This is a genomic window from Symbiobacterium terraclitae, from assembly GCF_017874315.1.
GTDB classification, from domain to species: domain Bacteria; phylum Bacillota; class Sulfobacillia; order Symbiobacteriales; family Symbiobacteriaceae; genus Symbiobacterium; species Symbiobacterium terraclitae.
Map to the genome: position 1 here is coordinate 111,367 of NZ_JAGGLG010000002.1, position 54,693 is coordinate 166,059.

The window sequence follows — 54,693 nt, forward strand, 5'->3', positions numbered from 1 at the left end:
ACGTCGCGCAGGTCCAACAGGCGGTCGACATCTGGGCGCTGAACAAGATCCTGGAGGTTGCCCGGAGCCAGGTGCAGCAGGTCGTGCGCGCTGCGCCAGCCCACCTGGAGCCCCACAAGGGCACGCGGATCGACGTGCGGGTGTAACATGGCGATCACCCTCATCACCGGCCCCGCCCGGTCCGGCAAGACGGCAGCCCTCCGTGACCGTTACCTCGCCTGGCTCCGGGAAGGCGTGCGCACCGATCAGATCCTGATCCTCACCCACGGGGCGGACCAGACCGCCCCGTGGCTCACCGGCCTCGATCTGCCGGCGACCGGCCCGATCGAGGCCTGCGATTTCTACGGCTTCATCCGCCAGGAGCTGGCACTCCACTGGCCCACGGTGCAGGCAAAGGCAGCGGTCGCCAGGCAGTGGCTGGCACCCGCCTTCCTGCCGCTCACAGTCGAGCGCCACCTGCTGCAGGCCCTGCTGGAGCCCCACCACGCCCTCTTCGGCGACGTGGTCAAGTCCCGGCCGGAAAGGCTGGCGCTGCAGGTGCTCACCCGCATCGACCGGGTCGCCGCGGGCGCCGGCCTCGGGCCCGGGCAGGCCGTGCTCCGCATGGCCGAAGCCGACCGGCCCGAGAAGCGCGTGCTCTACGGGCAGGTGGCCGCGCTGCTGGACGAGCACCGCAGCCGCTGCCTGCAGGCCGGGCTGCTGGACTACGGCCTGGCGCTCACGCTGTTCACCGACGGCCTCCTGCCCGAGCCCGACTACCGCCGCCACCTCCAGCACCGGTTCCGCCGGCTGCTGGTGGACGACCTGGACGAAGCGGTTCCCGTCGAGCTGGACTTCGTGGCCGCCCTGGCCGCGGCGGTGGAGGAGGCGGCCCTCGCCCTCGACCCCGAGGGGGGCCACGACCTGCTCCGGGGGGCAGACCCCGCCGGGGCCCTGGTGCGGTTCGCCGGAGCCGTCGCGGTCAGCCTGCCGGACCCCGCCCCGGACCTGCCGGCGCGATTGGCCGCCCTCGGGCTGGCCGAGGCAGCTGCCGCCCAACCTGATGGGATCCCCCGTCGCTCCGACCGGTTCGAGACGGCTGGCTGCAAGCCCGGCGCGCCTGACGCCGCGGTCCGCCATCCCGACGTGACCGTGGAGTTCTGGGGTGACATGGTTGCCCAGGTGGCCGGTTCGGTGGCGGACCTGGTGGCCTCAGGCATGACCCCTGGTGACACCGCCGTGATCGCACCCCGGGTGGACAACCTCCTGGCCACCGCCCTGGGGCGGGCGCTGGCAGAGCGCGGCGTGCCGCTCCAGTGCCCGGTCCCGACCCGCCGGCTGCTGGACGAGCCCGCCGTGCGGGCCGTCGTCGCCCTGGCCGGGCTGGCGGTGCCGGCGTGGCGGGCCCCGTGGCCGTCTGCGGCTGCCGTTGCCGACGCCGCCCGGCTGCTGCTCCGGTTGGATCCGGAGGCTGCGGCCCGGCTGGGCGAGGCGCTCTGGCAGGCCGGGGACGGCCTGCCAGACCCCGCAGGCCATCCCGCGCCCTACCGCCGCCTGTACGCATGGCTGAAGGCGGCCAGGCACCGGCGGTGGCAGACCGATACCTTCGTCCGGGCCGCGCTCCTGGAGCTGCTCATGCCCCTCCGGCCCGACCTGCCGCCCGAGGCGTTGGACGCCTGCCGGCAGCTGCTCCGTGCCGCGGCCGACTTCCGCCTGGCCGCCGAGCGCCTCGGCGAAGCCGCGCTGGGCCCCGCCTACCGGCCGCTGCTCACCGAGGCCACGGCCCCGCTGCTGCCGCCAAAGCAGCTTCCCGACGGATCCGCCGTCCTCCTGACCACACCCCGGGACTTCCTCGCCCGCCGGCTCACCGCGGCGGTGCAGGTCTGGCTGGACGTCACCTCCCCCGGCTGGCTGCCCAGCGGCGTCTCCGAGCTGGCCAACCCTCACCTGCTGGCACCCGGATGGCCCGAAGGCGCGGCGTGGATCGACGCGGAGACCGCAGCAGTGCGGGAGCGGGCCCGCACCCGCACGGCGCGGGCGCTGCTGCGCCGCTGCACCGGCCGCGTGATCACCGCAGCGGCGGCGCTGAGCCCGTGGGTCCAGGAGCAGGAAGGGGGGCTGTGGGCATGAGCCTCACCCTGCGCCCCGACCAGGCCCGGGTGGCCGAGTACCGGGGCGGCTATATGGCCGTCCCCGCGGTGCCCGGCGCCGGCAAGACCACCGTGCTGGCCTACCTGGCGGCCGACCTCATCGCCGCCGGCCTGCCCGCCCCGGGCCGCGTCCTCGTCGTCACCTACACCAATTCCGCCGTGGGCAACTTCAAGAGTCGCATCGGCGGCTTCCTGGAGGCGCGGGGGCTCCCCCGCACCGGGTACGAGGTGCGGACCATCCACTCGCTGGCGGTGCAGATCGTCCGGCAGCGGCCGGAGGCCATCGGCTGGCCCGACACCTTCGCAGTGGTGGACGAGGTCCGCCGCGGCGCGATCCTCAGCGCGCTCACGCGCCGCTGGATCGCCGGGAACCGGGAGGCATGGGAGGCGCTGGTCAGGGCCGGCGAGGAGCGGCGTCAGGACGCGCTGGGCCAGTGGGACGAGCGGACCCAGTCGCTGATGGGCAGGCTGATCCAGTCGTTCAAGGCCCGGCGGCTCTCGCCCGAGGACGCGCTGGCGCTCACCCGCGCACTACCGGAGCACCTGCCGCTGCGCTGGGCGGCGGAGGTCTACCAGGAGTACCAGCGCGCACTGGCCCGAGAGGGGCTGGCCGACTTCGACGACCTGATGCTGGGCGCCTACCGCCTGCTGAAGGGGGAGCCCGACCTGCTGGAGCGCATGCAGAGGCGCTGGACCTACATCTTCGAGGACGAGGCGCAGGACTCGTACCGGCTGCAGGAGCAGGTTCTCCGCCTCCTGGCGGGACCGTCGGGCAACCTCGTCCGGGTCGGCGACGCCAACCAGGCCATCATGGGCAGCTTCACCACCGCCGAACCGGATCTGTTCCGCCGCTTCGGGCGGGAGCCGGGGGTTGCGGTCCGCCCCCTCACCATGGCCGGGCGCTCCAGCCGCGAGATCATCGGCCTGGCCAACGAGCTGGTGCGCTGGACCCGGGAGGAGCACCCCGACCCGGGCTGCCGGGACGCCCTGGAGGCGCAGTGGATCGAGCCGGTGCCCCCCGGGGGCGGCCAGTCCAACCCGGAGCCCGGCGGCCGGCGGGTCCTCTTCCGGGCGTTCGACAGCTACCGGGGCGAGCTGGAGGGGCTTGCCCGCATGGCTGCCCGCTCGGTGCGGGAGTACCCGGACGCCACCGTGGGCGTGCTGCTGCCCACCAACGCCATGGTGGACGAACTGCTGGCCGAGCTGCGCGCGCTGGGCGCTCCCGCTGAGGCCGTGGGCCGCACCGCCCCCATGGAGCGGCTGCGCCTGGCGTCAGACCTCCTGGCCGCCCTGGCCTTCCTCGCCGCCCCGCACATGTCAGAACGCCGGGAGGCCGTACCGGGGTTCGAGCCGTACCTGGACGGCTGGCTCGAGGCGGCCTGCCTGCCGGCCGACGAGCTGCTGCTGCGCATGGCCTCGGACCTCCGCCTGACCGGAGCGGACCTCGCACTGGCGCAGTACCTGGCCCTCCGGGCTCGCCGGCTGCTGGAGGAGGAGCCGCTCTACGGCCTGGCCGACGTGGCCCGGGAGCTGGCGGAGGGCCTGAAGACGTCAGGCTGGCTGGCCGAGGCGCTCTACGACCGGCGGGGGTTCGAGCCGGTGCCCGGCGTGGTCTACGTGACCACCTGCCATTCTTCCAAGGGGCTGGAGTGGGACACCGTCTACGTCGGCGGCCTCACCCGCGCCCAGTTCCCCGGCGCCCTGACCGACTGGACCCCCGCGGAGCTCTGGTTCCTGCCCGAAGACCACGCGAACCCCGAAGCGGCGGCGGTGGCGCTCCTGGACCGCCTCGTCGCTGCTGCGACGGGGGGTGGCGCGCCGGAGAGATCCGTCGACTCCCCTGTCGACGGGCCTCACGACGACCCTGTGGCCCGTGCCAAGCGCGAACACATCGCCGAGAGGCTCAGGCTGCTCTACGTCGCGATCACCCGGGCCAGGTGCAACCTGCTGCTCTCCTTCCACCGGGAGAACCAGCGGGGACGGAAAGCCCTGCCCACCCCGGCGCTCGTGCACCTGAGCCAGTTTGCGGCGAAGGCGAGGTGACAGGCCCGTGTCGTTGACCCCGCACCAGAAGCTGGCCGAGCGGCACCTGAGCGCCCTGGCCCTGCGGCTCTTCACCGAGTGCCCCCTGCGTTTCAGGCGCCGGTACATCGACGGCCTCCAGCTCGCCGGCCTGCCCGACGACCCTGACGAGCAGCGCGCGCTGCGCCAGGGCGAGCGGTTCCACCTGATGGCCCGCCGCTACTACGCCGGCCTGCAGCCCGGCACGCTCGGCGACGCCGGCGAGCGGGCGGAGCTGGAGGGCTGGCTGGACCGGCTGCGGCGCTACCTGCCGCGGGACCCTGAGAAGGTCTACTACCCGGAGCTGGAGCTGCGCCTGAAAGAGCCCTTCGAGCAGCCTTCCGGACCCGATCAGCCTGCCCTGCGCCTCATGGCCAAGTTCGACCTGCTGACGGTGGAGTCCGACGGCACGGCGACCATCTACGACTGGAAGACGCTGCGGCGGATGCCCGCACACCAGCGGCTGGCGGAAGCGTTCCAGACGGTAGTCTACCGCTACGTGCTGTGCGCGGCCGGCGGGGCCTACGCCCCCGGGGGCAGGTTCGACCCCGGCCGGGTGACGATGGTCTACTGGAACCCGCTGCGGGGCGGCGTGGAGGAGCGGTTCCCCTACGGCGCCGAGCCGTTCGCCGCGGACGGCGAACGGCTGCGCCGGGTGGTGTCCGAGATCCTGTCCACACCGCCGGACGGCTTCCTCCCGACCGGCGACGAGCGCATCTGCGCCCGCTGCGAGTACCGGCCCCTCTGCCACGGCCAGGCGGCGCACTGGGCCGACGGCGAGGGAGCGGACGTGGACGTGCCCGTGGAGGAGGAGCTGTCAGAGGAGGTCGCGGGCGGCGGTGACGACCCGGCCGACCTGCCGCTGCCGTAAGAGCTGGCGCAGGATCGGAAGCAGTGTGGCACAGCTTCCGCGGCCGGCCTGGTGCGCTGCCTCGGGGCCCCAGCTGGTCTTCCCGGACGCGACAGTGGGCTGGACGCTGCGTCCAGCCCACTGCTCGCATCGCAACACCCGGTGCTCAGCGCTTCACGCGCGCTGCTCACACCCTGAAGTTCCCCACCTGCTCCTTCAGCCCGGTGGTGATCTGGTTCAGGCTTTCCGCATGGCTGGCCACGCCGTCGGCGACGGCGGCCAGCTCTTCGACCGAGGCGGAGACCTGCTCCGCCGCGGCGGCGTTCTGCTGCGCGGCGTCGACGATGGCCGAGACGGTGGAGAGCGCCTCGTTGGCGCTGTCGGCCATCTCCTCGGTGGCGGCCGTGTTCTCCGCCGTGACGGCGGCGAAGCCCTCGAAGGCCTTCATCGCCACGTCCACCTCCCGCTGGAGGTTGGCGGCGCCGACTGCCACTTTGCGCACGTCCTCGGCTGCGCGCCTCACCGTCTGCAGGATCTGCTCCAGCTGCTCACCGGCCCGGGACGCCAGCCGGCCGCCCTGCTCGACCTCGGTGGAGCCCTCCGCCATGGACTCGACCACCTGGGCCGTGCGCTCCTGGATCTGCGTGATGAGGGCGCTGATCTCCTGGGCGGAGGCAGCCGAACGCTCCGCGAGCCGCCGGACCTCCTCGGCCACGACGGCGAAGCCGCGCCCGTGCTCCCCGGCCCGGGCCGCCTCGATGGCGGCGTTCAGCGCCAGCAGGTTGGTCTGGTCCGCGATCTCCGAGATCACCGCCGTGATCTGGCCGATCTGTGCGGATGCCTCCTCCAGTTCGCCCATCCGGGCGGTGGACATGCCGACGACCTCCCGAATCCGGGCCATCGACTGCACCATCTCCTCCACCGCACCGGCGCCCTCGGAGGCGATGCGGGCCGCCTCCTCTGCGCTGCCCGCCACCTGGTCGGCCTGCGCGGTCATCTGCTCGATGGCCTTGGCCGCACGGTGCAACAGCGACGATGCCTCCTCCAGGTCGCCGGAGGAGCGGTTCGCCCCGGAGGCGATCTGCCGGATCGACTCACGCAGCTCCTGAATGACCGTGTCGATGTTCCGGGCTGCGGCGGCCTGCTGCGAGGTGCCCTCGGCCACCACGGTCACGGCCCTGGCGGCGTCCTGCGCAGCAGATGCGGCCTGGGCCGCCGCCGAAGACAGGTCGCCCGAGACCTGAAGGCCCGTCTGCACCGTGCCCTGCATCCGCACGACCAGGTCGCGCAGAAAGGCGACCATCTGGTTGAAGCTGCCGGCCATCTCCGCCAGCTCGTCCCGCCCCCTGACGTTCTCCAGAGCCCGGGTCACCTCGGGGGTGAGGTCCCCTGACGCCAGGCGCCGCGCCGCCTGCGCAAGCGCCTCCACAGGCCTCGTGATCTTCCGGGCGACCAGGAAGGAGATGGCGAGCCCGAGCAGCACCGCCAGCCCCGCCGCCCCCGCGGCGATGATCTGTGTCAGCTGGACTGCCTCAGCCGCCTCCCGTGAGGTCTGCTCCACCCGCGTCCGGTGGTGCTCCAGCAGGCTGGCCAGGGCCGCGCTGTTGTTGTTCCGGACCGTCTCGAGCGAACGGCTCATCCAGTTGATCTCGGCCTGCTCAAAGCGGTCCCGACTGAGGAGGCGCTCGGCGAAGGCCACGAACTCGGTGAAGCGGCGCTGCACGCCGTCGATCAGCGTGGCCATTTCCGCATCGCCGTCGGCCGCCTGGGCCAGACTATCGAGCATCGCACTCACCCGGTTCCGGGTCTCCATAAACGTCTGCTTCTGCGCCGGATCAACCGTGGCGGTGTAGGCGGAAGCTGCGTAGGCCAGTTCGATCAGGTCGCGCTCAAGCTGCTGCACCTCAACCATCCGCAGCAAAGCCTGCTCCTTCGCGGTGTTCGCCTGCTGCACCGTCTGCAGTCCCCAGTTGCCGACCCACGCGACGAGCGCCGTGAGCGCGATGAGCAGGATGGAGAGTCCGAACAGGCGTCGCTGGACCGTCCACTTCATCAACGAATACCCCTTTCACCCGACCCGACGTGATCCGGAGAAAGTAACTCGGTAACACAAGTATAGTGTCAATGGTTGACTGTTTCAAGTTTGCTACAACCTATCAGGCAAGATCCGGAGCCATAATCTGCCTGAGGCCGTCACGGGTAACGGGCACTCACCGTCTTAAACATGGCAGTTACAAAAATCCTGCTTTCGGAGGGAAACGCTGTGGAGCGTCCTGGAGCTTTTCAGTTGAAGGGTCCCGTGACCCTCGTCGGTCCCGAGCTTCGGGTGGGCGATGTGGCCCCCGCCTTCACCGCCGTGGCCAATGACCTCACCACGGTGGAGTCGTCCGCCTTCGCGGGCAAGGTGCGCATCATCTCCTCGGTGCCGTCGCTGGATACGGGCGTGTGCGACACCCAGACCCGCAAGTTCAACGAGGCGGCTTCCAGCCTCGGCGAGGGGGCCGTGGTGCTGACCATCTCCTGCGACCTGCCCTTCGCGCAGAAGCGCTGGTGCGGCAACGCCGGCGTCGACCGGGTGGTCACCCTGTCGGACTACCGGGATCACGCCTTCGGCAAGGCATACGGCACCTACATCAAGGAGCTGGCCCTGCTCTCCCGGGCTGTCTTCGTCGTGGACCGGAACGACCGCGTCGTCCACGTGGAGTACGTGCCTGTCGCCGGGCAGGAGCCCAACTACGACGCCGCTCTTGAGGCGGCCCGGGCTGCGCTGTAAGCGAGTCGTGCTTGGAGAACATCAGGGCCGACCCTTTGCAGGGTCGGCCCTGTCGACGATCAGCCCGTGCACGAATCCAGGTCCGGCTCCACGTGAACCTGCACCGCGCCCACGTCGGCCAGGCTCGTCAGGGCCTGCTCCACCCGGTCGGCCACGGCGTGCGCCTCTACGACGGTCAGGTGGCGGGGGACGAGGACGGTGACGTCTACGGCCACCGTGTTGCCCAGCGAGCGGGCCCGCAGGTCCTGCACGCCGGTGACCCCCTCGATGCCGGTGACGACGCCGTGCAGCGCCGCGATGCGCTCCCGGTCGGCGAACCCGTCCATCAGCATGTGTGCGGCGCCTGAGCCGATGGACCAGGCCGTGCGGGCGACGAGCACCGCCACCGCCAGGCCCGCCAGCGGGTCCGCCCAGGTCCAGCCCACGTTGCTGCCCACAATGCCCGCGGCCGCTCCGAGGCTGATCAGCGCATCGGAGAGGTGGTCGTACGCCGCCGACTCCAGGGCGCTGCTCCCGCACCGCCGCGCGAGCCGCAGGTTGTAGGCGTAGACGGCCAGCAGGAGCGCGGCGGAGCCCAGCGCCACCCAGAGGGACCAGCCCTGCGGCGCCTCGCGCCCGGGCGCCACCAGCGAGAGGACGGCGCTGCGGCCCACCTCGAGGCTGGCGATCCCCATGATCGTGGCCACGATCAGCGAGGCCACCCCTTCGGCCCGGGCGTGGCCGTACCGGTGTTCTTCATCGGCCGGCCGCTGGGCGACCATCAGCCCCAGCAGCACGGCAACCGAGCCCAGGACATCAGTGGCGTTGTTCACCCCGTCGGCCGTGATGGCCTGCGAGCCCGCAAGCCAGCCGACGGTCAGCTTCGCGGCGGTGAGAAGGCAGTACGTGGCGATGCTCAGCCAGGCACCCTTCTGACCTTGCGACTGCTGCGGGGCCGGATTCGTCTCTACCACCGCGCGTTCCCCCAGTCTGAACGTGGCCAGGGGTTTCCCTTCGGCCAAAAAGTTTCCGGCGGGAAAAACTCCATAGACGACGCAAGACCCGCACCGCTGGTCAAGCGGCACAGGTCTTTGTCATCCCATATGGAAATGGTAGCATGCGCACGGCGGTCCTGACAACCGAAGTGCCTGGAAATAGGGCGAAGAGACCAGGTCTATGGTGCCATGTGACTACGGCGCCGAGGGCCCCTCGCCGGACTGCGCTTCCTCGCAGTCGCACTCGCTGTCCAGCATGTGCTCCATCGCGCCGGTGGTGACGCAGAGGATGCGCGCAGGGGTGGTGCCGCAGTTCTCCACCCGGTGCGGGATGTACCCGTTCCAGTGGAGCGAGTCCCCCTCGCCGAGGATGAGTTCCTCGTCCCCCTGCCGGTAGCGCACCGAGCCCTGCAGGACCAGGTGGCACTCCTCGCCCTCGTGGGCGTGGTGGTCGCCGCCGGTGGCGGCGCCCGGCGCCAGCTCGATCAGCATCATCTTCAGGCTCCGGCCCGGGGCGGAGAGCAACTGCACGCTCAGCCCCTCGCTGCCCAGGGAGTACCCCTGCCGCTCGTTCGCCCGCACCACGTGGGCCCGCTCCTCCTGGGAGATGAGCAGCAGGGCGATGGGCACGCCGAGCCCGGCCGAGAGCCGGTCGAGGGCCTGGAGCGAGGGCGAGGCCTTATCGTTCTCCAGCTGGCAGATGAAGCCCTTCGACAGGCCGCTGCGCTCCGAGAGCTCCTGGAGGGTGATGCCCTTCTGCGTGCGCGTCTGTCGAATGCGATGGCCCAGGGACATGGCTTTACCTCCTCGGTAGGTCAGGCCAGGTCGGTGGCAGCCGCGGAGGTGTACCCTGGCACGTAGACGCCGGCGTCGAGCACCCGCTTCAGGGCCTGGCGGGCCCGGTGGAGGCGGGCCTTCAGCGCGCCGACCTCGATGCCCAGCATGTCGGCCACCTGGCTGTTGGAGAGGTCCTCCAGGTCCCGCAGCTCCAGGAGCCGCCGCTGGCTCTCGGGCAGCTTGTCGAGCGCGGCCCGCACCACGTTCTCACGGTACTGCTGCTCGAGGTAGACGTCGGGGTTGTCGGCGGGCTCGTCGTCCAGGATCGCCAGGGAGGTGGACGGCGAGAACTCCAGGGCCGCCTCCAGCGACTCCGCAGCCGTACGCCCGCGCTTGCGGCGGATGTCGAGGCAGGTGTTGGCCGCCAGCCGGTACACCCAGGTGCCGAAACGGGAACGACCCTGGAACTTGGGCAGCGCCGCCATCAGCTTTACCAGGATCTCCTGCACGGCGTCCAGGGCGTCGTGGTGGTTGCCCAGCATGCGGTACGAGAGGCGGTAGAGCCGGTCCTCGTACCGCCGGACGATCTCCTCAAAGGCCGCCTTGTTCCCCTTCAGATAGGCGGCCACCAACTCCTCGTCGGTCGGTACGGCCACCGGGTGAGGCCGCTGCTCGGGAATGTGGCTGACCGGTACCTCGGAGAGTGCTGCGCTCGTGCCTGCCATCTAGGAAGACCTCCCCTCAAGGCACTTCTATGTAATGGGGTAAACTTCGTTTGGTCTGATTAAACATTACCACGTGGGTTTGCCGGAAGTCAACGGGGTTTGCTAGAACAAAACCTGATTTTCTCAAGGCTGATGTATAATAAATGCGTATACCGTCTCCCGCATACCAAAATGGAACGCCCCGGCTGCGGGGCAGACTGAAATGCGGGAGGTGTTGCAGATGAGCGAGCAGCCCCAGGGCTGCACCGGCGAGCGGTGCAAGGTGCCGGGTATGTACAGCTGCACGTCCGGAGAGAAGCAGTACTACGGCGAGGGTGAGCCGTTCGGTCCCTGCCCGGCCACGGGCCGGGAGACCCGCTGGGTGCGGGTAACCTAGCGAGGTGCCCGGGGGAGACTAGGTGCGGGAGGTGATGGGCATGTACGCCGACCCGCGCGTGACGCCCACGGGCGACACTGCACCCGACAACCCGGCTCTGGGCCGGCTGACCGTCGAGCGGCTGGGGCTCGAGCTGGCCGCCGAGCTCGGCGTGGATCCCAGCGGCCTTACCCCGGCCGGGCTGAGCCACGAGGCCGTCCGCCGGTACGAGGCCGAGACCCACAGCCCGAACCAGCAGGGAAACGGCTGAGACGCGCGGGACTGCCCCCTTTCGGGGGCAGCGCCGCGTCAGAGGGTGAACGTTCCGCCCTCGGTCTCGATCAGTTGGAGGATCTGCTCCTCCGCGCCCGTCTCGGCGTTGATGTAGACCAGGAAGATGCCGTCGTCCATCCTCCCCTGGAACTCGTAGGCGAGCCGCTCGCCGGTACCCGCCGCGTCCGGGATGAGCGCCAGCTGCACCCGGGTGACCTGCAGGGCGGGGTTCAGCCTGGCCCTGGCCTCATCGGCCGAGATGCGCGGCGCGGGCAGCGTGCGCGGACGGTGGTGGGTCAGGTACTGCCGGGCGTCGAGCCCCAGCACCTCGCCGTTGTCCAGGGCCACTTTCACCTTGGCCTGGTCGGGGTAGACGATCACGTCCCCCTGCCGGTAGGCGTAGGCGACGAAGGCCGTGCCGTCCTGCACCTGGGCGAAGGTGGGCACCATATCGGGGTATCCGACCCGGGCCAGGTACTCCCGGCCGATGGCCCGGGCCCGCTCCAAGTCCAGCGTCGGGCTGCCCAGCACCCTGTCGTTCAGCAGCGTCAGCAGGCGGCCGCCCTGCAGGGTGATCTCGGCGGTGACGGTGTAGGTGCTGCCGCGGGATGCCGCCGGCGCCAGCCGGAAGGAGAAGGCCGGGAGGTTGCCGCCCGTCTCCGTCACGTCCACGGTGCGGTAGCTGTCGAAGTTGGGCAGCAGGGAGGCCAGACGCTGCCCGGCCTCCTCCCGGGAGACGGCGGGGCCGGAGAGCGCCGGCGGCGTCTGGTTCACGTGGTCGGAGAACGGGCCGTCGTAGATGAAGACGGGCATCTGCTCGAACTTGGTGGCCATCTGCGCCCAGCCGCCGTCCAGCAGCGCGGCCATGGCCGGGCTCTGGGCGCCGGCCGTCGCAACCGGCGGTTCGACGCGGCGGAACAGCGTGGACCAGCTCAGCCGGACCGGCCGGTGCCAGCGGAAGCCGCCCCGGTTATACTGGGTCAGCATCTCGTTCAGCTGCTGGCTCAGTGCGGCCGACTCCCGGCGCAGCCGCGCGAGTTCGGCACGTTCTGCCTCGGTCATGGGGCGGCCCGCGGCCTCGTCCCGCAGGAGAGAGAGGGAGAAATCGCCCACCTGCTGGAGGAACTTGCCCGTGGCGGTGGAGACCTCGGGCGGGAGGGGGAGGGACGCGAAGGCGGCGACGGCCGCGGCGGCGTGCCGGTTGACGTCGGCCATGTAACGCATGTTCTGCCGCTCGCTGCCCGTGGCGAGCCCCTTGCCCAGCATCGCCTGGATCTGCTCCACGTGATGGGCCATGTCGACGAAGTTGCGCTGCCGCTCCGCCTCCAGGGCGTTGGCCAGCAGCTGGTTGTGCTCGTTCAGCTGGAAGGTCCAGGCCGCCCATACCGCGATGGCGATGGCGCCCAGCAGGCTGACAGAAAGCCAGGTCAAGACGCGACGCATGGGCTCATCCTCCTACTTGGCGAAGACGTGGTTACCGATCCGCTTGATGATGGGCCGCGTCCATATCCAGCCGCTGCTCGCCTTTTGCGGGTTCCAGAAGAACAGGGCGCCGCCCGAGGGGTCCCAGCCGTTCAGCGCATCCTGGGCGGCGCGGATCGCGCTGGACGTGGCCGGTGCGTAGATCGTGCCGTTGGTGACCGACTCGAAGGCGTGGGCCTGGTAGACCACGCCGGCCAGGGTGTTGGGAAAGCGGGAGTCGCGCACCCGGTTCAGGATGACCGCGGCCACCGCGACCTGTCCCTCGTAGGGCTCGCCCCGGGCCTCGGCCGAGACCACCCGCGCGAGCAGGTCGCGCTCTCCCTCCCGGCTGCCCGCGGCTGCGGTCGTCTGCGCCGTGGCTGCCCCGCCGGGCGCGCCGCCCCAGTAGCCGAGCGCCGCCCAGGTTTCGGGCCCGACCACCCCGTCGACGGTGAGCCCGTTGCGCTTCTGGAAGAGTGTCACGGCGGCGTAGGTCTGGCGGCCGTAGATGCAGTCCACGGCGCCCGTGTAGTACCCCCACGCCTTGAGCCGGCGCTGGGCCACGCAGACATCGTTTCCACGGCTCCCCCAGCGCAGGGTGGCCCGTGCCTGGGCCTGCGCATTCCAGGGGAACGTGATGACCAGAAGCACGGCGACAATGGCCGCTGCCAGCGCACGCGTTGCCATCCTGTTACAGCCTCCCTGTGTCGCTCTTCCCTTCACCTCCCTAACGTGCCACGGCCCGGCCCGAAGTATGCCAGGGGGATTGCCCGGCCGGAACGCAAGGGGTATACTGAAGGCAGCATCATACTGGCAGAGAGCCGCTAGGGGAGCCGTGGAAACGGCTGAGAACCGGGGTGAACCCCGGGACCCTGTCACCTGATCCGGGTAATACCGGCGTAGGGAAGCGAGCCTCGCGGACCTCCGTTCCGCAGCTCGCTGGGCTGCGGTTTTTTCGTGCCACGAGAATGCGAGTATGCTTGGTCGCATGGAGGTGTCCGGATTGTCTGATGCCCGTCATCGTCTGCTCCGCCTGGTCGAAACCGCCGTCATGATCGGGGCGGCCGTCGCCCTGTCGTTCGTGAAGGTCTGGGAGATGCCACAGGGCGGTTCCATCACCCTCGGCTCCATGGTTCCGATCATCCTGATCGCGCTGCGCTACGGCGCAGGGTGGGGCGTCACCGCCGGGGCCGTTGCCGGTATCCTGCAGTTCATCATCAAGCCCGAGTTCTACCACCCCGTTCAGGTCCTGTTGGACTACCCCGTCGCCTTTGGCGCGCTGGGCCTCGCGGGCCTCGCCCGGGGAAGCGGCGTGCTCGCGCAGGCCTGGCTGGGCGCGCTGGCGATCGCCGGCCGGTTCGTGGCGCACCTCGTCTCCGGCGTGGTCTTCTTCGGCGAGTACGCGCCAGCCGGGCAGAGCCCCTGGATCTACTCGGCCATCTACAACGGTACCTACCTGCTGCCCGAGGCCGTGCTGAGCGGCGTGCTGCTGATGGCGCTGCTGCCCGCGCTGGAGCGGGCGCTGCCGACCCGGGCGCGCTCGGTACACTAGTTCGTCCCGTGCGCAACAGTGGAAACCGACCCGGCCGGGGCGCGTGGGTGCAGGCAGGCACCCCGCGTTCCCGGCCGGGTCGGAGCGCGCCTGCACCCGCTCCCGCGATCCGCACACCTTCGTCATAACGAAGAGGGGAGGTCGCACAGGATGCGGGCAAGGTTTAACCCGGCCCTGGTGGTGGCCGCGGCCATCGCCGCCGTCTGGGCCGGCGCGTGGCTGATCGGCTACCTGGCGGGCTACTCCGGCGAGCCGGAGACGTTCCTCAGGCCGTGAGGAAGACTAGTCCCATCCCGCGCCGAGCGCCCGGGCGGGCAGTGCCCCAAGGGGGCCGGAGCAGCGGAGATGGAGAGAAAGAAGGATGATCATTGGAACACCAGGAGCCAGTCGTCTACCTGCCCACCGAGGCGGGGACCGCCATCGGACCGGATGGGCGCAAGATGGTCTTCTTCAGGGTGCCCCCGCTGGAGCTGATGATCAAGCAGGTGCTGGCCTCGCAGCCAAAGGAGTACTCGTACCGGTGGGGTTACCATCCCGGTGAGCGTATGTACGTGCTGCTGTTCGGCTGGCCCAGCGGCCACGGCGCCGGGCTGGCGATCCCCGAGGGCCCGGGCGACGCCGTGCTGAACTTCATGCTGGGCACCAGCGACCTGTATATCACGGTCGAGCCGGTTGCGGAGCGCCTGTCCGGACAGGTGACCCCGGAGGTGATCGACCGGCTCCGCTACGGGCTGACCGTTCACCTGCCCGACGTGAAGTTCAAACCGGAGGACGGCGACTGAAATGGCTTCGTGGACGGAGACCGTGCTCTGCGAGAGCCTCGGCCTGCGGCCCGGCGAGCGGGTGCTAATCATGGCGGATGCCCCGCTGGCCGAGGCGGCCGAGGCTTTGGCCGCGGCCGCCGGGGAGGCGGGCGCGGGGCGCGTGGCACGGTTCGCCCTCCCGGAGCCGCGGGCCGGCCTCCAGCTGGTTCCCCGGGGCCTGGCCGCGGCGGCGGGCGGGGCGGACGTGCTGGTCTGCCTGCGGTCGGACCTCGACCTCGCCCGTGAGGACGCGCCGGTGCGGGCCGCCCGGGGCGCCCTCCGGCAGGCCGGGCGCGGCCGCCTGGCCGTGCTGGCCCAGGTCGACCTGGCCGTCCTGGAGGCGACCCTCGAGCACGGCCTGGCCGAGGTGGAGCGCCGGGCAGAGGAGCTGGCCGGACGGATGCGGGCGGCCGCGGGCGCTCACCTGACGGCCCCCGGCGGCACCGACCTGCGGCTCTCCTGGGCGGGACGGCCGGTCCTGGCGGAGACGGGCCGGCTCCAGGAGCCGGGGAGCGCCGGCAACCTGCCACCGGGAGAGGCCTACGTGGCGCCCCACGAGGCCCGGGCGGACGGGCGGCTGGTGGTGGACGTCGCCCTGGGAGACATCCCCCTGGACGGGCCGGTGGCGCTCACGTTCCGCCAGGGCAGGGTGGTGGAGGTGGCCGGCGGGAAGGCCGCGGCCGAGCTGCGGCGCCGGCTGGGCGACGACCCCTGGGCCTGGACCATCGGCGAGTTCGGCCTGGGCGCCAACCCGCATGTGGCGCCCTGCGACCGGGTGTCCCTGGCGGAGAAGGCGCTGGGCACGGCACACGTGGCCCTGGGCGGCAACCGGGCGTTCGGCGGCCGCAACCCCGCCCCCACCCACTACGACTGCGTGATCGCCGCACCCGCGGTGCGATACCTGGACGCGTAGAAGGGCCTGCCCCCTCGGGGACAGGCCCTTCCATGTCACGCCTCTGCGCGGTCCTCTCCGGTCTCCGGGTCGTCGGCCTCCGCCGCCCCGAACAGGCCCAGGTGGCCCAGGCCGGTGCCGGTGGCCGGCACGTCGAGGGCCGAGGGCAGGCTCTCGAGGATCCGGCCGGAGATCTCCAGCAGCCCCTGGATGGCGGGCCAGACGGCTTCCAGGGCAGGCTCCAGGATCGCGGTCCACTCCACCACCACGGGCTCCGGCGCGTAGCTCCAGCCGGTGGATGGGTACGTGTCGGCGGGCTTCTGTGCGCCCCAGCCGGGGCTGCCTTTCCAGGCGGGCGGCTGCGGATTCCAGCCGGGGCCGCCCGACCAGGGGCCCTGCTGGGAACTCCAACCGGGACCGCCGGGCAGCTGCGAGCCCCAGCCTGGGCTGCCCGATCCGGCATGTGGCTGCCATCCCCAACCTGAACCGTCCGGCCAGGCGGACGGCGGGTAACCCCAGCCAGGCCATGCCTTCCCGGCGTACGGCGACCACGGGGGCCGGCCCGGCGGCGGGTACGGATGCGGCATCTGCGTCACACCTTCCTGAGGGGGGTCTCTCCATTCTATGGCCGGGCCCCCCGGGAGGGTGTGGCCTGTGCTAGACCACCGGGTTGGCGAGCGTGCCGATGCCGGGGACGTGGATCTCGATCAGGTCGCCGGGGCGCATGGCGCCGACGCCCCTGGGGGTGCCGGTGAGCACCAGGTCGCCGGGCAGCAGCGTCATGATGTGCGAAAGGTGGCTGAGCAGCTTCGGCACCGGGTGGAGCATCTGGCGGGTGGAGCCCGACTGCCGCACCTCGTCGTTGCAGGTGAGCGTGATCAGCGCGTCCGAGGGGTCGATTCCCGCCGTGACCACCGCAGGACCGCAGGGGCAGAAGGTGTCGAACGACTTGGCCCGCCCGAAGCCGAACGGCGCATCGGCGCGCTGGAAATCCCGGTCCGAGACGTCGTTGGCAATGGTGTAGCCGAATACGTATTGAAGGGCGTCCTCCTCGGCGACGTTCTTCATCCGCCGGCCGACCACCACTGCCAGCTCGGCCTCCCAGTGGACGGTGTGCTCCGGGTGCGGCAGCACGATGGCCTCGCCGGGTCCGATGAGCGCGGAAGGGGCCTTCAGGAAGAACATGGGCTCCGGCGGGGCGACGTTGCCCAGCTCGGCGGCGTGGTCCTGGTAGTTCCGGCCGATGCACACGATCTTCGAAGGCTCGACGGGGGCAAGCAGCTGCACCGAATCCAGCGGGAAGACCCTGCCGGTGGGGCGGCCGCCGGCGTACGGGGCGGCGTCCAGCTCCTCGACGCTCCCGCCCGCTGCAACGCCCCAGCGGGCCGGGGCGTCTTCGGCCACGTAGCGGATGTAGCGCATGCGTCACCACCTCGCTCACTACTTCTGCGCCCCGGGCGCGAATCCTCTGCATATCCTTGCAGAAGCCGTACCTACTTACCCTTCGTCACCAACTAACAAGATGGAAGGCACGGGCACCCGACCCGGCCGGAGAGAGGAGAGGTGACTGAGATGGGAAAGAGTGTCTGGGTGGTTGATGCAGCGCACAGCCTGGCTGAGTTCTCCGTGAAGCACATGATGATCGCCACGGTCAAGGGTCGGTTCACGCAGATGGAGGGGCGCATCGAGGCGGACCCGCAGGACATCACCGGGGCCTCGTTCGAGGGCAGCGTCGCCACAGCTTCGATCAACACCGCCGACGAGGCGCGGGACCAGCATCTGCGCTCGGCCGACTTCTTTGACGCCGAGAACCATCCCACCCTCACGTTCAAGAGCACCCGCATCGAGCGCGACGGCGACGACTACAAGATGACCGGCGACCTGACCATTCGGGGCGTCACCCGTCCGGTCACGTTCGACCTGGAGTTCGAGGGCACCGGCAAGGATCCGTGGGGCAACGAGAAGATCGGCTTCTCGGCCACGACCAAGATCAGCCGCAAGGACTTCGGCCTCACCTGGAACGCGGCGCTGGAGACCGGCGGTGTGCTGGTGGGCGACCAGGTCAAGATCGAACTGCACCTGGAGGCGACCAAGCAGGCCTAGGCGCCGGCCGAGGGCAGTGCCAGCATTTGGCCTGATGTGAGATCAGTGCGGATTCCCCGCGGCGCGGCGAGGTCATGTATACTGAACAGGTTAGGTGACTCAACTATCCAGCAATATTCGAGGTGACCTCGCTTGAACAGATGGATCGCCCTCGCCGCCGCGGCGGCCCTGCTGGCCGGATGCGCCGGCGGCCCCGCCCGGTCGCCTGCGCCTGCGGGCCAGCCTGCGGCCTCCGCAGCATCCGAGCCGTCCGGTTCACCAGATCCGGCAGCGGGCAACGCAGAACCTGATACTCCCGTGACATCCGAACCGGATCCAGTGGCGCCCGCTCCCGACCACGAGGGCGAGCCTGCCGAGCTGACCTTCCAGGTGCACAGCGTCCCCGCGCCCGCCCTGGCCGACCTGCCTGCTGACCTGCAGGCCGAGATCAACGCGATCTCTGCGTGGGAGGCGGCTGAGCGGGCGGCGCTCTGGCGGCACGGCGTCACGCTGGCGGTGCCGCTCACCGTCGCCCCCACCCTGTCCGACCAGCTGGCCCCCGCCCGCCCGACCGGCGTGGACCGGGCCTGGGTCAGGCTGGTCGGCGCGGACGGGGACGCCGGTGCGTTTTACTTCCATGTGCAGGTGACCCGCCGTGACGCCGCGGGCCGCCTCGAGGTGGCGGGCGAAGACGTCGTGGCGGTCAGCCTGCTGGAGGGCGGCGCCCCCCTGGTGACCGGCTATGCCCACGCCGCACCGGCGGAGGCGGATGGCCGGGCCGGCGGTACGGTGGCGGTCTGGGCCGGCGCGGGTCCCGAGAGCTACACGGCCCCGGAGATGCTGCAGCTGCCGGCGCCGGTGGTGACCGACGCCGCGGGCAGCCACCTGGTTCCGGTCGCCGCTCTCGAGGCGGTATGGGAGGTGGCCTGGCTGCCGGACGGATCGGCGGCCCTGGTCCTGGGCGAGGGCGTCCGCACCGCGGCGCTGCCGGTGACCGACATCGGCGGCCAGCCCTACGTGCAGGTGGCCGATCTGGTGGCGGCCGTGGACGGGGCCCGCACCGCCTCGGCGGAGGCCAGTTACGCCTACGCCGTGGAGTGGCGGCCCGACCTGGGGCAGCTCTGCCTCTGGCGGGACGCCCGGCATCCGATCTCGTGACGGCCACATCACGGCAATGCGGAAGGGGCTGCCCACCCAAGGGGCAGCCCCTGTGCAATGTATCGACTAGACGTTGAAGCGGAAGGTGACCACGTCGCCGTCCTGCATCACGTACTCCTTGCCCTCGAGCCGCACCTTGCCGGCCTCGCGGGCGGCGGCCATGGAGCCGGCAGCCACCAGGTCGTCATAGGAGACGACCTCGGCCCGGATGAAACCCCGCTCCATGTCGGAGTGGATCTCCCCGGCCGCCTGGGGCGCCTTGGTGCCCCTGCGGATCGTCCAGGCCCGGGACTCCATCTCGCCGGCGGTGAGGAATGAGATCAGGTTGAGAAGGCTATAGCCGTGCTTGATCACCCGGTCGAGGCCCGATTCGGTCAGGCCCAGGTCGGCGAGGAAGAGCGCCCGCTCCTCGTCGTCCATCTCGGCCAGCTCGGCCTCGATCTTTGCGGAGATCGGCACGACCTCGCTGCCCTCGGCGTCGGCCAGTTCCTTCACCCTGGCCACGGCCGGCACGGCGAACGGGTCCGCCACCTGGTCCTCGGCGACGTTGGCGATGTACATCACCGGCTTGGCCGTGATCAGGTGCAGGTCCCGAAGCACCTTCACCTCGTCCTCGTTCTGGGGCGTCACGCTGCGGGCGGGGCGGCCGGCCTCCAGCGCCTCCTTCAGCCTGACCAGCAGGCCGTGCTCCACCTGGGCCTCACGCACGCCCGCCTTCGCCGTCTTGGCCACCCGGTCGAACCGCCGGTCCACCGTCTCCAGGTCGGCCAAAGCCAGCTCGAGGTTGATCACCTCGATGTCGGAGACGGGGTCCACCTTGCCGCTGACGTGAGTGATGTTGGGATCCTCGAAGCAGCGCACCACGTGGGCGATGGCGTCGACCTCACGGATGTGGTGCAGGAACTTGTTGCCCAGGCCCTCGCCCTGCGAGGCGCCCTTCACGATGCCTGCGATGTCGATGAACTTGATGGTGGTGGGCACGATGCGCCCTGAGTTGAACATCTTCGCCAGCACGGGCAGCCGGGCGTCGGGCACGTCCACCACGCCCACATTGGGCTCGATGGTGCAGAACGGGTAGTTGGCGGCCTCGGCACCGGCGCGGGTGATGGCGTTGAACAGGGTCGACTTGCCGACGTTGGGCAGGCCCACGATGCCGATCGAGAGTCCCATGGAAAGCCCCCCTCTGGTTCACACCCACAAGATTATATCGGATGCTTCTCTACCCTGCAATTGCAGGTAGGAGGGGATCGGAAGGCGCACGTCGTAGTTTCCAATTCCGGCCTCTCGATCCAGGAGGTGATCCCCCGTGTCGAACCTGGACTTCCTGCGGAGCCTGTCGCTCTTCCAAGGGGTCTCAGACGAGGAGTTGGCCCGCATCGCGGCCATCGCGCGCGAGCGCCATTACCGCAAGGGAACCATCCTGTTCAACGAGGGCGATCCCGGCGAGGCCATCTACTTCATCAAGAAGGGCAGGGTCCGGGTCTCCCGGCTCGCGGCCAACGGCCAGGAGCAGGTGCTGCGGGTGTGGGGGCCGGGCAGCGAGGTCGGCCTCGTGGTGCTGGCGGACAAGGCGCCGTACCCGGCCACCGCGCAGGTGACCGAGGACTCGGTGCTGATCGTCTTCCGGGTGGACGACCTCCAGGCGCTGATCCCGGAGAGCCGCGCCCTGGCAGCCAACGCCTTCTGCCTGGTGGGCCGGCGCCTCCGGCTTGCCCGCGACACCGCCCACGATCTGGCGGTGCACTCCACCCACGGACGGCTGGCCAACCTCCTGCTGCGCATGAGCGAGGAGCAGGGGTCGAACACCTTCACTCTGGGCATGACGCACCAGGAGATCGCCGGGATGATCGGCACCAGCCGCGAGACGGTGACCCGGGCGCTGGCCGACTTCCGGCGCACCCGCTGCATCGCGGTGCAGGGGGAAACGGTGACCATCCTCGACGAGCGCAAGCTCAGGGAGTGGATGGGTGAAACGTGATCGTAGGTGGGGAGGGGCGGCAGCCCCCTCCCCACTTGCCGTATCAACCTGCAACCGGCGCCGGGGCGGCGTGTATGGCCCGGCGACGGGGCAGCGGGCAGCAAGCGTCGCGGGGGAAGGGGCGGGACGGGGACGAAAGCCTCCGACTTACACACCAACCTGGCAACCGGCGCCGGGGCGGCGTGTACGGCCGGGCGCCGGGGCAGCGGGCAGCAACAGGCACGGGTGAAGGGGAGGGTCAGGCACGAAAGCCTCCGACTTACATACCAACCTGGCAACCGGCGCCGGGGCGGCGTGTACGGCCCGGCGCCGGGGCAGCGGGCAGCAACAGGCGCGGGGAGGGGGGTGGGGAGGGGGCGCCAGCCCCCTCCCCACTTTCAATGTGATCCATGTCACCCTGCCGCTGCGCGAAGACGCACGGGCAAGGCCGGGAAGTCCGGGTAGAATAAAGGAAACCGCCACGAGGAGGTAGATGGCATGCAGGTGCAGCTGACCCGAACGCAGGAGCCTGCGGCCGGACAGGTTTCTACCGAGATTATCCACAGCTGCCAGGACATGCGCGTGGTGCTGGTCCGCCTCAGCCCCGGCAGCGGGCTGCCGGCCTCCAGCAGTTCCTCGTCGGTGAGCCTGCAGGTGCTCAAGGGCCGGTGCGAGATGCTTTCCGGGTGCGAGTGGGCCCCCTCGGAGGCGGGGACGATCTGGTTCTACCCGCCCGGCGAGCCTTACGCGGCCCGGGCCACCGACGAGCCGGCCACACTGCTGGTCACCTTTGCGCCACGGCCATGAGCGGACCCGGCAAGAACTCGCCCCAGGTGATCGATCCGGCACGGTCACCGGCGCTCTACGTACCCATTGGCATGGCGCTGGCCGGCGTGGCGGGGCTGATCGTCCTCCAGGCGCTGCTGCTCCACAAGGCCCCCATGATCTTCGGCCCCTTCCGCTTCAACCCCGCGGCGCTGGCGGCGGCGCACACCTTTACCCTCGGCTTCGCCACCAGCGTGATGATCGGCGCCTTCTACCAGATCACCCCGGTGATGATGCTGGGGCGGCCGGTGGCGGGGCGCCTTGCCCTGCTACAGGGCGTCGTCTACCTATGCGGGGCGTGGAGCCTCGTGTGGGGCTTCTACAGCTCCTCCGGCCCCTGGATCACCGCAGGCGGCACGGCGGCCCTGCTCTCTCTGATCCTCTTCGCCGTGCTGGTCGGGTGCTCGATGCGCTCCGCCACGCAGTGGACCGTGGCGGGCCGCTTCATGGCCGTCGGCCTCTCCTTCCTGCTCGCCACCGCCATCTGGGGCCTGGTGCTCGCCTTCAACCTGCGGTACGGGTTCATCCCCAACAGCATGGACTACTCCCCGCTGGGGGCGCACGTGCTCGTCGGCTTCGGCGGCTGGTTCATGCTGACGGTCTTCGGCGTGTCGTACCAGCTGTTCCCCATGTTCGCCCTCTCGCAGCGGCAGGACGCCCGCACCGCCCACCTGACGCTGGGCCTGCTGGGCGCAGGGCTCGGGAGCGCGTTCATCGCCCTGCTCCTCCACCTGCACCCCGGCGTCACGGCCGGTTCGCTCGTGCTGGCGGCGGCGGGCATCGGGGTCTACGCGCGGGACGCGGCGGCCATCCTGCGGCAGCGCCGCCGCAGGGAGCTGGACCTCTCCATGCGCTACGCCCTCACCGCCCTCGGCTTCCTCGGGCTGGCCCTGCCGCTTCTGGTCCTGAGCCCCATGCGCCACGGGCTGGCGGTGCCCGGGGCCTGGCTGTTCCTCGTCGGGTTCGTGGCCACCATGATCCTGGGCATGCTGTACAAGATCGTACCGTTCCTGTTCTGGCACTACCTGCTCAAGACGCGGCGCTCGAAGACCCAGCGGCTGCCCAACCTGGACCAGATGTTCTCGCTCCGGGCGGCCAGGGCCGGCTACTGGTGCTGGACCGCCGGTGTGGTCCTGACCGGACTCCTGCTGCTGGGCGGCGCCTTGGAGCTGTGGGACGCCCGGGGGCTGGTTCGGGTGAGCCTGCCGCTCAACCTCGCGGCCAGCCTGCTGTTCGCCGGGACGATTCTCCAGGTGCTGCAGGCGAAGCCGCTCGACTGAAAGGAGAGATCGACGTGGAATCCAACGTCGGAGCCGACAAGGTCAGCCTGGCGCGCACGCTGCTGCGCAACGTATACGATCCCGAGATCGGCATCAACATCATTGACCTGGGCCTTGTCTACGACCTGAAGGTGGACGACGCCAACCGGTGCCGGGTGCTGATGACCTTCACCACGGCAGGCTGCCCGGTGGGCGGCCACCTGGTGAACGAGGTCTACGAGGCCCTGGGGGTGCTGGACTTCGCAGACGTGAAGGTCGACATCACCTTCGACCCGCCCTGGTCGCCGCAGCGGATGTCCGACGAGGCGAAGCGGCAGCTCGGCTGGACGCGCTGAGGTTGCGGTTGGCAGCGGGCCGGAACTGCGATACCATACGAATGGTACCCCCCTGAACCTTACGTTGAAGGAGCGTGTCACGTTGGCAAGTTCAAGTGGCGGCCGGATGACCACGGCCCTCGCGGTGGCGGCCACTCTGGTGATCGCCGGTGTGGGCGGCTACTTCCTGGGCACCCGCACCGCGCAGCCGGGGACCGGCGCCGAGGTTGTGGCGACCGTGAACGGGGAGAAGATCACCCAGGCGGAGCTGTACGAGCAGCTGGTGGACGGCTATGGGTCCCAGGTTCTGGAAAACATGATCCTCGCCCGGCTGGTGAACCAGGAGGCGGCGAAGGCAGGCGTGCAGGTGACCGACGCCGAGTTCGAGGCCGAGCTGGCCAAGGTGAAGGCCTCCTTCGGCGGCGACCTCGCCTACGAGCAGACGATCAGGCAGTACTTCGGCATGTCCGATGCCCAGTTCCGCGACTACCTGCGGATGCAGATGACGGCCACGCGGGTGCTGGAGAAGCAGCTCGCGCCCGACGACGCCACGCTGAAGCAGCACTTCGACCAGCAGCAGGCCTCGGAGGAGACGCGCCAGATCATGGCGCGCCACATCCTGGTGGCGACCGAGGAGGAGGCCCGGGAGATCAAGGCTCAGCTGGACGGCGGCGCTGACTTCGCCACCCTGGCGCGCGCGAAGTCCACCGACCCCGGGAGCGCCGAGAACGGCGGCGACCTCGGGATGTTCGGAAAGGGCGCCATGGTCGAGGCGTTTGAGCAGGCCGCCTTCGCCCTGGGCGACGGGCAGATCTCGGAGCCCGTGCAGTCCAGCTACGGCTGGCACATCATCCAGGTGACCATCCCCGACTTCGAGCGCGACAAGGAGAAGATCCGGGAGCAGTACGTGAACGAGAAGGTGAACGAGCGCTTCACGCCCTGGCTTACGGAGCTGAGGCAGAACGCGCACGTCACCAACAAGCTCGGATAGCTGATGAGCGGGGCCAGGGGGAAACCTCTGGCCTGTCGCGCTTGAAAACGAGTGGAGAATCTGGTCAGGAGGGTGTGATGGATGCCGCTTGATCTCAGCAGGAGCCAGGCGTTGTTCGCGGCCTCGCAGGAGGTGATCCCCGGCGGCGTGAACAGCCCCGTGCGGGCGTTCCGCGCCGTGGGCGGTACGCCCCCCTTCATCGAGCGGGGGGCGGGCTGCCGCATCTACGACGTGGACGGAAACGCCTACATCGACTACTGTCTCTCCTGGGGCCCGCTCATCCTCGGCCACTGCCACCCGGAGGTGGTGGCGGCGCTGCAGGAGACCCTGAGCAGGGGCACCTCCTTCGGCGCGCCCACCGAGCTGGAGCTGCGCATGGCACAGAAGGTGATCGACTGCCTGCCCTCGGTCGAGGTGGTCCGCATGGTCAACTCGGGCACCGAGGCCACCATGTCCGCCATCCGCCTGGCGCGGGCCTACACCCGCCGCTCGAAGGTGATCAAGTTCATCGGCTGCTACCACGGCCACCACGACTCCATGCTGGTGCGGGCCGGCTCCGGTGCGACCGACCTCGGCGTCCCCGACTCGCCCGGGGTGCCGGCGGCCGCAGCCGCGGGCACGATCAGCATCCGCTACAACGATCTGGAGGGCGTCGAGGCGGCCTTCCGCGAGTACGGCTCCGACATCGCCGCCGTCATCGTGGAGCCCGTGGCCGCGAACATGGGCCTGGTCCTGCCGCAGCCCGGCTTCCTGGAGGGGCTGCGCAGGGTCACCCGCGAGCACGGCGCCCTGCTGATCTTCGACGAGGTGCTCACCGGTTGGCGCGTGGCCTACGGCGGCGCCCAGGCCCACTTCGGCATCGACCCCGACCTGACCACCTTCGGCAAGGTGATCGGCGGCGGCCTGCCCGTGGGCGCATACGGCGGCAAGCGGGAGATCATGTCCATGGTGGCTCCCTCCGGCCCCGTCTACCAGGCGGGCACCCTGTCGGGCAACCCCCTGGCCATGACGGCCGGGCTGACCACCCTGGAGGTGCTGGGCCGGCCCGGAAACTTCGAGCGGATCGTCGCCCTGACCGAGCGGCTGGTCGCCGGGCTGAACCAGGTGCTGGAGCGGCTGGACCTGCCTTACCGGGCTGCCAGCATCGGCACCCTGTTCGGGCTCTTCTTCACCACCGAGCGGGTGGTGGACTACGAGACGGCTCTCACCGCAGACACCGGGCTCTTCAGCCGGTACCACCATGCCATGCTGCGACGGGGCATCTACCTGGCCCCCTCGCAGTTTGAGGTGGGCTTCATGAGCCTGGCGCACACCGAGGCGGAGGTGGATGCGACCGTGGCCGCCGCCGAGGAGGCCCTGCGGGAGGCGCTCGGCTAGTGAAGGCGCGCTGGCGGCTGCTCCTGCTGGCCGGCATCCTGGCGCCGGCGGCGATGGGCGCGGCCGGGCTTGTACTGGCCAGGCTGGCCACCGGCCGGGTGCCCGACCTGCTGCACGTGCCCTCCCGGCAGGTCCTGCTGGTCGGGCTGGCGGCGGCGGGCGCCTCGCTGGGGCTCGTGGGGCTCGCCTCACGGCTGAGCAAGCGGCTGGAGGAGGCCCTGCGGCAGACGGGCACCCGGGCCGGCGAGGAGGCGCTCCGGGCGGCGGGCTATCCGGTGATGCTGGTGCTGGTGGTCACGTCGGCGCTGGGCGAGGAGCTGCTGTTCCGCGGCGGGCTCCAGCCGCTGGTCGGCCTGCTGCCCGCCGCCTTTCTCTTTGGCTTCAGCCACGGCGGCTGGCAGCGGGAGAACTGGGCGTACGTGGTGGTGGCCGCCCTCTCGGGCAGCATCTTCGGCGCGGCCTACGCGCTGACGGGCGACCTGTGGGCGCCGGCCATCGGCCACAGCATCCACAACGTCCTCTCCACGCTGCTGCTGGGCCGGCGGGTGGAGGTGGAGTGGCGGGGCCGCTGGCCGGTGATCCGCCTGGTCCCCGAGCAGCCCGAGGCCGAGGAGCAGCCCGCCAGGGAGGAGGTGTCCGGATTGGCGTTCCCCAGCCCGTACCCGCCCCGGCCGACGGCCCGGGCGCTGGGCCTGGTCACGGGCCGCCTGCCCACCGGGCCCAACAATGACATCTGCGACGTCGCCGGGGTGCGCGTCGGCCACGCCACCCGGGTCGAGGGCGAGGGCCCGCTCCAGCCGGGGCAGGGCCCGGTCCGCACGGGCGTGACGGCGGTCCTGCCGCACGGGGGAAACCTGTTCCAGCACAAGGTTCCCGCCGGGCTCTTCGTGCTCAACGGCTTCGGCAAGGCGACCGGGCTCGCCCAGGTGGCCGAGCTCGGCACCCTGGAGACGCCGATCCTGCTCACCAACACCCTCTCCGCCTTCCGGGCCGCGGACGAGCTGGTCAGCTACATGATCGAGCGCAACCCGGAGATCGGCATTTCCACCAGCACGATCAACCCCGTGGTGGGGGAGTGCAATGACGGCTACCTGAACGACATCCAGGGTCGCCACGTCACCGCCGAGATGGTGCGGGCGGCCCTGGACGGAGCGGCCGGGGGGCCTGTGCAGCAGGGTGCGGTCGGCGCGGGCACCGGCATGGTCTGCTTCGGCTTCAAGGGCGGGGTCGGCTCGGCATCCCGGCGGGTGGACCGGTACCTCCTCGGCGCGCTGGTGCTGGCCAACTTCGGCCGCCGCGCCGACCTTCTGATCCACGGCGTGCCCGTGGGGCAACTGCTGGAGGAGGAGGCGCGGGAGGCCGAGCGGGCGGCGCGGCCTGACGAGCCGGCGGCTCGGCCCGAGGAGCAGGCGAGTGCGCCTGATGCGGCGACAGCGCCCGCCGCTCAGTCCGACGAACTGCAGCCGGAGGCCCGGCCGTCAGAGGCCGGGAAGCCGCCCGGGGCCGACGAGCCGCCGCCCGGTTCCGTGATGATCATCCTGGCCACCGACGCGCCGCTGGACGCCCGCCAGCTGACCCGGCTGGCGAAGCGGGGCGCGCTGGGCCTGGCGCGGACGGGCGGCAGCGCGTCGGGCGGCAGCGGCGACTTCGTGCTGGCCTTCTCGACCGCCAACCGGGTCTACCACAAGTCCAACTACCCGCTGCAGGCGGCCACGCTCCTGCGGGACGACTCCGGGGTGATGGACGACCTCTTCCGGGCGGCCGTCGAGGCCGTGGAGGAGGCGGTGCTGAACGCCCTCTTCACCGCGCAGACCGTCGTGGGGCGTGACGGCCACGTCGCTCCGGCCCTGCCCGTTGAGAAGGTTATGGCCTGGATAAGCAGGCCTGATCACTGATCTCCCATAAATCTCTTGCAAGCTGGAACGAACCTTCTCGAGAGCATTTACGTATATGAGACTGGGAACACAAACTCTCCAAGCGATGATGTTCAACACAACCTAATCCATGGTCGCCTCGACGTCGCAAGGCACGCCGCCGTTGGCTTCATCCCACGAAAAAAGGGGATGTAAAACAACATGGTGGACGCGTTAGCCCGCCTCGCGGAGGAAGGCCGATTCGCCCGGTGTATCGACACGGCGGATCAGATGATCAGCCAGGGGGGGTGGACACCCGCCCAGCTTGCGGCCATCCACCTGATCAGCTGCCGCTGCCGGCTGCAGCTGCAGGATGCGCACGGCGCCCTGCGGTCCGGGGCGGCCGCGGCGGCGCTGGCGAGGCAGGAGCGGGAGTACGACCTGTTGGGTCGGGCGCTGCTCTACCAGGGTACCGCCCATGCGGCGCTGGCGCAGTACGATCAGGCGCTGCGCTGCTTCTACGACTACTTTACGCACATGACCGGATACCGGGAGGCCCGGCAGCTCGAAGGGGCGGTCTGGAAGCACCTCGGGGTCACGTACCAGCGGCGGCTGGAGCCCGAGAAGGCCGCTTACGCCCTGGAGGAGGCGCGGCGGTGGTTCGCCGCGCGCAACATCGACTACGGTGCCTTCACCAGCACGCACGACCTGATCAACGTTTACCTCTACATGGCCGAAACCGACCGCAGCAAGTTCCACGCAATACGCAGCCTGCTGACCGAGCAGCGCGCCGTCGCGCAGCGGCACCCCGCCGAGCCCTACTACGCGGGCACCTACCTGCTGGACCTCGCCGCCTGGCTGGCCCGCTCCGGCCGGCCGCGCCAGGCAGCGGTCGCGGCTGCGCGGTCGCTGGAGGTCTACCGCGGGGATCGGACACATGCCTTCCATTGCCACCTGCTCCTCCACCGGTGCCAGCTTGCCCGGGGGGATGGGCGGAGGGCGCTGGGGCACCTGCTGGCGGCCTGGAGCGACGCGGTGGCCGCCGGCAACCCCGAACTGGAGCACCTGGCAGCCGAGAGCCTGGCCGACGTGCTGGAGCGCGAGGCCTCCGAGATCATGCGGGAACTGGGGGCGCTCCAGCCGTCCTCTGCTTCAGCGCCCCGCCTTCCGCTGCACGGATCCGTCCGGCGCGACCTGCAATAGGGCAGAAGACGACAGCCCCCGGCCGGGGGCTGTCACCTTTTGGCCCGGAGGTGGGCAGACTAGTGCCAAATCTGGGCGGAAGGGCGGTTGAAGCGTGACTCACGAGCTGCAGCGGGCGGTGGACGAGACTTTCCGAGCGCTGGAGGAAGCCGAGCCGCTCAGCCCCGGCCAGGTGCGGGCGCAGCTCCGCCTCAGCCAGCTCGCGGCCGGCGCGGGCAGGTATGTGGAGGCGCTGGCCTTTGCGCTGGCGGCCCGCGCCACGGCCCGGGAAGGCGGGCTGCACGGGCTGGAGCGCATCGCTCGGGTGCTCCTCTTGACACACGTCGAGACCGGAGGTTGGACCGCCCTCAGCGAACTGGCTGCCGCCCTGCACGCGCAGGGCGTTGATCTGTACGAGTACATTGACCCGGGAGAGGTCATCGGCGGGGCCCTGACGTGAAACGGAGCCCGGCGTCTCGCCGGGCTCACGGGATGAGGCGGGTGCGGAAGTAGTTGAGGTTGCCCACGTAGGTGAAGGCGTTGATGGCGCCGTGGCGGCCCTGCACCTGCACGAGCCGGCGTGTGTACGGGGCCGGCACGGTGTGGACGTTCTCGTAGAGGTCCAGCCGTTCCCAGTCGGGGAAGTGGAGGCCAAAGTACACGGTGCCCTCGCAGGCGGCCCCGGGCTCCGGCAGGATCACCGGATAGCCCAGCGTGGTCTCCCAGCGCCGGTAGCCGTGGAGGACGGCACGGACCCCGCCCGCCGGCGTCCGGCCCAGGAGCCGGGCCAGCGTGCGCCGGTCCTCCAGCGTGCCGTAAGCGAACAGGTTCACCCCCAGGCCCCCCCGGTCGGCCGTGTGATCGCCTCTAGTTTACCAACCGCCCGCGATCGCGTCTACCGCTGAAGGGGATTGGCCGCGCACCGGAGAAACCTCTGGGAGTTTCACCCGCAGGGGGTGTGGCCGTGCAGTCCCGCCTGTTCGCGCCGGGGCGCCTGCTGATGGCGGAGGTGGTCTCTGTTTACCGGGACCGGGCGATCCTGGCCTTCGGCGGCGGGGTCCGGCTCGAGGTAGCCCTCAGGGCGCCGCTGCGGGAGGGCGAGCGGGTGAGGGTGCGGGTGGAGCCCCGCAGCCCCGGCCGCGGTCTGGTCCTGCGGCTGGTCACCGGCGAGGAGCGCCTCGACCGGTTGCTGTAGGCCGGCGTTAGGGAGGTGCTTGGGCGTGATTCTGGGCACCGGCGTCGACATCGTGGAGGTGGCGCGCTTGCGCCGCGCGCTGGAGCGGCACGGCGACCGCCTCCTGCGCCGCCTGTTCACGGAAGGCGAGATCGGCTACTGCACGTCGAGCGAGCCCCATCGGGCGGCCCGGCTGGCCGCGCGCTTCGCCGCCAAGGAGGCGGCGCTCAAGGCCCTGGGGCTGGGGCTCCGGGAGGTGCGCTGGACCGACGTGGAGGTCCGGCGCGACGCGCTCGGCCGCCCCTCCCTCCACCTTTCCGGCCGCCTGGCGGAGCTGGCTTCGGCGAAGGGCGCAACTCGGTTTCATCTTTCGCTGTCTCATACGCAGGAGTACGCGATCGCACAGGTGGTGGTGGAAGCGTGAAGGTCGTTTCCGGAGAGCAGATGCGGTCGATCGAGACACGCCTCTTCGACCAGTACGGGTTTTCCTCCGCGGTCCTGATGGAGCTGGCCGGGCGGCAGGTGGCGCTGGTGGCCCGGGAGATGATGGAAGGGCTGTCCGGGCCGGTCGTCGTGGTCTGCGGCAAGGGCAACAACGGGGGCGACGGGCTCGTCGCCGCCCGCTGGCTGCGCCACTGGGGCTTCCGGGTCTCCGCCGTCGTCTGGGCGTCGTTCGACGACCTTCCGCCCGATGCCGCCGGCGCCCTGCATGCGGCGCGCATGGCCGGCGTAACCATCTTGATGCCGGCCCAGGCACAGGAGGCGCTCCAGGGCGCCGCCCTGATCATCGACGCGGTGCTGGGCACCGGCTCCGTCGGCTCCGCCAGGGGCCAGGCGGCGGAGGCCATCAAGCTGATCAACGCCGCCCGGCGGCCGGTGCTGGCTGTGGACATGCCCTCCGGGATCGGCACCAACACCGGGCGCGTGGACGGGCCCGCCGTGCGGGCCGACGTCACCGTCACCTTCGGCCTGCCCAAGCTCGGGCTGTTCCTCTTCCCCGGGGCCGATCTGGCCGGCCGGGTGATCGTGGTCGACATCGGGCTGGACGAGAAGGCGATCGAGGCGGAGAACATCCAGGTGGAGCTGACCAGGGCGGAGATCGCCCGCGCCTGGCTGCGCACCTACAGCCGGGACGCCCACAAGGGCACGCGCGGCCGCGTGTTCGTCGCCGCCGGCTCCCGCGGGATGACCGGCGCCGGGGCCCTGGCCGGCGAGGCCGCGCTCCGGGTCGGTGCAGGGCTGGTCACCGTCGCTGCGCCCGAGAGCTCGCAGCCGGTCATCGCCGCCCTCCGGCCCGAGTTCATGACCCTCGCCCTGCCCGGGTCGGCGGCGGGGGGCTTCAGCGCGCGGGCCGCGGAGCTCTTCCTCCAGGCGGCGGCCAGGGCCGACGCGCTGGCGGTGGGGCCCGGCCTGGGCACCGATCCCGAGGCCCAGCTGTTCACGCGGGCGGTGGTGGCCGATGCGACCGCGCCGCTGGTGCTGGACGCCGACGCGATCAAGGCTTTCTCCGGCTGCCCGGAACTGCTGGCCGAGTGCCCGATGCCGCTGGTCATCACCCCCCACCCCGGCGAGATGGCCCACCTGCTGGGCCTCTCGGTGGAGGTGGTGCAGGCCGACCGGTTCGCGGCGGTGCGCCGGGCGGCCGAGGTCACCAAGGCGATCGTGCTCCTGAAGGGCGCCTACACGCTCATCGCCGAGCCCGGGGGCGAGGTCTACATCAACCCCACGGGCAGCCGGGTGCTGGGCACCGGCGGATCGGGCGACGTGTTGACCGGCGTGATCGCCGGATTGCTCGCGCAGGGCCTGGGGGCGCCGGAGGCGGCTGCGGCCGGGGCTTTCCTGCACGGCCTGGCCGGCGACCGGATCGCCCAGCGGATGGGCGAGGACGGCGTGCTGGCGAGCGAGATCGCGGCCGAGCTGCCCGCCGCACAGCGCGACCTGCGCGCGGGCCTGCCCGACGTGATCGAGTTCCGGGGATAGGGAGAGAGAGCGAGAACGGGAGGAGCCACGATGGATCTGGACCGAATGCGCCCGACCTGGGCGGAGATCAACCTGCGCGCAATCAAGGCCAACGTAGCAGCACTGAAGAAGGCATCTCGGGCTCCTCACCTCATGGCGGTGGTGAAGGCGAACGGGTACGGCCACGGTGCGGTTCCGGTTGCGGCCGCGGCCGTGGAGGCGGGCGCCGACTGGCTGGGCGTCGCCACCGTGGAGGAGGGGGTCACCCTGCGCCGCAGCGGGCTGACCGCCCCGATCCTGGTGCTGGGTTACGTCTCCCCCGGACAGGCCGAGACCGTGATCACCGAGGGGCTCAGGGTGGCGCTCTTCGACGGCGAGCTGGGCCAGGCCCTCAACAAGGCCGCCCGGCGCCTGCGCCGGAAGGCGCGCGTCCACGTGAAGGTCGACACCGGCATGGGCCGCGTCGGCTTCCAGGTGGAGCAGATGGACGCCATCGCCCGCCACCTGGCCGGCCTCACGCACGTCGAGGTGGAAGGGGTCTTCACCCACCTGGCGGCCGCCGACGAGCCGGAGAACCCGTACACGCAGCACCAACTGCAGCGGTACGGGGAGGCCCTGGCTGCGCTGGCGGCGGCCGGCATCCGCCCGTCCATCCGCCACGCCGCCAACAGCGCGGGGCTCATGCTGCATCCCGAGGCGCACTACGACATGGTGCGGACCGGCATCGCCATGCTGGGGCTGCCGCCCGATCCGGACGTGGCGTGGCCGGTGCCGCTGACGCCGGCCCTGTCCTGGAAGACCCGTGTGGGGCTGGTGAAGTGGGTGGAGGCCGGGCAGTCGATCTCCTACGGCTGCACCTACACGGCGAGGGCCAGGGAGCAGATCGCCACGCTGCCGGTGGGCTACGCCGACGGGTACTCCCGCCGGCTCTCCAACCGGGCGGAGGTGCTGATCCACGGCCGGCGCTGCCCCGTGGTCGGCCGGGTGACGATGGACCAGACCATGGTGCACGTGCCGGACGACCTGCAGATCCAGGTGGGCGACGAGGTGGTGCTGATCGGCCGCCAGGGCGACGAGGAGATCACGGCGACCGACCTCGCCCGGTGGAGCGGCACCGTGAACTACGAGATCGTCTGCTCGATCTCGCCGCGCGTGGCCCGGTTTTACCCGCCTGAGGACGAATAGGGCTGACCCTTTGACCTTTCGCCGCGACTGTGTATAGACTGAAGAAGAAGGCTGACCCCGGGAGGAGGTGCTCCATGGCCGCTAGCCGGCGCATCGTGGTCACGGTGCCTGCGCCGCTGCTGGAGCAGGTCGACGTCCTGGCCGCCATGGCGCAGACCGACCGGAACGCCCTCATCCACGAGGCTTTGCGAATCTACGTGGAAGAAAGGAAGAAACGGGACATGCGGGAGCGGATGAGGCGGGGCTATCGGGAGATGTCCCGCATCAACCTGACTCTTGCGGAGGAAGGGCCGATCTTCGAACGGATCGGCAGCCTGCCCTGAGCGGTCCCGGGCCCATGAGCAGACCACTTCAAATTCGGCGGGGCGACGTCTTCTACGCCGACCTGAGCCCTGTCATCGGCTCGGAGCAGGGGGGCGTCCGGCCCGTGCTGATCCTACAGAACGATGTCGGCAACAAGTACAGTCCCACGGTCATCGTCTCGGCGATTACCAGCCAGATCGAGAAGGCCAAGCTGCCCATCCACGTGGAGTTGAACGGGGAGCAGTACGGCCTCGAGCGGGACTCTGTGATCTTGCTGGAGCAGGTTCGCACCATCGACAAGCGGCGGCTGCGGGAACGGGTGACGCACCTGGGCGGGGATATCATGCGCCAGGTCGACGATGCATTGATGATCAGCCTCGGACTGAAGGAGTTCTGACGTATGGCTGGGGCATCTGCGTGGTGGACCCGGGAGTCCGGCTCATGGACCCCGGGTTTCTCACGCGGGGCAGCCGAAGCGGAGGAGGATGGGACCCATGGAACCGCTCATCGGTGTAACCGCGAGCAGTCGCTGCCTCGAGGAGCCGGGACAGGACTGGCTCTACATCCCGCACGATTACTTCCGGGCAATCCGGCGGGCGGGGGGGATTCCGGTGATGCTGCCCCTGGTGGCCGACGAGGCCGAGGCCGCCAGGGTGCTGGACAGGCTCGACGGCCTGCTGCTCTCGGGCGGCGACGACCTGGACCCGTCGTTGTACGGCGAGCTGCCCCTCCCTGGGCTCGGGATGGTGGACCCGGCGCGCGATGCGGCGGAGCTGGCCTACGCCCGGGTGGCCGTCGCCCGCGACATGCCGACGCTGGGCATCTGCCGGGGCCACCAGGTGCTGGCGGTCGCCTTCGGCGGCACCCTCTGGCAGGATCTGCCGTCGCAGGTCCCGGGCTGTCTGAAGCACAAGCAGCAGGCGCCGAAGGACCACCCCACCCACCCGGTCTCCATCGCTGCCGGCACGCGCCTCGCCGCCTTGCTGGGCACGGAGCGGCGGGTCAACAGCCGGCACCACCAGGCGGTGAAGCGTCTGCCCGACGGCTGGGTGGAGAGCGCCGTTGCGCCCGACGGCGTCAACGAGGCCATGGAACACCCGGGTCGGCGGTTCGCCCTATCGGTGCAGTGGCACCCCGAGAACCACCAGGGGCGCCCGTACAACTTCGACCCGCTCTTCGATGCGTTTATCGCAGCAGCAGTTGAAAAAGGAGGAAGGTAGCTGTGGCACCCGTGGTCGTGGAGTGGACGCGGGGTCCCCTTGTGGAGTCGCAGGCGCGCGGCGACGCCGCCGTGGTGGATGCGACCGGCCGGATTCTGTTCAAGGTGGGCGACGGGTTGAAGGTGACATACTGGCGCTCGGCGGCCAAGCCCGTCCAGGCGCTGCCGGTAATCGCCTCCGGGGCGGTCGACCGGTTCGGCCTGGCGCCGGAGCACGTGGCGGTGATGGCCGCCTCCCACAACGCCGAACCCGTGCACGTGGAGACCGTCCTGGAGGCCCTCAAGCGTGCCGGCCTCTCCCCGGACCTGCTCCAGTGCGGGGCTCACCCGCCGATGGACCGGGAGGCCGCCGCGGCCCTGCAGGCCGCCGGCCAGGAGCCGGGGCGCGTCCACTCCAACTGCTCGGGCAAGCACACGGGCATGCTGGTGCTGGCCAAACACCTCGGGCTGCCGCTGGAGGACTACCTGGAGCCCCAATCGGCCGTCCAGCAGCTGATCCTGCAGTGCGTCGCCCGGGTCGCGGCGATTCCCGCACACTCGATCGCCATAGGCGTCGACGGCTGCGGCGTGCCCGTCTTCGGCATGCCGCTGCGCCACATGGCGCTGGCGTACGCCCGCCTGGCCGATCCCGACCACCTCGACGCGGAGGACCGGGAGGCCGGCCTGCGCATGCGGGCGGCGATGTGGGCGCATCCTTACCTGGTGGCCGGCCGCGGGCGCATCTGCACCGACCTGATGAGCCTGCCCGGACGCCGCTTCCTGGGCAAGTCCGGCGCCGAGGGCGTCTACTCGGTGGGCCTGCCGCCGGAGACCGTCGCCCTGTCGCCGGTCCTGCGCGCAGCCGGAGCGGTGGGCGGCGTCGGCATCACCGTGAAGGCCGAGGACGGCCGCGCAGACGTCAGCCAGCTGATGGCGGTCGCGATCCTGGACCAGCTGGGCCTGTTGACCGCCGAGGACCGTGCGGCGCTGGCGCGCTACGGCCCCGGGCCGATCACCAACTACGCCGGCCGCGTGGTCGGCGAGCGGCGCGCGGCGTTTGCGCTTACGCCGGCGGAAGTGACGGTATAGGGCGGCCCGTTCCCATCTGTTCCAAATGCGCGGCCGCGGCTGTGCGCGGATCCTCCACGCGGCAAACACCTGGCGCCGGCCGGTCTCAGCGCCCAACTGAGACAGGCCTTTACTTCGCCGGCGCATGCAGCCACAGGACGACGGCAAGCGAGCGGCGTGACCGCAGCCATGGGACAAGCCATGTGCATCGCGCGTCAACCAGCATCTGGTCGTCATAACGCGGCGCTTCTGGCGGCAACATAATGACCGTCAGGAGGTGAGAAGCGAAAATGGCGAACAACAATAGCAACGAGGTGCTGGTCTCCTCGGCCCGGAACGCCCTCGAGCAGCTGAAGTTCGAGACGGCCGCTGAGCTCGGCATCCCGAACTACAACCAGCAGTACAAGGGCGACCTGCCCAGCCGTGTGAACGGCTCGGTCGGTGGGTACATGGTGAAGAAGATGATCGCCCTGGCCGAGCAGCAGCTGAACGGCGGCACCACCCGGTAACGGCGTCCGCCCGGCTGACTGACTCCTCCGGGAAACGCGGGAAGGGGGCTTCGGCCCCCTTCCCTACTTTTCTTGACGTTCTATCCGCCGATTGGTAAACTCTTCTCGCCTGCGGCGTCCAGCTGGCATGCCCGCTCAGCCATCTCCGCCCGGGTGATCACACCCTTGGTCACCAGGAGGTCAATGAGGGCGGCGAGGGCGAGGGCAGACTTGTAGTCGACCTCCTTCATGTCGGCCAGGGTCGCATACAGGTCGATGGTGTCGCGGGCCTTCATCGCGGGTCACCTCCAACGCGGTACACCTGGGAGTATCGACCAGCGTCGGGTGGCCTAAACACGACGAGCGGCACCCACCTCACCGGGAGGGATGCGAATGAAGCTGATGGAGCAGGAGTTCGCGGAGATACGCGACCGGCTCTTCCCGCTCATGATGGACCCTGTGCAGATTCAGGAGAAGGGCCAGGGGCAGATGGTCAGCGGCCAGATCGCCGAGGGGCTGTTCGCCATCTACGGCATCGAGGAGCCGGGCGACAAGATCCGCTACGTCACCTACCAGGACCTGCGGGACTGGGGCGTCAGCCACACGACGGTGCACCTCACCGCCGTGAAGAACCTGGAGGAGCGCACCCGGGGCCGGCGCGTGACCAAGCTGGACACGCCGGAGGGCGGCCGCCCGATGTTCATCTGGGCCCTGCAGGACGGCTACGACGCGGCCCGCATCCTGCTGCCGGAGTGGCTGCACGACTTCGCCGAGGCCGTGGATGGCAACCTCGTGCTCGGCGTGCCCCACCGGAACTGGCTGGTGGCCATTGGCGACGCCGACGCGCAGCTGCTGAACGTGGTCCAGCGACGGGTTGCCCTCGAGCACCGCGGGGCCGGGTTCCCGGTGAGCCCATACCTCTATACGTTCGACGGCGAGAGGATTCATCGCTATGTGCGGAAGCCGCGCGGGTGAGGAGCGGTTCCTGGCGCGGCTGGCGGAGGCGATCCGTGCTGCCGGCGGCGCCGATTACGAGGGGGAGCGCGCACGGGAACTGGCCCGGACTGTCTGGGACCAGCTGGGCGGGGCCGGACCCGATGACTTCCCGCACATGGCTCAGTACGACGATCTGCGCTTCGTCATCCAGTGGGACGAGCAGCCGCCGGTGATGTTCGTCATGCTCTGGGACGGGGAGATGTGGCGCGACATGGCGCGGCTGGTCCTTCCAGGCCGGCCGCAGGCGTAGGAAGGTGGAGACCGATGAGCCACGATGCGATTCATGTCCGACTGGCCCGGGAAATGGGGCTGACGATCGCCCAGGTGGAGCGCTGCGTCGCCCTGCTGGACGAGGGGAACACCGTCCCCTTCATCGCCCGCTACCGGAAAGAGGCCACGGGCGAGATGGACGAGACCCAGATCCGCACCCTGCAGGAGCGGCTGGCCTACCTGCGCAACCTGGAGGCCGAGAAGGAGAAGGTCCTGCGGGTGATCGGCGAGCAGGGCAAGCTCACCCCCGAGCTGGAGCAGGCCATCCGCCAGGCCGAGAAGCTGCAGGAGGTGGAGGATCTCTACCGGCCCTTCCGGCCCAAGCGGCGCACGCGGGCCATGATCGCCCGGGAGCGGGGCCTGGAGCCCCTGGCGCAGCAGATGCTGGCCCAGGCGGAGAAGACAGGCTCGCCCGAGGAGATCGCGGCCGCATACGTCAACCCCGAGCTGCAGGTGGAGTCGCCCGAGGACGCCCTGGCCGGCGCCCGCGACATCGTGGCCGAGATCGTCTCCGACGACGCCGCCGTCCGCAAGATGGCCCGGGAGCTGACCGCGGCCAGGGGCGTCGTGAAGTCGGTGGCCAGCGAGAAGGGTGACCCCGAGAAGGCGCAGGAGTTCGAGATGTACTTCGACTTCCAGGAGCCCCTGCGTACCCTCCCGCCGCACCGGGTCCTCGCCCTGAACCGGGGCCGCCGGCTCGAGTGCCTGAAGGTGACCCTCGAGGCCCCGGCCGACGAGATCATCGCCCGCATCGAGCGGCAGTACATCACGGGCCGCTCCATCTGGGAGAACCAGCTGCGGGAGGCCATCGCGGACGCCTACCGGCGCCTGATCGCGCCCTCCGTCGAGACCGAGGTGCACGGCGAGCTGACCGAGAAGGCGGAGGAGCATGCGATCCGGCTGTTCGCCGTCAACCTGCGCAACCTGCTCCTGCAGCCCCCGATCAAGGGCCTCACCGTGATGGGCATCGATCCCGGCTACCGCACCGGCTGCAAGCTGGCGGTGGTGGACGAGACCGGCAAGGTGCTGGAGACCGGGGTCATCTACGTCACCCTGGGCGAGCGGCAGCGGCAGCAGGGCGAAGAGGTCCTGATCCGGCTCGTGGACAAGCACAAGGTGGACCTGATCGCCATCGGCAACGGCACCGCGTCCCGGGAGACCGAGCAGGTGGTGGCCTCCGTCATCCCCCGCTGCAGCCACCCGACCGCCTACATCATCGTCTCCGAGGCCGGGGCCTCGGTCTACTCGGCGTCGAAGGTCGCCCAGGAGGAGTTCCCGGACTTCGACGTGACCCAGCGCTCGGCCGTCTCCATCGCCCGCCGGGCGCAGGACCCACTGGCCGAGCTGGTCAAGATCGACCCTAAGTCGATCGGCGTGGGCCTCTACCAGCATGACGTCGACCAGAAGCGGCTGGCCGAGCAGCTCGGCGCCGTGGTGGAGTCGGTGGTCAACGCCGTGGGCGTCGACCTCAACACCGCCTCGCCCTCGCTCCTGCAGTACGTCGCCGGCATCAAGGCCTCGGTGGCCCGGGCTATCGTGGAGTACCGCGAGAAGAACGGCAAGTTCCGGAGCCGCAAGGAGCTGCTGAAGGTCGCCGGCCTGGGGCCGAAGGCGTTCGAGCAGTGCGCCGGCTTCCTGCGGGTGACCGACGGGGTCGAGCCGCTGGACAACACGGCCGTGCACCCTGAGTCCTACGCGGTGGCCGAGGCCATCCTGAGGGCCGTCGGCGCCACCCGCGAGCAGCTGATCGGCCACGGCCAGGCCGGCCTGCGGGATGCGCTGAAGCGGCTCTCGCCCGAGAAGGTGGCCGCTGAGCTGGGCGCCGGCGTGCCCACGGTGCGCGACATCATCGAGGCGCTGCAGAAGCCGGGCCGCGACCCCCGGGACGAGCTGCCCAAGCCCATCTTCCACACTGAGGTGCTGAAGATCGAGGACCTGAAGGTGGGCATGGAGCTGATGGGCACCGTGCGGAACGTGGTCGACTTCGGCGCCTTCGTGGACATCGGCGTGCACGAGGACGGCCTGGTGCACATCTCGCAGCTCTCGCACAAGTACGTGAAGCACCCCTCCGACGTGGTTGCCGTAGGCGACATCGTGCGGGTGCGGGTGATCGAGGTGGACCTGAAGCGGCAGCGCATTGGCCTCACGATGAAGCTGGGCGACCCGCCCGCGGAGGAGCGTCCCGCCGGGCCGCGGCCGGCCTCGGGTGAACGCCGCGGTGCGCCGGGAGGGCGCCGGGGGGCGCCGGGCGCAGGCGGGTCCGGCGAGCGGCGGAGTTCCGCGAGGCTGGAGGAGCAGCTCGAGGCCCGGCAGACGAGTCTTGAGCAGCAGTTGAAGGCCCTGCAGAACAAGTTCAAGAGGCTTTGATGCAACGGGGGCGGGTAATCCCGCCCTCTGGTTGTTCTCTGCTGGGCAATCGCCCCCGGGTGCGCTGCGCCGTGGGACAGCGTCGCCTTGTAATAGGGATGGTAAACTCGCGAGTAATAGGCTATTATTAGTACCAGGTGTTAATACAGGGAGAGGGAGAGGTGCGCCGTGGGACTGATGACCGGCAAGAAGTGCCTCGTGATGGGCGTGGCCAACAAGCGCTCCATCGCCTGGGGGATCGCCCGGGCGCTGCACCGGGAGGGGGCAGAGCTGGCCTTCACCTACGTGAACGACCGGCTGAAGGAGAACGTGGTCGAGCTGATGGAGACCCTGGAGGGGCACGAGGCCATGCCGCTCCTGCCCTGCGACGTGGCCCAGGACGGGCAGATCGAGGCCGCGTTCGCGGCGCTGAAGGAGCGCTGGGGGAAGCTGGACGTGCTGGTCCACTCCATCGCCTTCGCCCGCACCGAGGACCTGCAGCGCGACTTCCTGGACACGCCCCGGGAGGGGTGGCGCATCGCCCAGGAGATCTCCGCCTGGTCGCTGGTCGCCGCGGCGCGTGGAGCCAGGCCGCTCATGCAGGCCGCCGGCGGCGGCTCGATCATGACCCTCAGCTACCTGGCGGCCGAGCGGGTGGTCGACCGCTACAACGTCATGGCGCCGGCGAAGGCGGCGCTGGAGTGCAGCGTGCGCTATCTGGCCCACGAGCTCGGCCAGTACAACATCCGCGTCAACGCCATCTCCGCCGGTCCGCTGAAGACCCTGGCGGCGAGTGCCGTGAAGGGCATCAGCACGATCCGGGACATCGTGGAGGAGCGCGCGCCGCTGCGCCGCAACATCACGGTGGAGGAGGTAGGCGACGTCGGCCTCTTCCTGGCATCGGACCTCTCGCGGTGCATCACGGGCGAGACGATTTACGCCGACAACGGTTTTCATATCATGGGCCTGTAGCCCGCAGGCCCGGGCGTTCTGGGGCGAGCCGGTCTGCCTCTGGCCCGCCTGCGGCTTCGCCGGGGAACGCGGCGGTGCGAGGCGACCCGGGGCTGACTGCCCGAGGAACGATCACGGTGCGAAACCGACCCCCGGAGGGCGGAGCTGGCGCCCGGGAAGCGCCCCGCCCACGGGGGTTGTCCGCGTGCCGGGTTGCCAGTTCTCGGCTTGCGCTCCCCTTTTTGCTTGACCCGCTGGCCCGGGACGCCCAGAATAGGTCTTGACCGGTCTTGGGAGGATGAACGCATGGTTCGCATATACAGCAGAAGTCCGGAAGAGACCCATGCGCTGGGGCGCTGGCTGGGCGAACGGCTGCGGCCCGGGGACTTCGTCGCCCTCACGGGCGACCTGGGGACGGGCAAGACCGCGCTCTCCGCCGGCATCCTGGCCGGCCTCGGCGTCCGCCGGACCGGAGGCAGCCCGACTTTCACGCTGCTGTGGGAGTACGAGGGCCGCATCCCGGTCTTCCACTGGGACGTCTACCGTGTGGAAGACCCGGCCGAACTGGACGACCTGGGTTACGAGGAGTACTTCTTCGGCGGGCAAGGCGTCAACCTGGTCGAGTGGGCCGACCGTGTACGGCAGCTCTGGCCCGACGAGGTACTGGAGATCGCACTGAGCTACGGGGCCGGCGATCGGGAGCGGGTGATGGCGTTCACCGGCTCCCGGCGCTACCGGCCCCTGCTGGAGGATTTGGCGCATGCGGGTTTTGGCCTTTGACACCGCCACGGCCGCCTGCACCGTCGCGGTGGTCGACGGCGGGCGGGTGCTGGCGGAGCTGACGCTGCAGGTTCCCCGGGCCCACTCCACCCGTCTGATGCCGCTCATCGCCCAGGCCCTGCGGGAGGCCGGGATGGAGCGGCGAGATCTGGATGCGATCGCCGTGGGCGTGGGCCCCGGCTCGTTCACCGGCCTGCGCATCGGTCTGGCCACCGCCAAGGGGCTGGCGCTGGCGCTGGACATCCCCGTGGTTCCCGTATCCACGCTGGCGGCGGCGGCCTACGGCACCGGCGCGCAGACCGGGCTGGTGGTGCCGCTCTTCGACGCCAAGCGGGACCAGGTGTTCACCGCCGTCTACGCGGCCGGCGACCGGGACCCGTCCACCTGGGCGGAGCTGCTGGGCCCCGCGAACCTGCACGTGGACGAGCTGGCCGAGCAGGTGCGCTCGCTGCGGGCCGGCCGGGACGACACCCGGCAGTTCGTCACCCTCTGCGGCGACGCCGCCGAGGTGCACGCCGCGCGCCTGGGCCTGGGTCCGGCGGTGCGGTGCGCGGCGCCTGGCGCGCTGCTGCCCCGGGGTTCGGCGGTGGCGGCGCTGGGCCTGAGCCTCCTGGAGCGGGGCGGGGCCGTGGCCCCCGACGCGCTGGCGCCTGTCTATCTGCGGAAAAGCGAGGCGGAGAGCCTGTGGGAGAAGCGGAAGTCACCATCAGCCCCATGACCCCGGCCGACCTGGACGAGGTCATGGCCATCGAGCACCTGTCCTACCTCACCCCCTGGTCGCGCGACGCCTTCGCGTCGGAGCTGCTGCAGCGCTACACCGTCTACCTGGTGGCCCGGGAGGGGCAGCGCGTGGTGGGCTACGCCGGCATGCACGTCATCTGGGAGCAGGCGCACGTGACCAACATCGCCGTCCACCCGGAGTGCCGGGGGCGCGGGTTTGGCGAGCGGCTCCTGCGGGAGCTGATGCGCGTGGCCCGGCGGAAGGGCGTCAGGCAGATGACCCTCGAAGTCCGGGTCAGCAACGCACCCGCCCAGGGCCTCTACCGCAAGCTGGGCTTCGTCACCGCGCCCGGAGCCGTCCGCAAGGGCTACTACACCGACACCGGCGAGGACGCCATCGTGATGTGGAAGGAGCCCCTGGACGAGACCGGGCAGGAGGGGGCGGTCTGACCGTGCGGGAAGTGGTCATCTACACCGACGGCGCCTGCTCGGGAAACCCCGGGCCCGGCGGGTGGGGCGCGGTGCTCCTGGCGGGGGAGCACCGCAAGGAGCTTTCGGGCTTCCATCCCCACACCACCAACAACCGCATGGAGATCCAGGCGGCCATCTCGGCCCTGCGGGCGCTCAAGTACCCCTGCAGGGTGAAGCTCTACTCCGACAGCGCCTACCTGATCAACGCCTTCCGCCAGAACTGGCTGGAGAACTGGCAGCGGAACGGGTGGGTCAACAGCAGGAAGGAGCCGGTCGAGAACCAGGACCTGTGGCGGGAGCTGCTGGAGGCCGCCCGGCCCCACGAGGTAGAGTGGATCAAGGTGAAGGGACACGCGGACAACGCGGAGAACAACCGGTGTGATGAGCTGGCCCGCGCCGCCATCGCCGCCGGCACGCAGAGCTGACCGCTGAAGGAGATGAACCTGTGTCGGAAGGGCTGATCCTGGGCATCGAGTCCTCCTGCGACGAGACGGCGGCGGCCGTGGTCGCAGGCGGGCGGCGGGTGCTCTCCAATACCATCGCAAGCCAGGTGGAACTGTTTCGGAAGTACGGCGGGGTCGTGCCCGAGATCGCCTCGCGCAAGCACCTGGAGCTGATCCTGCCCGTGATCCGCGAGGCGGTGGAGACCGCCGGCGCCACGCTGGCGGAGATCGACGCCATCGCCGTCACCCACGGCCCCGGCCTGGTGGGCACGCTGCTGGTGGGGCTCTCGGCCGCCAAGGCGCTGGCCTTCGGCCTGGACAAGCCGCTGATCGGCGTCAACCACCTCCAGGGGCACATCTACGCCAACTTCCTGACGGAGGCGCCGCCGTCTTTCCCGCTGGTCTGCCTGGTGGTCTCGGGCGGCCACACCGACCTGATCTACATGGCGGACCACGGGGAGATGGAGCTGCTCGGCCGTACCCTGGACGACGCGGCAGGCGAGGCCTTCGACAAGGTGGCCCGCGCCGTGGGCCTGGGCTACCCCGGCGGCCCGCAGGTGGAGCAGCTGGCGCGGTCGGGCGACCCCGAGGCCGTGCCCCTGCCCCGCGCCCACACCGAGGGGCCTTACGACTTCTCCTTCTCGGGCCTGAAGACGGCCGTGCTGCAGTACGTGCAGCGCACCGGGCCGCTCTCCGACCGGCAGCGGGCCGACCTGGCGGCGTCCTTCCAGCATGCCGTCACCGGCGCGCTGGCCGAGAAGACCCTGAAGGCGGCGCTGGACAGGGGGGTCCGCCAGGTGATCCTCGCCGGCGGCGTGGCGGCCAACGGCGCCCTGCGGCAGGCGATGCACGCGGCGCTCGATCCCCACGGGATCGCCCTCGGCTACCCGCCGCCCGTGCTCTGCACCGACAACGCCGCCATGATCGCCGCCGCGGGCTACCACCTCTGGAAGGCCGGCGTGCGGCACGACCTGGACCTGAACGCCGTGCCCGGGCTGGGGCTGCGGGTGAAGGGGTGATCCGTCCGTGAGCCGCAGGCTGACCCGGCTGCCCGACTACGGGCCGCTGAACCCGCTGCAGTATTGGTACCGGCACATCAACCCGCTGCGGGTGGTGTGGAACTTCATCTGCATCTACCTGGCCAAGTACGCGCCCTCGCTCACGCTGAAGTGCTGGCTCTACCGGCTGACCGGGGCGAAGATCGGCCGCAACGTCTCCATCGGCCTGGCCGTCGTGTTCGACATCTTCTACCCGCACCTCATCCGCATCGATGACAACAGCGTCATCGGCTACAACTCGGTCATCCTCTGCCACGACTTCCGGGTGAAGGAGGCCTTCACCGGTCCCGTGCACATCGGCCGGGACGTGCTGGTCGGGGCCAACTCCACCATCCTCCCCGGCGTCTCCATCGGCGACGGGGCGACCGTCTCGGCCATGAGCCTGGTGAACCGGGACATCCCGCAGGGGGCCATGGCGGGCGGCGTACCTGCGCGGGTGCTGCGGGCGGCGGAGTAATCGCGCCATCCCGCCGACCATAGAATAATAGGACAGGTGAAAGGGTGGGAGACGTGACGGGCATCGAGATCCTGCAGGCGATCCAGACGATCCACTCGCCGCTGCTGGACCGGGTCTTCGGGCTGATCACCAACCTCCACCACGAAGCGGTCTACATCCTGGTCCTCCCCTTGATCTACTGGCTTTACGACAAGCGCTTCGGCCGCTACATGTTCTCGGTCTTCTTCATCGGTTTCTGGTCCAACGACCTGCTGAAGGACGTGTTCCGCACGCCCCGCCCCGACCCGAGCGTGTTCAGAGTGCTATACGCCGAGACGGGCGGCGGATACTCCTTCCCCAGCGGCCACTCCCAGACGCCCCTGGTCTTCTGGGGGGCCATTGCCCACCATCTGCAGCGGCGCTGGTTCACCTGGCTGATCGCCGCCCTCGTCTTCCTCATCGGCTTCTCCCGGCTCTACATCGCCGTGCACTGGCCGGTGGACGTCGTGGGCGGCTGGGCGATCGGCCTGGTGGTCCTCTACATCGTGGTCCGCACCCGCTCCTTCTGGACCGGCGAGCACCAGAGGCTGGGCCTGCGGCTCCTGCTGGCCTTCCTCCTGCCGGGGGCGGCGCTGGGCCTGCTGGCCCTGGTGGGCACCGTCGACGAGGTCGCCTGGCTCATCGTCGGCGCCTACGGCGGGCTGCTCTTCGGCTCCGCACTGGAGGAGGCCTGGGTCGGCTTCGACCCGCGCCGGGGGAGCCCCGTGCAGCACCTGCTGAAGCTGGTGGTGGGGTTTGCGCTGGTCCTCGCGGTGAAGGAGGGGCTGAAGTTCGTCCTGCCAGACACCGGTCCCGGTGATCTGGTGCGCTACTGGCTGGTGGCGGTCACCGCCACCCTGGCTGCGCCGTGGGTCTTCGCTCGGTTCATCGCCCGCCCGGCCGCACCGGCGGCGGGAAGGGCGCAGAGTTTCTAGCAAGGAGGAAGCCTGGGTGCTGAAGGCCCGAAAGGTGCATTTCATCGGCGTCGGTGGCTACGGCATGAGCGCGCTGGCCATGGTGCTCACGCAGCAGGGTATGCAGGTCTCCGGATCGGACGTCGCCGCATCCGACCGGACTCGCCGGCTGGAAGCGGCGGGGGTCGAGATCCACATCGGCGCGCATGACGCCGCCCACATCGACGGAGCCGAGGTGGTCGTCTATTCCACCCAGGTGCCGCAGGACAACCCGGAGCTGGCGGCGGCCCGCGCCCGGGGCCTGCGGGTGATGCACCGCTCGGAGGTGCTGGCCGAGTTCGTGAACGGCCAGTCCATCGCCGTGGCCGGCACCCACGGCAAGACCACGACCTCCTCCATGATCGCCTTCCTGCTGGAGCGGGGCGGCCTCGACCCGACCGTCCTCCTGGGCGGCGAGATGGAGGCCATCGGCGGAACGGGCAAGGCCGGCAGCGGCCCCTGGGTGGTGGCCGAGACCGACGAGTCCGACCGCTCCTTCCTGCGCTACCGCCCGGAGGTGGCGGTGGTGACCAACGTGGAGCCCGAGCACCTCGAGTTCTGGGAGGGCTCCTTCGAGCGCATCAAGGAGGGCTTCCGCCAGTTCCTCGGCCAGGTGCGCCCGGGGGGACTCGCCGTGCTCTGCGCCGACGACCCGACCCTCCTGGCGCTGGGCCGGGAGCTCGCGCAGACTCCCGGCGGCGCCCGGGTGGTCTTCTACGGCACCCACCCTGCGGCGTCGTGGCAGGCGCACAACATCCGCACCTGGGAGAAGGGCATCGCCTACGACTGCGTGCGGGACGGTCGGATGCTGGGCGAGGTCCGCCTGCCGGTCCCGGGCCGGCACAACGCCCTGAACTCCCTGGGCGCGCTGGTGGCCGGGGAGTACGCCGGCCTCTCCTTCGCGCAGATGCGGGAGAGCCTGCTCTGCTTCGGCAACGCCAAGCGGCGCTTCCAGGTATGGGCTGAGGTCGACGGCATCCGGGTGGTGGACGACTACGCCCATCATCCTACGGAGATCCGGGCGACCCTGGCCGCCGCCCGGGAACAGGCGCGCGGCCGGATCGTCGCGGTCTTCCAGCCGCAGCGCTACTCCCGCACCCACTGGCTGATGGACCAGTTCGCCACGGCCTTCCAGGACGCCGACGTGCTCGTGCTCACCCGCATCTACAGCCCGCCCGGCGAGCAGCCGATTCCCGGCGTGTCCGCGGAGACGCTGGCCGCCCGCATCACGGCCAACACGGGCCGGCCGGTCACGCTGCTCAGCGACCCGCGGGAGATCCTCGCCTTCCTGCTTTCCGAGGTGCGCCCCGGCGACACGGTGCTGACGATGGGCGCCGGCGACATCTGGCAGGTGGCGCGCGACCTGGCGCAGGAGCTGAAGGCGCGCACCCCGTCGGCCCGGGGCCAGGGATAGGTCGCGTAAGCGAAGCGGCAGCCTTTCGGGCTGCCGCTCAACGCTTTGCTTGGAGACACCCCGCCGTGCGGGAAGCTAGACGTAGGGCGAGTAGTGGTTGGGGTCCACCAGCTCGCGGTACTTGTGGATCACCTGCTTCATGTCTTCCCACACGTCCCGCTTCTTGCTGGGGTCCCTGAGCAGGGCGGCGGGGTGGTAGGTGGGCATGAAGAGGATGCCCTCCCGCTCGATCCACTGCCCCCGCATCCGGGTGATGCGCGCCTGCGGGTCGATGACCCCCTGCAGGGCGGTGGCGCCCAGGAGCACGATGATCTTGGGCTGCACCAGCCGGATCTGGGCGCGCAGGTACGGCCAGCACGCCTGCCGCTCGGCGGGCTCGGGGATGCGGTTGCCCGGCGGCCGGCACTTCACCACGTTGGCGATGTAGCAGTTCCGCCGGCGGTCGAACCCCGAGACCTCCAGGATCCGGTCCAGCAGCTGGCCGGCCTTGCCCACGAAGGGGCGGCCGAGCCGGTCCTCGTCGGCGCCGGGGCCCTCGCCGATGCACATCAGTCCCGCCGGCCAGACCCCCTCGCCGAAGACCACCTGCTGGCACCCCGCCCGCAGGCCGCAGCGGCTGCAGCCCCTGACGACCTCGGCCAGGGCGTTCATGTCAGGTAACAGATCGAGCTCTGTCGGCGCGCCTGTGTAGATCATCTTCGTCCACCTTCGTCGTGGGAGTTCTCCCTTCTGATTCGGTGGCGGCGGCGCCTCTCCCTGCGGGGGAGAGGAAAAGCGCCCCTGAGTCGCACCTCCGGGGGTGCGGCGGGGGCGCTGCGGAAGGGCACTGCGGCCCGGACAGCCGGCGATTGCCGACGGGCAACGCGGGCCTGCCGGTCGGAACGCTACTGGCGCGGGCGGCGGGCCTCGCCGGACTGCTCGTACATCTGCTGCAGCAGGGTGCGGGGGTGCTCCTCCCCGCCGTCGTCGTGCAGCGGCTCGACCTCCAGCTTCATCTTCGCCCCGGGCTTTGCGGGCCCGGGCTTGCCGGCCCGGGGTTCCTCTGCCATCGCACATCACCTCGCCCCATAGCCTTATCCGGGCCCGCCCAGCCCATGCAAGCCCGCCATTCGGCGGTTGTCGTGGGTTATGCGCTATGGTATAATGCTTCAAATTCAGAGCAAGATGCTCAGTCGGAGGTCGGATCATGGACTCGAAATTCGGGCCGGAGGCGTTGACTTTCGATGACGTCCTGCTGGTACCAGCACGCTCGGAGGTTCTCCCCCGCGACGTCGACGTATCGACTCGCCTGACTCGCAAGATTCGGCTCAACATCCCCCTGATTTCCGCAGCCATGGACACGGTGACGGAGGCGCGCATGGCGATCGCCATGGCGCGCGAGGGCGGTATCGGCATCATCCACAAGTCGATGTCCATCGAGCGGCAGGCCGAGGAGGTCGACAAGGTCAAGCGCTCCGAACACGGCATCATCGTCGACCCGGTCTACGTGCACCCGGACGACATGATCGACGTGGCCCTGCAGCTCATGGCCCGCTACCGGATCTCGGGCGTGCCGGTGGTGGAGCGGGGAACCCACAAGCTGGTGGGCATCCTCACCAACCGTGACCTGCGCTTCGAGGACAACTGGCACCAGCCCGTGGGCAACGTGATGACCCGGGAAAACCTGATCACCGCACCCGTGGGCACCACGCTGGAGGAGGCCAAGGGCATCCTGCGCCACGCCAAGGTGGAGAAGCTTCCGCTGGTGGACGACCACGGGGTGCTGAAGGGCCTGCTCACCATCAAGGACATCGAGAAGGCCAAGAAGTACCCCAACTCGGCCAAGGACGAGCGGGGCCGGCTCCTCTGCGGCGCCGCCATCGGCGTCTCGCCCGACGTCATGGAGCGGGCCGGGGCGCTGGTGGACGCCGGCGTGGACGTGCTCGTGCTCGACTCCGCGCACGGACACTCCGCGGGCATCATCGAGGTGCTGCGCCGGGTGAAGGCCAGCTTCCCCAACGTGCAGGTCATCGCCGGCAACGTGGCCACCCCCGAGGGCACCCGCGACCTGATCGAGGCCGGAGCCGACGCGGTCAAGGTCGGCATCGGACCGGGCTCCATCTGCACCACCCGGGTTGTGGCGGGCATCGGCGTCCCGCAGGTGACCGCGATCTTCGAGTCGGCCAAGGCGGCGGACGAGTACGACGTGCCGATCATCGCCGACGGCGGCATCAAGTACTCGGGCGACATCACCAAGGCGATCGCGGCCGGCGCCTCCGCCGTCATGATCGGCTCCCTCTTCGCCGGCACCGACGAGTCGCCTGGCGAGATGGAGATCTACCAGGGCCGGTCGTTCAAGGTCTACCGCGGCATGGGCTCCCTCGGTGCCATGAAGGAGGGCTCGGGCGACCGGTACTTCCAGGCCGACGCCCCCAAGCTGGTTCCCGAGGGCATCGAGGGCCGCGTGCCCTACCGGGGTCCCCTGGCCGACACGGTGTTCCAGCTGGTGGGCGGTCTCCGCGCCGGCATGGGCTACTGCGGCACGCCCACCATCGAGGACCTGCGGAAGAACGGCAAGTTCCGCCGCATCACTGCCGCCGGGCTGCGGGAGAGCCACCCGCACGACGTCCACATCACCAAGGAGGCGCCGAACTACAGCGTCTCGTAGCAGAGAGACCCGGGCATATCGCCCGGGCCCTTCTCTGCCCGGAGGCTGGGACCGCCTGCTCCTGCTCCGGGCACCCCGCGCAAGGTCAAAGCTGGGATTCCCGGTCGGCCGCTGGACGGGCCCCCAGCTTTCTGTTAGAGTAGCTAAGGTGTGACCTGTCTCAGGACTGGCAGCGCATACTAGTTATGACCCGCCATACACAAGGGGAGACGGATTTTGACAGCGAAGTTCATCGTCCGCGGCGGCAACCGGCTCTCCGGCACCGTGGCCATCGGGGGCGCGAAGAACAGCGCATTGCCCATCGTCACCGCAGCTGCGCTGGCCGCCGAGGGCGAATCCATACTCGATAACGTACCCGACAACTCCGACATACAGCACCTCTGCGCGATACTCGAAGCACTGGGCTGCCAGGTGGAGCGGGTGGCCGAGACCACGCTGCGCATCCGGGCAGACCGCCTCGAGAACCACGTGGCACCGTACCACATCGCCCGCAGGCTCCGGGGCTCCACCTACGTGATGGGGCTCCTGCTGGCGCGCCTGGGAAGGGGCGAGGTCGCCTGCCCAGGCGGCTGCGAGATCGGCGCCCGCCCGGTGGACTTCCATTTGAAAGGATTCAAGGCGCTCGGGGCCGAAGTGGTGGTGGAGCACGGCGCCATGGTGTCGCAGTCGGTCAACCTGCGGGGCGGCCGCTTCTACGTGGACCGGGCCAGCGTCGGCACCACGGTCAACATGATCATCACCGCCTCGCTGACGCCGGGCGTCACCATCCTCGAGAACGCAGCCTGCGAGCCGGAGATCGTGGACCTGGCCAACTTCATCAACGCCATGGGCGGCCGGGTGCGGGGCGCGGGCACCAACACCGTGCGCATCGAGGGGGTCGACCGGCTGCGCGGCGCGCGGCACGAGGTGATCCCCGACCGCATCGAGGCCGGCACCTACATGGTGATGACCGCCGCCGCCGGCGGCGAGGTCCGCATTGAGAACGTCATCCCCGAGCATCTGGGCACCGTCATCGCCAAGCTGATCGAGGCCGGCCAGGAGGTCGTGGAGCAGGGCGACAGCATTGTGGTGCGGTCGCGCCCCATCCGCTCCGTGGACGTGGAGACCCAGGTCTACCCGGGTTTCCCCACTGACCTGCAGTCGCCCTGGGTCGCCCTGATGGGCCTGGCCGACGGCATCGCCGTGGTGCAGGAGACCATCTTCGAGAACCGCTTCGGCTTCACCAACGAGCTGATCCGGATGGGAGCCAACATCAAGGTTGACCGGAACACCGGGATCGTCCGCGGCGTCGAACGGTATACCGGCGCACCGGTGGAGGCCAAGGACATCCGTGGCGGCGCCGCCCTCGTCACGGCCGCCCTCGCCGCCGAGGGCGTGACCGAGATCGGCGGCGTGCGGTACATCGACCGGGGCTACACCCGCATGGAGGAGAAGCTGACCGCACTGGGTGCGGACATCAAGCGGGTTACGGTGGAGGAAGGCCCCTGAGGGGGAGGGGTGCCTGTTGGCACGAGCCGTACACTCTGCTCGGCGACGGCCCGGGCGGGGGGAGGTCCGCCGGCGCGAGCCGGCGCGGCGCGCCCCGCTTCCGCTGCCGGGCGCGCCCGACGGCCTGCTGATCGCCGCCGTGGCGGGGCTCGCCAGCTTCGGCCTGGTCATGATCTACAGCGCCACCATCCACGAGGGGACCACCGCCGAGGTTGTACGCAGGATGGCCGTCCAGTTCGGCGGCGGCGTCCTGGGCCTTCTGGCCGGGCTGCTGGTGCCGCTCGACTGGTGGCGCAGGCTGACGGTTCCCGCCCTCCTGATCACCGCCGCGGCGCTGGCCTCGCTGCTGATTCCCGGCAATCCCTTCGCCATCACCCGCCTGGGCGCCACGCGCTGGCTCGACGTGGGCCCGCTCTCCTTCCAGCCGTCCGAGTTCGCCAAGCTGACCTTCGTCCTGTTCGGCGCCGGCTTCCTGGAGCGCAGGGCGCCGCGGCTCAGGGCCGGCCACTGGGGCGTCTACCTCCTGGTGCTGGCCGTCTTCGGCGGCCTGATCTACCTGGAGCCCGACCTGGGGACCGCCCTGGTGCTCGGGGGCATCGCCCTCTGCCTGCTCTGGGTGGCCCGCATTCACCTGGTTCCCTTCACCGGCCTCGTGGCGGGGGCCGCGGCCGGGGTCTTCTACCTGGCCATGAACAAGGAGCACCAGAGGCTCCGGCTTCTGTCCTGGTGGAACCCGTGGGCCTACGAGGACGACATCGGCCACCAGGTCATCCAGTCCTGGACCGCCATGGCCCGCGGCGGGCTCTGGGGCGTCGGGCTGGGCGAGTCGCTGCAGAAGCTGGACAACCGCCTGCCCGAGGCGGAGACCGACTTCATCTTCGCCGTCGTGGCCGAGGAGCTGGGGCTCATCGGCGGCGCGGCGGTCATCCTCCTGTTCGTGCTGTTCACCTGGCGCGGGTTCAACGTCGCCCTGCGCGCACCGGACCGGTACACGATGCTCCTGGCCGCGGGCGTCACGACCTGGGTGGGCGGCCAGGCGCTCCTGAACATCGGGGTGGTCACCGGCACCCTGCCCAACACGGGCATCCCGCTGCCCTTCCTCTCGTCCGGCGGCTCCTCGCTGCTGGCCCTGATGATCGGGGTCGGCATCCTCATCTCCATCAGCCGCCTGGCACGCCCCGCAGGCGCCAATCACGGCGAACGGTAGCCCCCTGCACCGGCAGGGGGCTCTTCTTGTGCGGATCCCTTTTTCTGCCCAGGCGGGCATACCTTCTGGTATAATGGTTAGCACATAACAGTCTCACCATTCCGAACCGGACGGGAGGAGCGCGTATGAGGCGAGAAGCCGTCGTCGTCAGTGCCGTGCGCACGCCCTTCGGCGCCTTCAACGGGGGGCTGAAGGACCTCTCCGCAACGGATCTGGGCGCCGTGGCCATCAGGGAGGCGGTCCGCCGGGCCAGGCTGGATGAGCGGCCCGAGCAGATCGACCACGTGCTGATGGGCCAGGTGGTGCAGGCGGGCGCCGGCCAGATTCCGTCGCGGCAGGCGGCCCACAAGGCGGGGCTGCCCTACGGCGTCGTGTCCGAGACAGTGAACAAGGTCTGTGCGTCCAGCCTGTGGGCCGTCAACCTGGCCGACCTGATGATCCGGGCCGGCGACGCCGAGGTGGTGGTCGCGGGCGGGATGGAGTCGATGTCCAACGCGCCCTACCTGCTCTTCGATGCGCGCCGGGGTTACCGCATGGGCCACGGCAGACTGGTGGACGGCGTGATCCACGACGGCCTCTGGTGCGCCTTCGGCGACGTCCACATGGGCACCTATGGCGGTCAGGGTGCCCGGGAGTACGGCCTCACCCGCGCTGAGCTCGACGAGTGGGCCTACCGCAGCCACATGCGTGCGGCCGCCGCCTGGGACCGGGGCCTCTTCGCCGAAGAGGTGACGCCCGTGACGATCAAGCAGAAGAAAGGAGAGGTCACCGTCGCGGTGGACGAGCCGATCCGGCGCGACACCTCCCTGGAGAAGCTGGCGGCGCTGCGCCCGGCCTTCGAGCCGGACGGGGTGATCACCGCCGGCAACGCCCCGGGCCTCTCCGACGGCGCCTCGGCCCTGGTCATCATGTCCCGGGAGAAGGCCCAGGCGCTCGGGCTGGAGGTGCTGGCCACGATCCTGGCCCAGGGGCAGCACTCCGAGGAGCCCCACGCCCTGCACACGGTGCCGGCCCGGGCCGGGCAGCAGGCGCTGGCCCGCGCCGGGCTCACCGCTGCGGACCTGAACCTGGTGGAGATCAACGAGGCCTTCGCCGCGGTGACGCTGGTCTCGACCCGGCTCCTGGGGGTCGACCCCGAGATCGTCAACGTCAACGGCGGCGCCATCGCGCTCGGCCATCCCATCGGGGCCAGCGGCGGCCGGATCCTCATGCACCTGATCTACGAACTGCGGCGCCGGGGCGGCGGCATCGGCCTGGCCGCCATCTGCTCCGGCGGCGGCCAGGGCGAGGCGACGCTGATCCGGGTCGAGTAGGCTGCGACCTGCGCGGGGTGCGCGCATCGGCTCCGTTGCCATCTGCTCTGGCGTCGGTCGTGGGCGGCGACGCTGATTCGCGTTCAGTAGATCTACCTTGAGAGGGATGAGGACGATGCAGCGGATCATGGTGGTTGGCGCCGGCCAGATGGGCTCGGGCATCGCCCAGGTGGCGGCGCAGGCGGGATATCAGGTCTACCTGCGGGATATCGAGGACCGCTTCGTGCAGCGCGGCCTGGGCGTGATCGAGAAATTCCTGTCCCGGGACGTCGCGAAGGGGCGGCGCACCGAGGAGGAGAAGGCGGCGATCCTGGGGCGCATCACCGGCACCGTGGATCTGGCGCCGGCCGCCCAGTGCGACCTGGTCATCGAGGCCATCGTCGAGAACCTGGAGGCTAAGCTGGCGCTCTTCCGCGAGTTGGATCAGATCTGCCCGGAGACCACCCTCTTCGCCTCCAACACCTCCAGCCTTCCGATCACGCAGCTGGCTGCGGTGACCCGCCGGCCCGACCGGTTCATCGGCATGCACTTCATGAACCCGGTGCCGGTCATGCAGCTGGTGGAGGTCATCCGGGGCATCGCGACCTCGGACGAGACCTACGCCCGGATCCGGTCCCTCGCCGAGGCGATGGGGAAGACGCCGGTCGAGGTCAACGACTTCCCGGGCTTCGTCTCCAACCGGGTTCTCATGCCGATGCTGAACGAGGCCATGTTCTGCGTGTACGAGGGCATCGCCGGGGTCGAGGAAGTCGACACGGTGATGAAGCTCGGCATGAACCACCCCATGGGCCCGCTCACCCTGGCGGACTTCATCGGGCTGGACACCTGCCTGTCGATCATGAACGTGCTGTATGAAGGCTTCAAGGATCCCAAGTACCGGCCCTGCCCGCTGCTGGTGCAGATGGTGCAGGCTGGCTACCTGGGCCGCAAGAGCGGCCGCGGGTTCTACATCTACGACGAGAACGGCGCCACGCCCATGAAGCGGTAGTCCGAAGGAGCCGCCCCCACCGCTGGTGCATGCGGTGGGGGCGGCCCTGTCAGGGCTGCCGGCACAGCTGGGAGACCGAGGTGCGGACGACCCGCTCCATCTCCTCCGGCCGGAGGCGCTCAGGTTCGAGCAGCGCATGGACCGCCAGCCCGTC

Annotated in this window: 62 protein-coding genes and 1 riboswitch (2 of these 63 cut by a window edge); of the genes, 48 read left to right on the forward strand and 14 right to left on the reverse strand. The window is 70.2% G+C overall.

Translation table 11 applies throughout. From position 1 onward, the window contains the following. The 4 genes in view from J2Z79_RS02000 to J2Z79_RS02015 are tightly spaced (at most 7 nt apart) and all read left to right on the forward strand, a layout consistent with a single transcriptional unit that may run on beyond the window. Positions 1–146: the 3' portion of a putative motility protein gene (locus J2Z79_RS02000; RefSeq protein ID WP_209465180.1), read on the forward strand. 4 nt of this gene lie to the left of the window's left edge; only the last 146 of its 150 coding nucleotides appear in the window; its start codon lies beyond the left edge, outside the window; it ends in the stop codon at positions 144–146. Position 147: 1 nt separating this feature from the next. Then, positions 148–2,109, forward strand: coding sequence for a hypothetical protein (locus tag J2Z79_RS02005; RefSeq protein WP_209465181.1), 1,962 nt, complete (start codon positions 148–150; stop codon positions 2,107–2,109). Beyond that, positions 2,106–4,172 (forward strand): ATP-dependent helicase, encoded by a 2,067-nt coding sequence (locus J2Z79_RS18745; RefSeq protein ID WP_209465182.1) that lies wholly within the window; start codon positions 2,106–2,108, stop codon positions 4,170–4,172. Before J2Z79_RS02005 ends, J2Z79_RS18745 begins: the two co-directional genes overlap by 4 nt. 7 nt (positions 4,173–4,179) lie before the next feature. Then, on the forward strand, positions 4,180–5,061 hold the full coding sequence (locus tag J2Z79_RS02015; RefSeq protein ID WP_209465183.1) for a PD-(D/E)XK nuclease family protein: 882 nt from the start codon (positions 4,180–4,182) through the stop codon (positions 5,059–5,061). A gap of 166 nt (positions 5,062–5,227) precedes the next feature. Here the strand turns inward: J2Z79_RS02015 and J2Z79_RS02020 are convergent, their stop codons facing one another. After that, complete coding sequence (locus tag J2Z79_RS02020; RefSeq protein ID WP_209465184.1) at positions 5,228–7,093, reverse strand: methyl-accepting chemotaxis protein; 1,866 nt, start codon at positions 7,091–7,093, stop codon at positions 5,228–5,230. 234 nt (positions 7,094–7,327) lie between these two features. Here J2Z79_RS02020 and tpx point away from each other — a divergent pair, with 234 nt between their 5' ends. Next, entirely contained in the window at positions 7,328–7,813 is a 486-nt protein-coding gene (gene tpx, locus J2Z79_RS02025; protein ID WP_245301912.1) for a thiol peroxidase, read from the forward strand. A gap of 59 nt (positions 7,814–7,872) precedes the next feature. Here tpx and J2Z79_RS02030 read toward each other — a convergent pair whose 3' ends face one another. From J2Z79_RS02030 to J2Z79_RS02040, 3 genes are all read right to left on the reverse strand, one after another. Then, complete coding sequence (locus J2Z79_RS02030; RefSeq protein WP_209465186.1) at positions 7,873–8,766, reverse strand: cation diffusion facilitator family transporter; 894 nt, start codon at positions 8,764–8,766, stop codon at positions 7,873–7,875. Positions 8,767–8,982: 216 nt separating this feature from the next. Further along, complete coding sequence (locus J2Z79_RS02035) at positions 8,983–9,582, reverse strand: helix-turn-helix domain-containing protein (RefSeq protein ID WP_209465187.1); 600 nt, start codon at positions 9,580–9,582, stop codon at positions 8,983–8,985. Positions 9,583–9,602: 20 nt separating this feature from the next. After that, a complete protein-coding gene (locus J2Z79_RS02040) occupies positions 9,603–10,289 on the reverse strand; it encodes an RNA polymerase sigma factor (protein ID WP_209465188.1) in 687 nt (228 codons plus the stop codon). 220 nt (positions 10,290–10,509) lie between these two features. On the opposite strand from J2Z79_RS02040, the gene J2Z79_RS02045 reads away from it, so the two are divergent. Together J2Z79_RS02045 and J2Z79_RS02050 are read left to right on the forward strand one after the other, a co-directional pair. Continuing rightward, positions 10,510–10,665 (forward strand): hypothetical protein, encoded by a 156-nt coding sequence (locus J2Z79_RS02045; protein ID WP_209465189.1) that lies wholly within the window; start codon positions 10,510–10,512, stop codon positions 10,663–10,665. Between the two features lie 22 nt (positions 10,666–10,687). After that, positions 10,688–10,915: a hypothetical protein gene (locus J2Z79_RS02050; protein ID WP_209465190.1), complete on the forward strand. Its 228-nt coding sequence runs from the start codon at positions 10,688–10,690 to the stop codon at positions 10,913–10,915. 38 nt (positions 10,916–10,953) lie between these two features. Here the strand turns inward: J2Z79_RS02050 and ypeB are convergent, their stop codons facing one another. Both ypeB and sleB read right to left on the reverse strand, forming a co-directional pair. Beyond that, a complete protein-coding gene (gene ypeB, locus J2Z79_RS02055; protein ID WP_209465191.1) occupies positions 10,954–12,360 on the reverse strand; it encodes a germination protein YpeB in 1,407 nt (468 codons plus the stop codon). Between the two features lie 12 nt (positions 12,361–12,372). Further along, positions 12,373–13,065, reverse strand: a complete 693-nt coding sequence (gene sleB / locus J2Z79_RS02060; protein WP_209465192.1) for a spore cortex-lytic enzyme — start codon at positions 13,063–13,065, stop codon at positions 12,373–12,375. A gap of 129 nt (positions 13,066–13,194) precedes the next feature. Then, a riboswitch (TPP riboswitch) is annotated at positions 13,195–13,301 on the forward strand. A gap of 71 nt (positions 13,302–13,372) precedes the next feature. On the opposite strand from sleB, the gene thiT reads away from it, so the two are divergent. The 4 genes from thiT to J2Z79_RS02075 all read left to right on the forward strand — a co-directional run bounded on the left by thiT (position 13,373) and on the right by J2Z79_RS02075 (position 15,646). Next, the gene (gene thiT / locus J2Z79_RS02065) at positions 13,373–13,930 is read left to right on the forward strand and encodes an energy-coupled thiamine transporter ThiT (protein ID WP_425353528.1); all 558 of its coding nucleotides are present in this window, start codon (positions 13,373–13,375) and stop codon (positions 13,928–13,930) included. Positions 13,931–14,080: 150 nt separating this feature from the next. Next, complete coding sequence (locus tag J2Z79_RS18750) at positions 14,081–14,206, forward strand: hypothetical protein (RefSeq protein WP_280953547.1); 126 nt, start codon at positions 14,081–14,083, stop codon at positions 14,204–14,206. 92 nt (positions 14,207–14,298) lie between these two features. After that, the gene (locus J2Z79_RS02070) at positions 14,299–14,712 is read left to right on the forward strand and encodes a hypothetical protein (RefSeq protein WP_209465194.1); all 414 of its coding nucleotides are present in this window, start codon (positions 14,299–14,301) and stop codon (positions 14,710–14,712) included. A 1-nt stretch (position 14,713) separates the two neighbouring features. Beyond that, positions 14,714–15,646 (forward strand): aminopeptidase, encoded by a 933-nt coding sequence (locus tag J2Z79_RS02075; RefSeq protein ID WP_209465195.1) that lies wholly within the window; start codon positions 14,714–14,716, stop codon positions 15,644–15,646. A gap of 35 nt (positions 15,647–15,681) precedes the next feature. Here J2Z79_RS02075 and J2Z79_RS02080 read toward each other — a convergent pair whose 3' ends face one another. Together J2Z79_RS02080 and J2Z79_RS02085 are read right to left on the reverse strand one after the other, a co-directional pair. Then, positions 15,682–16,212, reverse strand: coding sequence for a hypothetical protein (locus J2Z79_RS02080; protein WP_209465196.1), 531 nt, complete (start codon positions 16,210–16,212; stop codon positions 15,682–15,684). Positions 16,213–16,282: 70 nt separating this feature from the next. Continuing rightward, on the reverse strand, positions 16,283–17,047 hold the full coding sequence (locus J2Z79_RS02085; RefSeq protein ID WP_209465197.1) for a fumarylacetoacetate hydrolase family protein: 765 nt from the start codon (positions 17,045–17,047) through the stop codon (positions 16,283–16,285). A gap of 150 nt (positions 17,048–17,197) precedes the next feature. Here J2Z79_RS02085 and J2Z79_RS02090 point away from each other — a divergent pair, with 150 nt between their 5' ends. Together J2Z79_RS02090 and J2Z79_RS02095 are read left to right on the forward strand one after the other, a co-directional pair. After that, positions 17,198–17,728 carry a YceI family protein gene (locus J2Z79_RS02090; RefSeq protein ID WP_209465198.1) on the forward strand — a complete coding sequence of 177 codons (531 nt, stop codon included), beginning with the start codon at positions 17,198–17,200 and terminating at the stop codon, positions 17,726–17,728. Between the two features lie 132 nt (positions 17,729–17,860). Beyond that, complete coding sequence (locus J2Z79_RS02095; protein ID WP_209465199.1) at positions 17,861–18,865, forward strand: hypothetical protein; 1,005 nt, start codon at positions 17,861–17,863, stop codon at positions 18,863–18,865. Between the two features lie 66 nt (positions 18,866–18,931). Here J2Z79_RS02095 and ychF read toward each other — a convergent pair whose 3' ends face one another. Continuing rightward, positions 18,932–20,035, reverse strand: coding sequence for a redox-regulated ATPase YchF (ychF, locus tag J2Z79_RS02100; protein ID WP_209465200.1), 1,104 nt, complete (start codon positions 20,033–20,035; stop codon positions 18,932–18,934). 136 nt (positions 20,036–20,171) lie between these two features. On the opposite strand from ychF, the gene J2Z79_RS02105 reads away from it, so the two are divergent. The 9 genes from J2Z79_RS02105 (at position 20,172) to J2Z79_RS02145 (ending at position 29,104) form a co-directional block, all read left to right on the forward strand. Next, the gene (locus J2Z79_RS02105) at positions 20,172–20,843 is read left to right on the forward strand and encodes a Crp/Fnr family transcriptional regulator (protein WP_209465201.1); all 672 of its coding nucleotides are present in this window, start codon (positions 20,172–20,174) and stop codon (positions 20,841–20,843) included. A 477-nt stretch (positions 20,844–21,320) separates the two neighbouring features. Continuing rightward, entirely contained in the window at positions 21,321–21,629 is a 309-nt protein-coding gene (locus J2Z79_RS02110) for a cupin domain-containing protein (RefSeq protein WP_209465202.1), read from the forward strand. Between the two features lie 26 nt (positions 21,630–21,655). Continuing rightward, complete coding sequence (locus J2Z79_RS02115; protein WP_209465203.1) at positions 21,656–22,927, forward strand: hypothetical protein; 1,272 nt, start codon at positions 21,656–21,658, stop codon at positions 22,925–22,927. 14 nt (positions 22,928–22,941) lie between these two features. Continuing rightward, positions 22,942–23,262, forward strand: a complete 321-nt coding sequence (locus J2Z79_RS02120) for a metal-sulfur cluster assembly factor (RefSeq protein ID WP_342589398.1) — start codon at positions 22,942–22,944, stop codon at positions 23,260–23,262. A gap of 82 nt (positions 23,263–23,344) precedes the next feature. After that, positions 23,345–24,232: a peptidylprolyl isomerase gene (locus tag J2Z79_RS02125; protein WP_209465204.1), complete on the forward strand. Its 888-nt coding sequence runs from the start codon at positions 23,345–23,347 to the stop codon at positions 24,230–24,232. 81 nt (positions 24,233–24,313) lie between these two features. After that, a complete protein-coding gene (gene hemL / locus J2Z79_RS02130; protein ID WP_209465205.1) occupies positions 24,314–25,609 on the forward strand; it encodes a glutamate-1-semialdehyde 2,1-aminomutase in 1,296 nt (431 codons plus the stop codon). Next, on the forward strand, positions 25,609–27,504 hold the full coding sequence (locus J2Z79_RS02135; RefSeq protein WP_209465206.1) for a P1 family peptidase: 1,896 nt from the start codon (positions 25,609–25,611) through the stop codon (positions 27,502–27,504). The genes hemL and J2Z79_RS02135 overlap by 1 nt, the downstream gene beginning before the upstream one ends. 180 nt (positions 27,505–27,684) lie before the next feature. Continuing rightward, positions 27,685–28,665, forward strand: a complete 981-nt coding sequence (locus J2Z79_RS02140) for a tetratricopeptide repeat protein (protein WP_209465207.1) — start codon at positions 27,685–27,687, stop codon at positions 28,663–28,665. 94 nt (positions 28,666–28,759) lie between these two features. Next, on the forward strand, positions 28,760–29,104 hold the full coding sequence (locus tag J2Z79_RS02145) for a hypothetical protein (protein ID WP_209465208.1): 345 nt from the start codon (positions 28,760–28,762) through the stop codon (positions 29,102–29,104). 25 nt (positions 29,105–29,129) lie between these two features. On the opposite strand, the gene J2Z79_RS02150 is transcribed toward J2Z79_RS02145, so the two are convergent. Then, complete coding sequence (locus J2Z79_RS02150) at positions 29,130–29,477, reverse strand: gamma-glutamylcyclotransferase family protein (protein ID WP_209465209.1); 348 nt, start codon at positions 29,475–29,477, stop codon at positions 29,130–29,132. A gap of 131 nt (positions 29,478–29,608) precedes the next feature. On the opposite strand from J2Z79_RS02150, the gene J2Z79_RS02155 reads away from it, so the two are divergent. From J2Z79_RS02155 to J2Z79_RS02195, 9 genes are all read left to right on the forward strand, one after another. Continuing rightward, on the forward strand, positions 29,609–29,839 hold the full coding sequence (locus J2Z79_RS02155; protein ID WP_209465210.1) for a hypothetical protein: 231 nt from the start codon (positions 29,609–29,611) through the stop codon (positions 29,837–29,839). Between the two features lie 25 nt (positions 29,840–29,864). Then, positions 29,865–30,242 (forward strand): holo-ACP synthase, encoded by a 378-nt coding sequence (locus J2Z79_RS02160; RefSeq protein WP_209465211.1) that lies wholly within the window; start codon positions 29,865–29,867, stop codon positions 30,240–30,242. Then, the gene (locus J2Z79_RS19065; RefSeq protein WP_209465212.1) at positions 30,239–31,798 is read left to right on the forward strand and encodes an NAD(P)H-hydrate dehydratase; all 1,560 of its coding nucleotides are present in this window, start codon (positions 30,239–30,241) and stop codon (positions 31,796–31,798) included. Before J2Z79_RS02160 ends, J2Z79_RS19065 begins: the two co-directional genes overlap by 4 nt. A gap of 30 nt (positions 31,799–31,828) precedes the next feature. Next, on the forward strand, positions 31,829–32,962 hold the full coding sequence (gene alr / locus J2Z79_RS02170) for an alanine racemase (RefSeq protein ID WP_209465213.1): 1,134 nt from the start codon (positions 31,829–31,831) through the stop codon (positions 32,960–32,962). 74 nt (positions 32,963–33,036) lie between these two features. Then, on the forward strand, positions 33,037–33,285 hold the full coding sequence (locus tag J2Z79_RS02175) for a ribbon-helix-helix protein, CopG family (RefSeq protein ID WP_209465214.1): 249 nt from the start codon (positions 33,037–33,039) through the stop codon (positions 33,283–33,285). Between the two features lie 14 nt (positions 33,286–33,299). Continuing rightward, positions 33,300–33,662: a type II toxin-antitoxin system PemK/MazF family toxin gene (locus J2Z79_RS02180; RefSeq protein ID WP_209465215.1), complete on the forward strand. Its 363-nt coding sequence runs from the start codon at positions 33,300–33,302 to the stop codon at positions 33,660–33,662. A 97-nt stretch (positions 33,663–33,759) separates the two neighbouring features. Continuing rightward, entirely contained in the window at positions 33,760–34,485 is a 726-nt protein-coding gene (locus J2Z79_RS02185) for a gamma-glutamyl-gamma-aminobutyrate hydrolase family protein (RefSeq protein ID WP_209465216.1), read from the forward strand. A 2-nt stretch (positions 34,486–34,487) separates the two neighbouring features. Next, positions 34,488–35,552, forward strand: a complete 1,065-nt coding sequence (locus tag J2Z79_RS02190; RefSeq protein ID WP_209465217.1) for an asparaginase — start codon at positions 34,488–34,490, stop codon at positions 35,550–35,552. A 269-nt stretch (positions 35,553–35,821) separates the two neighbouring features. Then, positions 35,822–36,040, forward strand: coding sequence for an alpha/beta-type small acid-soluble spore protein (locus J2Z79_RS02195; protein WP_209465218.1), 219 nt, complete (start codon positions 35,822–35,824; stop codon positions 36,038–36,040). Between the two features lie 80 nt (positions 36,041–36,120). Here J2Z79_RS02195 and J2Z79_RS02200 read toward each other — a convergent pair whose 3' ends face one another. Further along, on the reverse strand, positions 36,121–36,315 hold the full coding sequence (locus J2Z79_RS02200; protein ID WP_209465219.1) for a hypothetical protein: 195 nt from the start codon (positions 36,313–36,315) through the stop codon (positions 36,121–36,123). A gap of 97 nt (positions 36,316–36,412) precedes the next feature. On the opposite strand from J2Z79_RS02200, the gene J2Z79_RS02205 reads away from it, so the two are divergent. The 12 genes from J2Z79_RS02205 (at position 36,413) to murC (ending at position 46,896) form a co-directional block, all read left to right on the forward strand. Next, on the forward strand, positions 36,413–36,994 hold the full coding sequence (locus J2Z79_RS02205) for a DUF1444 family protein (protein WP_209465220.1): 582 nt from the start codon (positions 36,413–36,415) through the stop codon (positions 36,992–36,994). Further along, on the forward strand, positions 36,972–37,265 hold the full coding sequence (locus tag J2Z79_RS02210) for a hypothetical protein (protein ID WP_209465221.1): 294 nt from the start codon (positions 36,972–36,974) through the stop codon (positions 37,263–37,265). Before J2Z79_RS02205 ends, J2Z79_RS02210 begins: the two co-directional genes overlap by 23 nt. Positions 37,266–37,279: 14 nt before the next feature. Next, complete coding sequence (locus J2Z79_RS02215; protein WP_209465222.1) at positions 37,280–39,652, forward strand: Tex family protein; 2,373 nt, start codon at positions 37,280–37,282, stop codon at positions 39,650–39,652. A gap of 177 nt (positions 39,653–39,829) precedes the next feature. Beyond that, a complete protein-coding gene (locus J2Z79_RS02220) occupies positions 39,830–40,603 on the forward strand; it encodes an enoyl-ACP reductase FabI (protein WP_245301958.1) in 774 nt (257 codons plus the stop codon). A gap of 285 nt (positions 40,604–40,888) precedes the next feature. Further along, entirely contained in the window at positions 40,889–41,362 is a 474-nt protein-coding gene (gene tsaE / locus J2Z79_RS02225) for a tRNA (adenosine(37)-N6)-threonylcarbamoyltransferase complex ATPase subunit type 1 TsaE (protein ID WP_209465224.1), read from the forward strand. Further along, entirely contained in the window at positions 41,343–42,080 is a 738-nt protein-coding gene (tsaB, locus tag J2Z79_RS02230; protein ID WP_209465225.1) for a tRNA (adenosine(37)-N6)-threonylcarbamoyltransferase complex dimerization subunit type 1 TsaB, read from the forward strand. Before tsaE ends, tsaB begins: the two co-directional genes overlap by 20 nt. After that, complete coding sequence (gene rimI / locus J2Z79_RS02235; RefSeq protein WP_209465226.1) at positions 42,047–42,532, forward strand: ribosomal protein S18-alanine N-acetyltransferase; 486 nt, start codon at positions 42,047–42,049, stop codon at positions 42,530–42,532. Before tsaB ends, rimI begins: the two co-directional genes overlap by 34 nt. A gap of 2 nt (positions 42,533–42,534) precedes the next feature. Further along, positions 42,535–42,978, forward strand: coding sequence for a ribonuclease HI (gene rnhA, locus J2Z79_RS02240; RefSeq protein ID WP_209465227.1), 444 nt, complete (start codon positions 42,535–42,537; stop codon positions 42,976–42,978). Positions 42,979–42,998: 20 nt separating this feature from the next. After that, positions 42,999–44,015, forward strand: a complete 1,017-nt coding sequence (tsaD, locus tag J2Z79_RS02245) for a tRNA (adenosine(37)-N6)-threonylcarbamoyltransferase complex transferase subunit TsaD (protein ID WP_209465228.1) — start codon at positions 42,999–43,001, stop codon at positions 44,013–44,015. Positions 44,016–44,022: 7 nt separating this feature from the next. Beyond that, positions 44,023–44,511, forward strand: a complete 489-nt coding sequence (locus J2Z79_RS02250; RefSeq protein ID WP_209465229.1) for an acyltransferase — start codon at positions 44,023–44,025, stop codon at positions 44,509–44,511. Positions 44,512–44,555: 44 nt separating this feature from the next. Further along, complete coding sequence (locus J2Z79_RS02255) at positions 44,556–45,464, forward strand: phosphatase PAP2 family protein (protein ID WP_209465230.1); 909 nt, start codon at positions 44,556–44,558, stop codon at positions 45,462–45,464. Between the two features lie 16 nt (positions 45,465–45,480). Next, positions 45,481–46,896: a UDP-N-acetylmuramate--L-alanine ligase gene (gene murC / locus J2Z79_RS02260; protein WP_209465231.1), complete on the forward strand. Its 1,416-nt coding sequence runs from the start codon at positions 45,481–45,483 to the stop codon at positions 46,894–46,896. A gap of 75 nt (positions 46,897–46,971) precedes the next feature. Here murC and J2Z79_RS02265 read toward each other — a convergent pair whose 3' ends face one another. Further along, entirely contained in the window at positions 46,972–47,592 is a 621-nt protein-coding gene (locus tag J2Z79_RS02265) for a uracil-DNA glycosylase (RefSeq protein WP_209465232.1), read from the reverse strand. A gap of 188 nt (positions 47,593–47,780) precedes the next feature. Beyond that, positions 47,781–47,945 (reverse strand): hypothetical protein, encoded by a 165-nt coding sequence (locus J2Z79_RS02270; RefSeq protein ID WP_209465233.1) that lies wholly within the window; start codon positions 47,943–47,945, stop codon positions 47,781–47,783. 137 nt (positions 47,946–48,082) lie between these two features. On the opposite strand from J2Z79_RS02270, the gene guaB reads away from it, so the two are divergent. From guaB to J2Z79_RS02295, 5 genes are all read left to right on the forward strand, one after another. Beyond that, positions 48,083–49,543 carry an IMP dehydrogenase gene (gene guaB, locus J2Z79_RS02275; protein WP_245301915.1) on the forward strand — a complete coding sequence of 487 codons (1,461 nt, stop codon included), beginning with the start codon at positions 48,083–48,085 and terminating at the stop codon, positions 49,541–49,543. 216 nt (positions 49,544–49,759) lie between these two features. Beyond that, a complete protein-coding gene (murA, locus tag J2Z79_RS02280; RefSeq protein WP_209465234.1) occupies positions 49,760–51,031 on the forward strand; it encodes a UDP-N-acetylglucosamine 1-carboxyvinyltransferase in 1,272 nt (423 codons plus the stop codon). Positions 51,032–51,047: 16 nt separating this feature from the next. Beyond that, positions 51,048–52,238, forward strand: a complete 1,191-nt coding sequence (locus J2Z79_RS02285) for an FtsW/RodA/SpoVE family cell cycle protein (RefSeq protein ID WP_209465235.1) — start codon at positions 51,048–51,050, stop codon at positions 52,236–52,238. A gap of 125 nt (positions 52,239–52,363) precedes the next feature. Next, complete coding sequence (locus J2Z79_RS02290; protein ID WP_209465236.1) at positions 52,364–53,551, forward strand: acetyl-CoA C-acetyltransferase; 1,188 nt, start codon at positions 52,364–52,366, stop codon at positions 53,549–53,551. A 115-nt stretch (positions 53,552–53,666) separates the two neighbouring features. After that, positions 53,667–54,539, forward strand: a complete 873-nt coding sequence (locus J2Z79_RS02295; RefSeq protein WP_209465237.1) for a 3-hydroxybutyryl-CoA dehydrogenase — start codon at positions 53,667–53,669, stop codon at positions 54,537–54,539. Between the two features lie 49 nt (positions 54,540–54,588). Here J2Z79_RS02295 and J2Z79_RS02300 read toward each other — a convergent pair whose 3' ends face one another. Continuing rightward, positions 54,589–54,693: the end of a TetR/AcrR family transcriptional regulator gene (locus J2Z79_RS02300; RefSeq protein WP_209465238.1), read on the reverse strand. 486 nt of this gene lie beyond the right edge of the window; 105 of the gene's 591 nt are visible here — the last part of the coding sequence; its start codon lies off the right edge, out of view; its stop codon occupies positions 54,589–54,591.

Bases quoted from the DNA above. Each gene is read 5' to 3' on its own strand.
- alr (WP_209465213.1), top strand. From the start codon at position 31,829: ATGGATCTGGACCGAATGCGCCCGACCTGGGCGGAGATCAACCTGCGC.
- J2Z79_RS02205 (WP_209465220.1), top strand. From the start codon at position 36,413: ATGAAGCTGATGGAGCAGGAGTTCGCGGAGATACGCGACCGGCTCTTC.
- J2Z79_RS18745 (WP_209465182.1), top strand. From the start codon at position 2,106: ATGAGCCTCACCCTGCGCCCCGACCAGGCCCGGGTGGCCGAGTACCGG.
- hemL (WP_209465205.1), top strand. From the start codon at position 24,314: ATGCCGCTTGATCTCAGCAGGAGCCAGGCGTTGTTCGCGGCCTCGCAG.
- J2Z79_RS02140 (WP_209465207.1), top strand. From the start codon at position 27,685: ATGGTGGACGCGTTAGCCCGCCTCGCGGAGGAAGGCCGATTCGCCCGG.
- J2Z79_RS02215 (WP_209465222.1), top strand. From the start codon at position 37,280: ATGAGCCACGATGCGATTCATGTCCGACTGGCCCGGGAAATGGGGCTG.
- ychF (WP_209465200.1), bottom strand. From the start codon at position 20,035: ATGGGACTCTCGATCGGCATCGTGGGCCTGCCCAACGTCGGCAAGTCG.
- sleB (WP_209465192.1), bottom strand. From the start codon at position 13,065: ATGGCAACGCGTGCGCTGGCAGCGGCCATTGTCGCCGTGCTTCTGGTC.
- J2Z79_RS02195 (WP_209465218.1), top strand. From the start codon at position 35,822: ATGGCGAACAACAATAGCAACGAGGTGCTGGTCTCCTCGGCCCGGAAC.
- J2Z79_RS02080 (WP_209465196.1), bottom strand. From the start codon at position 16,212: ATGCCGCATCCGTACCCGCCGCCGGGCCGGCCCCCGTGGTCGCCGTAC.
- tsaE (WP_209465224.1), top strand. From the start codon at position 40,889: ATGGTTCGCATATACAGCAGAAGTCCGGAAGAGACCCATGCGCTGGGG.
- J2Z79_RS02110 (WP_209465202.1), top strand. From the start codon at position 21,321: ATGCAGGTGCAGCTGACCCGAACGCAGGAGCCTGCGGCCGGACAGGTT.
- J2Z79_RS02035 (WP_209465187.1), bottom strand. From the start codon at position 9,582: ATGTCCCTGGGCCATCGCATTCGACAGACGCGCACGCAGAAGGGCATC.
- J2Z79_RS02200 (WP_209465219.1), bottom strand. From the start codon at position 36,315: ATGAAGGCCCGCGACACCATCGACCTGTATGCGACCCTGGCCGACATG.
- J2Z79_RS02090 (WP_209465198.1), top strand. From the start codon at position 17,198: ATGGGAAAGAGTGTCTGGGTGGTTGATGCAGCGCACAGCCTGGCTGAG.
- J2Z79_RS02075 (WP_209465195.1), top strand. From the start codon at position 14,714: ATGGCTTCGTGGACGGAGACCGTGCTCTGCGAGAGCCTCGGCCTGCGG.
- J2Z79_RS02210 (WP_209465221.1), top strand. From the start codon at position 36,972: ATGTGCGGAAGCCGCGCGGGTGAGGAGCGGTTCCTGGCGCGGCTGGCG.
- J2Z79_RS02295 (WP_209465237.1), top strand. From the start codon at position 53,667: ATGCAGCGGATCATGGTGGTTGGCGCCGGCCAGATGGGCTCGGGCATC.
- J2Z79_RS18750 (WP_280953547.1), top strand. From the start codon at position 14,081: ATGCGGGCAAGGTTTAACCCGGCCCTGGTGGTGGCCGCGGCCATCGCC.
- J2Z79_RS02040 (WP_209465188.1), bottom strand. From the start codon at position 10,289: ATGGCAGGCACGAGCGCAGCACTCTCCGAGGTACCGGTCAGCCACATT.
- J2Z79_RS02270 (WP_209465233.1), bottom strand. From the start codon at position 47,945: ATGGCAGAGGAACCCCGGGCCGGCAAGCCCGGGCCCGCAAAGCCCGGG.
- guaB (WP_245301915.1), top strand. From the start codon at position 48,083: ATGGACTCGAAATTCGGGCCGGAGGCGTTGACTTTCGATGACGTCCTG.
- J2Z79_RS02290 (WP_209465236.1), top strand. From the start codon at position 52,364: ATGAGGCGAGAAGCCGTCGTCGTCAGTGCCGTGCGCACGCCCTTCGGC.
- ypeB (WP_209465191.1), bottom strand. From the start codon at position 12,360: ATGCGTCGCGTCTTGACCTGGCTTTCTGTCAGCCTGCTGGGCGCCATC.
- tsaB (WP_209465225.1), top strand. From the start codon at position 41,343: ATGCGGGTTTTGGCCTTTGACACCGCCACGGCCGCCTGCACCGTCGCG.
- J2Z79_RS02220 (WP_245301958.1), top strand. From the start codon at position 39,830: ATGACCGGCAAGAAGTGCCTCGTGATGGGCGTGGCCAACAAGCGCTCC.
- J2Z79_RS02005 (WP_209465181.1), top strand. From the start codon at position 148: ATGGCGATCACCCTCATCACCGGCCCCGCCCGGTCCGGCAAGACGGCA.
- J2Z79_RS02265 (WP_209465232.1), bottom strand. From the start codon at position 47,592: ATGATCTACACAGGCGCGCCGACAGAGCTCGATCTGTTACCTGACATG.
- J2Z79_RS02180 (WP_209465215.1), top strand. From the start codon at position 33,300: ATGAGCAGACCACTTCAAATTCGGCGGGGCGACGTCTTCTACGCCGAC.
- J2Z79_RS02175 (WP_209465214.1), top strand. From the start codon at position 33,037: ATGGCCGCTAGCCGGCGCATCGTGGTCACGGTGCCTGCGCCGCTGCTG.
- J2Z79_RS02020 (WP_209465184.1), bottom strand. From the start codon at position 7,093: ATGAAGTGGACGGTCCAGCGACGCCTGTTCGGACTCTCCATCCTGCTC.
- J2Z79_RS02045 (WP_209465189.1), top strand. From the start codon at position 10,510: ATGAGCGAGCAGCCCCAGGGCTGCACCGGCGAGCGGTGCAAGGTGCCG.
- J2Z79_RS02085 (WP_209465197.1), bottom strand. From the start codon at position 17,047: ATGCGCTACATCCGCTACGTGGCCGAAGACGCCCCGGCCCGCTGGGGC.
- J2Z79_RS02185 (WP_209465216.1), top strand. From the start codon at position 33,760: ATGGAACCGCTCATCGGTGTAACCGCGAGCAGTCGCTGCCTCGAGGAG.